Below are 54,287 nucleotides of genomic sequence, written 5' to 3' on the forward strand. Positions count from 1 at the left end.
ACGCCCTCGGAGAGGACGGTGGGGTGGAGGGGGACCTTGCCGTCGGGGAAGTAGAGGGTGAGGACGCGGCGGTGCGCCTCGGCGTCCAGGGCCGAGCCGGGGGCGACGAACGCGGCGACATCGGCGATGGCGTAGTGGACGCGGTAGCCGCCGTCCGCCCGGCGGGCCAGGTGGACGGCCTGGTCGAGATCGGTCGAGGACGGTGGGTCGACGGTGAAGAACGGCAGGTCGGTGGCGTCGTGCGCGGGCAGCCGGGGCGCTTTCGCGGCGGCTTCGGCATCGGCGAGGACGGCGGGCGGGAAACTCCCGGGGATCCCCAGCTCGGTACGGAGTGCGCGCAGGGCGGCCCGCAGCGGAGCCTCGGCTGCGCCGGTCACGTGGATGTGGCGGCGGGGCATGGATCGAGCGTATGGGGAGGGGGGACGGGAGGCATCCCGTAGGGGAAGGGCGCGGGAGCCGAGCCCGTAGGGGAAGGGTGCGGGGGCTGGCCCCGTAGGGGAAGAGGCCGGGGCCCGAGCCCGTGGGGGAAGGGGCCCGGTGCGTTCGGGCGGGCGGCCCGTACCTCGTACGCTGGCTTCCGGGGCCGCACCCCCATCCCCGTACCGACGAAGGAGAACCACCGTGCTCGTGCTGTTGCCGCCCTCCGAGGGCAAGGCCTCCTCGGGGCGCGGGGCGCCGCTCAAGCCGGAGTCGCTGTCCCTGCCGGGGCTCGCGGAGGCGCGGGCCGCCGTCCTGGACGAGCTGGTCGAGCTGTGCGCGGCCGACGAGGAGAAGGCGCGCGAGACGCTCGGGCTGAGCGAGGGCCTGCGCGGCGAGGTCGCCAAGAACGTGGAGCTGCGGACGGCGGGCGCGCGGCCCGCCGGGGAGGTCTACACCGGCGTGCTGTACGACGCGCTGGGCCTGGCGACCCTGGACGCGGCGGCCCGGAAGCGGGCCGGACGGTCCCTGCTGGTGTTCTCGGGGCTGTGGGGCGCGGTGCGGGTGACAGACAGAATTCCTTCGTACCGCTGTTCGATGGGGGTCAAGCTGCCGGGGCTCGGCGCGCTGTCCGGGCACTGGCGGACGGCGATGGCGTCCGTACTGCCCGAGGCGGCCGGTACGGGCCTCGTCCTGGACCTGCGGTCGGCCGCGTACGCCTCGGCGTGGAAGCCGAAGGGCGAGGTGGCCGGGCGGACGGCGACGGTGCGGGTGCTGCACGCGCCGACCCGGAAGGTCGTCAGCCACTTCAACAAGGCGACGAAGGGGCGGATCGTGCGGAGCCTCCTGGAGGCCGGGGCGGAGCCCGCGTCGCCCGGTGAACTGGCGGGGACCCTGCGGGAGTTGGGGTACGTGGTGGAGGACGGCGGGAAGCCGGGGGCGCTGGACGTCCTGGTGGACGAGATCCACTGACGATCCTGACGAGCGGTTCGCCGTGACGGCCGCCGCCGGGCCGATGGATGGCCGGCTGGCCGATGGCCGGGCGGGCGGCGGTCGGGCGGTCCATGGACGGTCGGGCGGGCCGGTGCCGGACCCGTCGGGCGCCCGGTCCGCCGAGACCCTGCCCTCAGTGAGGCGACCCGCTCGGTCAGCGCCCGGTTCCGCCGCGATGCCCGGCCGTCCATGGCACCCGGTCCGCCGTGAGTCCGGCTCGGCCGATGCCGGGTCCACCGGGCGCCCGGCCCTCCATCCATGAGGCCTCCCGGTCACCGTGATGACCTGTCCGTCCATGGCCCCCGGTCCGTCCGACACCCGGGCCACCATGGCTGCCGACCCGGCCCGTACGGGTCCGCCAGGCGTCCGGCCCATGACGCCCGGCCCTGCCCTCCAGGGCGCTCGGTCTCCATGGCCCCGGTCGCCGTGATCACCCGTCCGTCCACAGCACGGCACCTGGCCTGGCCGCAGCCGGTCCGTCCGGCACTCGGTCTGCCGGGGCGCCGCGCGACCGTCCCTCCCTGCAGCCGACCGACCCTCACATTCGTTGCGCAGAACGCAATGCTCGTTGCGGGTGGCGCTCCGGGTGGGCAGGATGAGGGGCATGACGAGTGTGTTCGACCTTGCCCCGGAAGCCCCCGTCGTCCCCGTGGTCGTGATCGAGGACGCCGCCGACGCCGTGCCCCTCGCCCGCGCCCTGGTCGCGGGCGGCCTGCCGCTCGTCGAGGTCACCCTGCGCACCCCGGCAGCGCTCGACGCCGTACGGGCCATCGCCGCCGAGGTGCCGGACGCGGTCGTCGGCGCGGGCACGGTCGTCTCGGCCGCCGGGGTCGCGGACGCGGTGCGCGCCGGGGCCCGCTTCCTGGTCACCCCCGGGTGGACCGGGCGGCTGCTCGGCGCCCTGCGGGAGTCGGGGGTGCCGTTCCTGCCGGGCGTGTCGACGGTCTCCGAGGTCGTCGCGCTCCTTGAGGAGGGCGTGGAGGGGATGAAGTTCTTCCCCGCCGAAGCTGCGGGCGGCGTCCCGTACCTGAAGTCCCTCGCGGGACCGCTGCCCCAGGCACGGTTCTGCCCCACCGGCGGCATCTCCGCCGCCTCCGCCCCCGCCTATCTGGCCCTGCCGAACGTCGGCTGCGTCGGCGGTACGTGGATGCTGCCGCCCGACGCCCTCGCCGCCCGCGACTGGGCCCGGGTGGAGTCGCTGGCCCGTGAGGCGGCGGCGCTGCGGACGCGGCCCGTCGGCCCCTGAGGGGCTGGCCCTTAGGGGTCGGAGCCCGACCGTGACCCTTAGGGATCGGACGCCGTCCGTCGGCCCCTGAGGGGCGAGGGATACCGCGCTCAGGTGGTCCCGCCGTCACCGGGCGGTGGCCGAGGCACTGGTGGAACCCATCGATGGTGGAAGCGGCGCGGAACACAGCCGGGTCCTCAGTGAGTGCCGGGCATGAACGGCCGGGGCGGTACGGGGACGGGCCACCGCGCCGCCCCTTCGCGGGGGCTATCTCAGATGTGAGGTGTCGTTGAGGAGGCGGACGGAGGCGTTGCCGTCGCCGTAGTAGGCCACGGCGGAGATCGAGGCGGCCGACAGTTCCATCCGGAACAGCGACTCGGGCGGGGCGCCGAGCGCGAGCCTGACCAGGGTCTTGATCGGCGTCACATGGGTGACGAGGAGAACCGTGCGGCCCGCGTGGGCGGCGGTCAGCCGGTCCCGGGTCGCGGCGACCCGGCGGGCGACGGTCGCGAAGCTCTCGCCGCCGCCGGTCGGGGCGGCCTTCGGGGAGGCCAGCCAGGCGTCGAGGTCCTCCGGGTACCGCTCGCGGACCTCGCCGAACGTGAGGCCCTCCCAGGCACCGAAGTCGGTCTCGCGCAGGCCCTGCTCGACGCGGACGTCGAGCCCGAGCCGGGCGGCGACGGCGGCGGCGGTCTGGCGGCAGCGGGTGAGCGGCGAGCTGACGATCTCCTGGACGGTGCCGCGCGCGGCGAGGGCCGCCGCGACGGCCTCGGCCTGCCGGAGTCCGGCCGCCGACAGTTCCGGATCGGTGCCGCCGCTGCCCGAGAACCGCTTCTCGGGCGTGAGCGCGGTCTCACCGTGCCGCAGCAGTACGAAGGTGGCGGGGGCCCCCATGTCGGGCCCACCGGACCAGCCCTGCCGGGGCGCGGTCGCGGTCGCGGTCGGGGCGTTCACCGGCGGGGCCGGGGCGTCGGAAGTGGCGGAGGGGGTGCGGGGCGGGGCGTCGGCTACGGGGCCGTGGCCCGGGGCAGAGCCTGAGGCACCCAGGGCAGAGTCACCCGGGGCCGATGCGTCCCGTCCGGTCAGATCCCGCGCGGAGGCGTCCTCGTGCGCGCGGGGCGATGCCGGTACGGAGCCGGGCGCGGGCGCCGAGGCCGATGCGGGGGCCCGGCCGGACACGGAAGCTCCGCCCGCCGCGGTGAGCCCGCCCGGCTCAGGGGTCCCATCCGGCTCAGAGGTCCCGCCCGACGCGGTGAGCCCGCCCGGCTCAGGGGTCCCACCCAGCTCAGAGGTCCCGCCCGACGCGGTGAGCCCGCCCTGCTCAGGGGTCCCGCCCGACGCGGTGAGCCCACCCAGCTCAGGGGTCCCACCCGGCTCAGGGGTCCCATCCGGCTCAGGGGTCCCGCCCTGCTCAGAGATCCCGCCCGACGCGGGTCCCTGCAGCCGGGGCGACCGCGTTCCGGCGTGTGCGCGGGCCGCCGCGCCCGTTCGGGCCGCCGCGCCCGCCGCCGCCTCGAAGTCGCCCGAGTCCGGGAGCAGCGCGTCGGGGGCGAACAGACCGTCGTCCGGGGCGGTGGGCGCGGTGGAGGGCCAGGCCCCCGTACCCGTACGGGAGACGGGGGCGGGCCAGGCACCCGGAGCCGTGACCGGCGAGGTGTCCGTGCCCGTGCCCGTACGGGATGCGGGTCCCGGTCCTGACCCCGACCCTGATCCCGGTGTCGTGCCCGTCAGGGCCGCTCGGGCTCGGGCCGCGCCCGCCGCCTGGTCGCCGGGCGGGCCCGACGGGGGCGGGGCGGCGGCGTTGCGGGCGGCCTGGGCGTCGCTGGACGACGGGGTCCACCGCTCGCCGCGCTTGGCCGCGTCCATCGCCTCGTTCGCGAGCCGGTCCGCGTGCTTGTTGCGTTCGCGGGGGATCCACTCGTAGCGGACCCGGCCCGCCGGGAAGATCCGGCCCGCCTCGGCCGCCAGCGGCTTCATGTCCGGGTGCTTGATCTTCCATCGGCCGGACATCTGCTCGACGACCAGCTTGGAGTCCATCCGGACGTGCACGTCGGCGTCCGGGAACAGTTCCCTGGCCGCCTTCAGACCCGCGATCAGGCCCTTGTACTCGGCGACGTTGTTCGTCGCCACGCCGATGTGCTCGGCCGTCTCCGCGAGCGTCTCGCCCGTGGCCGGGTCGAGGACGACGGCCCCGTAACCGGCGGGCCCGGGATTGCCCCGGGAGCCGCCGTCCGCCTCGACCACGAGCGCGCGCATTACAGGCCGGACTCCGAGGTGCGGACGAGGATGCGGCGGCAGTTCTCGCAGCGCAGGACCGTGTCCTTGGCGGCGGCGCGGACCTCGTTCAGCTCGGTGATGTTGAGCTCGATGTGGCAGCCCTCGCACTTGCGCTGGTAGAGCCGGGCGGCGCCGATGCCGCCCTGCTGCTCGCGCAGCTTCTCGTACAGCTTGATGAGGTCGGCGGGGACGGCGCCCGCGACGACCGCGCGCTCCTTGGTGACGCCCTCGGCCTCGGTGTCCAGCTGGGTCTGGGCGGCGTCGCGGCGGGCGGTGGCGTCGTCCGTCTTCGCCTGGACGGCGGAGAGCCGGTCGGTCAGCTCGGCGATGCGCTCCTGGACGGACTCGCGGCGCTCCATGACCTCAAGGACGATCTCCTCCAGGTCGCCCTGGCGCTTGGCGAGCGACACGATCTCGCGCTGGAGGCTCTCCAGGTCCTTCGGGGAGGACACGGCGCCGGAGTCCAGTCGCTGCTGGTCGCGGGCGGCGCGCTGACGGACCTGGTCGACGTCCTGCTCGGCCTTGGTCTGCTCGCGGCCGCAGTCGCTCTCCTGGGTCTGCGCGGCGACGAGCAGGTCGCGCAGCTGGGTGAGGTCCTTGGTCAGCGACTCGATCTCGGCGTGCTCGGGCAGCGAGCGGCGCTTGTGGGCGAGCTGCTGGAGGCGGACGTCCAGGGCCTGGACGTCGAGGAGGCGGATCTGGTCGGCGGGCGCGGCGTTCAGTTGGGGGCTCCAGGGGAGGTGTGGTGGGAGGACCAGGGGTCGGTGACCGTCTTCGAGACGTGCACGCGGAGGTCCCAGCCGTGGCGGTCGGAGATCTCGTCGAGCTGGGCTGCCGCCTGCTCGCACCAGGGCCATTCGGTGGCCCAGTGGGCGGCGTCGACCAGTCCGAGCGGGCCGGAGGAGGTGTGCGCGGTCTGGGTGGCCTCGGAGACGGGGTGGTGGCGCAGGTCCGCGGTGAGGAAGGCGTCCACGCCCGCGGCCCGTACGGCGTCGAAGAGGCTGTCGCCGGAGCCGCCGCTGACGGCGACCCGGCGCACGGTCATGGCGGGGTCGCCCGCGACCCGGATGCCCTGCGCGGTGGCGGGCAGCCGCTTCGCCGCGCGGGCGGCGAACTCGGCGAGGGTCTCGGGGTGGTCGAGCTCGCAGATCCGGCCGAGGTTGTTCTCGGGGACGAGCGGGCCGGTGACCCGCAGGTCGAGGGCTCCGGCGAGGGCGTCGGAGACGCCGGGGTCGGCGGTGTCGGCGTTGGTGTGGGCGACGTGCAGGGCGATGTCGTGCTTGATCAGGGTGTGCACGACCCGGCCCTTGAAGTGGCCGGCCGCGACGGTCGTCGTACCGCGCAGATAGAGCGGGTGGTGGGTGACGACCAGGTCGGCGCCGAGGGCGATCGCCTCGTCGGCGATCTCCTGGACGGGGTCCACGGCGAAGAGGACACGGGTGACCTCGGCGTCGGGGTCGCCGCAGACGGTGCCGACGGCGTCCCACGATTCGGCCCGCTCGGGCGGCCAGAGGGCGTCGAGCGCGGCGATGACTTCAGACAGACGGGGCACGGGGAAAGGCTACCTGTCTCCTCTTTCCGCCCGCACCGGTGCGGGTCCCGCCTGGCGGCGGGGGTCTTCCGGGGCCGGGCCGTCAGGCGCCAGGGGCGCGGTGCCGGACGGCTCCTCCCGGGGCCGGGAGCCGCCGCCGGACGCGTCCCTGGCGCCGGTACGGGTCTCCCGTAGGGGGCCCGTACCAGCCGTAGAGGCTCAGCACCCGTAGGGGTTTGGCATCCGTAGGGGCTCAGCACCCGCAGGAGTCCGGCACCCGTAGGGGCCGAGCAACCCGTAGGGGTCCGGCCCGCCCCGGCGCCTGGAAGGCCCCTGCCCGCCCCGGCCCGTAAGGAGTCTCCCTGATGCCGCACGCACCCGGGAGGGCCCCGATCCGGGAGACCCCCGACCCGGGAGACCCCCGACCCGGGAGACCCCCGACCCGGGAGACCTCCGGTCCGGGGAGGCCCCCGGTCCGGGGAGGCCCTCACCCGAGAGGCCCGACCGGGGAGACCCCCGACCCGGGGACGCCCGGCGGCGCCGCGCGGGTCACACCGTGACGGGGCCGGGCCGCGCCCCGAAGACCCGACGAAGACCCGACGAAGACCGCCGAAGACCCGAGCCGCCGGGGAAGGCCCACGGCCTTCCCCGGCGGCTCGGGGTCTCCCGCTTCCCCCGCTCCTACTTCTTCACCAGGTCCGCGCGCAGGTCGTCCAGGACGCTGTTCGCGGCGGTCACGCCGAGGCCCAGGTACCAGGTCTCGTCCGGGACGTCCTTGGCCTGGCCCGCCTTCACGGCCTTGAGGTTCTTCCAGAGCGGGTTGGTCTGGGCGGTGTCCTTCTTGGTGGCCTTGGCGTCGCCGTAGACACCGGTGAAGATCCAGTCGGCGTCGGCCTCGTCGATCTTCTCCGGGCTGATCTCGGCCGCCAGCTCGTCGATCCGCTGGTTCGCGGGCCGGGGCAGACCGGTGTCCTCCAGGATCGTGCCGATGAAGGACGCCTTCGCGTAGAGGCGGATCTTGCCGGGGAGGTAGCGGACCATGGAGACGGTCGGCTTGTTCGGGCCGATGTCGGTGCCCAGCTGCTTCGCCTTGGTCTCGTACGCGGCGAGCTTGCCCTTCGCCTCGGCGGTCTTGTCCAGCGCGGCGGCGTTGAGCAGGTAGTTCTCCTTCCAGGTGAAGCCCGGACGGATGGAGAACACGGTCGGCGCGATCTTCGACAGTTCGTCGTACTTGTCGGCGGCGCGGAGCTGGCTGCCGAGGATGAGGTCGGGCTGGAGGTTGGCGATGGCCTCCAGGTTGAGGTTGTTGATGGTGCCGACGGACTTCGGGCTCCCGGCGTCCTTCGCGAGGTAGCCGGGGATGCCCTCGTCGCCCTCGGCGGGGGCGTAGCCGACGGGCTGGAGGCCGAGGGAGACCACGTTGTCGAACTCGCCGACGTCGAGGACGACGACCCGCTTGGGGGCCGCCTTCAGCTCGGTCGTGCCGAGGGCGTGGGTGAGGGTGCGCGGGAACTGTCCGGCCGCCGCGTCGGTGCCCATGGCGGCGGTCTTCGCGGCGGCGTCGCCGAAGTCCTTGCCGCCGGTGGCGACGTCCTTCTTCTTGGTCGCGTCGGGCTTCTCGGCGGCGGCGTCGCCCCCGTCACCCCCTCCGCAGGCCGCGAGGGAGAGCGCGGCGGCGAAGGCGACGACGGTGGCGGTGCCTCGGCGGCGGAAGGACATGATGAGGGCTCCTGTACGGGTCCTGGCGGGGATGCGGGCGCGACCTCGTGGCAGTCGGCGGGCCCCGGCGCGTACGGACCGGGCGGAGCCGCAGACTCCGTTTAGGTTCGCCTTACCTTACTCACCGCGGCTCACTCCAGCACAAGTGCCCCCCTCGGCTCAGCCGAACCACCCCAGAGCCACCCTTATGTGTGAAGTGACCCGTCTCGTGTTGTTCGGTTGGAAGTGCGAAAACTAGCTTCGTCGCCGGAGGTGACGAGTCGATGACAGCCTGTGCCATCGAGACCACGGTCCAGAACGGCGACCACCACGGGGTACGTCCCGGGGACGCCGGCCGGCCGACGGGGTTCACGATCACGGCGAACGGCGCGTACGCGGCCAGGCTCGCGAGCGCCGGGGACGCCCTGTACGCGGAGCGGTGGACGCTCGACGGGCCGGAGCCGTACGCCGTGCCGCTGCCCCTCGCGCAGCCGGAGGAGCCGGGCACCCCGGTGCTGCCGCTCGCGGACGGGCGGGTGCTGGTCGCCCGCCGGGTGGACGGGCGGCGGAACACGTTCTCGCTGCTCTACCCCACCGGCCCCGCCACCGGCGAGCTGCGGCTCGGCTCGGTCGACGCGCCCGGTTCCGAACGGCTGGCGCTGCTGCCGCCCGCGCCGGACGGCGTCCGCGCGTACGCGATGTGCGTCGGCCCGGAGACGACCACGCTGTGGCTGGTCACCGGCGGCACCTTCGGGCCCGAGCGGGTGGCGGAGGTCCCGGGGCGGTGCTCGGGCGGGGTGTGGCTGGACCGCACGGGCCGGATACTGGCGCTCGACCGGCGGCTCGACGGCGGTCCGGTGAAGACGGTCGTGGTGGACCTGGAGCGGGGCGGCGAGGTGACGCCGCTGCTCCAGATCACCGAGGGGAGCGACGACCGGCTGCTCCTCGCGGACCCGGACAGCGGGCTGCTCCTGATCCGTTCGGACGCGCCCTCGCCCGGCCGGGACCGGCTCGGCTGGGGGGTGCTCGGGAGCCTGCTGCCGGTGCGCTTCCCGGAGTGCCTGCGGATGGACGACGCGGTGGTGACGCCGTTCGCGGTGCAGCCGGGGCAGGCGCTGGTGCCGGAGAGCTGCGGGGTGGCGCTGCGGATCGACGGGGCGGGCGGGAGCTGGGTGGGGACCTGGCAGCCCGCGTCCCGGCGGATGGGGCAACTGGCCGCCCCCGTGGGCTGGCTGCCCGGTACGGGCCTGTGGACGCCGGAGGGCGTGCTGCGGCTGCCGTACGCCACGCCGGGGACGTCGTGCGGTCTCGTGGACGTGGAGGCACCGCCGGAACCCCCGCCCGGCGCCGGGCCGGGGCAGGGAGCCGGGGCGGCGGGGACGGCGGCGGAGGAGCCCCGGGTGTGCCGTCCGGTGCCGCTCCAGCAGGCACCGCTCACGGACCGCAGGCCGGCTGGCTAGAATCGCGGGCTGCACCAGCACGACCGATGTCAAACGGGGTGAGTTCGACCATGTCGGAGAACAGCACGGACGGTCAGGAGCCGAACGGCTCGGGCAAGCACCGCGGGGACGCCGCGCCGCCGGAGGACTCCGCGTCCTCCCCGCACGGCCGTCACCGCCGCGAGCCCGAACCGCAGTCACACTGACCGCGTTCCACCGGCCGCCGCGAGCGGTACGGCGAAGGGCCCCGGGGCGACCCGGGGCCCTTCGCCGTACCCGGGGCCGCCGCCCGGCGGCGCGGTGCCGGTCCTTCGTCCGTGCCTCCCGGCGCCCGGCGGCCCGGCGTCGGCCCCCGCCCCTCCCGGTGCCGACCCCTCGCCCCCTCCCGGCCGCCCGCTGTCAGTCCTTCTTCAGGCCCAGCACCTCGGTCGCGGCGAAGGTCTCGTTCGCCGGGCGGGACGCGTAGTGCGGGGTCAGCAGACCGTCCAGTTCCTCGTACGTGAACGCCTCCTTGGCCGTGTCGAACTTGGCCGACACGCGCGGCCGGTCGACGAGCGCCACCATCCCGCCGTGCACCACGAGGAGCTGTCCGTTGACGCCCGCCGCCGCCGGGGAGGCCAGATAGCCGACCAGCGGGGCCACGTGCTCCGGCGACAGCGGGTCGAGCTCGCCCGCCGCCGGTTCGCCGAAGCCCGCGAAGACGTCCTCGGTCATCCGGGTCCTGGCCCGGGGGCAGATCGCGTTCACGGTCACCCCGTAGCGGGCGAGGGCGGACGCCGAGGAGGTGGTGAGGCCGACGATGCCGCCCTTGGCCGCCGCGTAGTTGGGCTGTCCGGCCGAGCCCGCGAGGAACGCCTCGGAGGAGGTGTTGACGATCCGGCCGTAGACACCGCTCTCCCCCGCCTTGGCCCGGCCCCGCCAGTGCGCGGCGGCGAAGTGGGTGGTGTTGAAGTGGCCCTTGAGGTGGACGCGGATCACCGAGTCCCACTCGTCCTCGGTCATCGAGAAGACCATCCGGTCCCGCAGGATGCCCGCGTTGTTGACGAGGACGTCGAGTCGGCCGAACTCGGCGACGGCCAGGCCGACCAGGGTCCGCGCGGTCTCGAAGTCGGCGACGTCGCCGAGGTGCGCCACCGCCCGGCCGCCCGCCGCGCGGATCTCGGCGGCGACCTCCTCGGCGGGCGCGGCGGAGGCGGCGCCCGAGCCGTCGCGGCCGGGCTGCCCGTAGTCGTTGACGACGACGGACGCGCCGAGCCGGGCGAGTTCCAGGGCTTCGGCGCGGCCGAGTCCCCGGCCCGCGCCGGTGACGATCGCGCTGAGTCCCGCCAGCGGAAGGGTGGTCATCCCGGTCTCCCTCAGATCTCGATGCAGGTGCGGAGCGCGACCCCGGTGCGCATCTGCTCCAGGGCCTCGTTGACGCCGGAGAGCGGGACGCGGTGGGTGATGAGCGACTCCAGGTCGATGCGTCCGGCGCGCCAGAGCGCGATGCTCCGTTCGTACGAGCGGAGCACGTCCCCGCCGCCGTACATGGAGGGCAGGACGCGCTTCTCGTCGAAGAACAGCTCGAACATGCTGAGCTGGAGGAAGTCGTCGAGGGCTCCGGCGCCGACGACGCAGAGGGTGCCGCCGCGCCGGGTGGTCTCGTACGCGGTGCGGGCGGTGGCGGACCTGCCGACGACCTCGAAGACGTAGTCGAAGCCCTCGCCCCCGGTGATCCGCTGTTTGGCGTCGGCGAGGGCATCGGGGGCGACGGCCTCGGTGGCGCCGAAGCGGAGGGCCGCCTCGCGGCGGGACTCGACGGGGTCGACGGCGACGATCTGGGCGGCACCCTGGAGCTTGGCGCCCTGGATCGCGGAGATGCCGACGCCGCCGCAGCCGATGACGGCGACGGAGGAACCGGCCTCCACCTTGGCGGTGTTGATGGCGGCGCCGAGTCCGGTGGTGACGCCGCAGCCGATGAGGGCGGCGATGTCGAAGGGCACGTCGTCGGGGATGGGGACGGCGCAGCCCGCGTCGACGACGACCTCCTCGGCGAAGGTGCCGGTCCCGGCGAAGCCGAAGACGTCGCCGCCGGGGCGCCGGAAGTTGGGGGTGCCCGCGTTCATGAATCCGGCCAGGCAGAGCTGGGTCTGGCCGCGCTTGCAGGCGGGACAGTGCCCGCAGGAGGGCAGCCAGCAGAGCAGGACGCGCTGGCCGGGGGCGAGCCCGGTGACGCCGTCGCCGATGTCGAGGATCTCGCCCGCGCCCTCGTGGCCGGGGACGAAGGGGGCGGGCTGCGGGAGGACCCCGCTCATCGCGGAGACGTCGGAGTGGCACAGGCCGGTGGCCCGGACCCTGATCCGGACCTTGCCGGGGCCGAAGCCCACCGCCTCGACGTCGTCGAGGACTTCCAGTTTGTCCTGGCCGATCTCGTGCAGTACGGCTGCGCGCATGGCGCTGCTCCCCTCGGTCGAGGTGATGGCGGGGCGGGTGCGGGGTGATGGGGCGGGGTGGTGGAACGGGGTGGTGGAACGGGAGTGCGGATGGCCGGATGACCGGAGGTCCAGGCGTCCAGGCGTCCGGGCGTCCGGTGTCCGGGTGTCCGGGTGTCCGGTGTCCGGGTGTCCGGGTGTCCGGTGTCCGGGTGTCCGGGTGTCCGGGTGTCCGGTGTCCGGGTGTCCGGTTCAGGCGTGTTCGACGACCGTGTCGGCGAGTACGGGCGCGTCCTCGCGCTCCACGGCCGTGACGGTGGCCTGGACGCGGCCCTCCTCGGCCCACATCCGGATGCGCAGGGTCTCGCCGGGGAAGACGATCCCGGCGAAGCGGGTGCGGTAGGCGCGGACCCGGCCGACGTCGCCGTCGAGGAGGGTGTCCACGATCGCCTTGAGGGTCATGCCGTAGGAGCAGAGCCCGTGCAGGATGGGCCGGTCGAATCCGGCGAGCTTGGCGAACTCGGGGTCGGCGTGGAGCGGGTTCCAGTCGCCGGAGAGCCGGTAGAGCAGGGCCTGTTCCTCGCGGACGGGCCGTTCGGCGGTGGCGTCGGGGGCGCGCTCGGGGACCGCGAGGCGTACGGAGGGGCCCCGGTCGCCGCCCCAGCCGCCCTCGCCCCGGACGAAGATCTGGGCGTCGCTGGTCCACAACGGCCCCTGCTCGTCGGCCACTTCGGAGCGCAGGACGAGGACGGCGGCCTTGCCCTTGTCGTACACGGCGGCGACGCGGGAGGTGGAGACGGCACGGCCGGAGACGGGGACGGGGCGGTGGAGGGTGATCGACTGGCCGCCGTGCAGGACGGCGGTGAGGTCGATGTCGATGCCGGGTGCGGAGAGGCCGCCGACGACTCCCATGCCCGCGCCCGCGACGGTGGCGAAGCTGGGCAGGACGTGGAGCCGGGACTCCAGGGTGTAGCGGAGTTCGTCGGGGTCGGTGGCCGGGTCCGGCTTGCCCTGGTGCGCTCCGGCGCCGAGGCCGAGGTGGTAGAGCTGGACATCCTTGTGGTCCCAGGTGATCTCGGCGCTGCGGGGTTCGGCGGCGACGGCCTGGGCGGGGTCGATCGGCATCGGGCTGCTGCTCCTCGTGGCGGGGAAGACCTCGGCACGGCCGTCCGCACCGTCGGCCGCACCGAGGCCGTGCGGGGACCGTCCCGTACGCGGCCGTTCTAGAACGCGTTCTAGGTCGGTGGATCCCATGTATAGCCCAGCCCGGGAGAGTTGGGAACCCTCTCCGCGCACCGCACCTGACGATACGTCAGCCATGGCGGGCGGGGAGCCGGTCGTACGCCGTCCGGGGCCGCTGCCGGGGCCCGCCACGGAAGCCCTGCCGGGCCGGGTGGTACGGAGTACGGCGCGGCAGGCCGGGTCGGGCTCACCGTCACCGACGACGGGCGGCGCACGGCGGCGGGCGGCACTCTTGGACTCGGGACCGGCGCCACGGGGCGGTCCCTGATCACCGTGGAGCGCCCGTGGAGACCCCAGACCCGACCCGTACGAGTACGAGAGGGAGCCGAGGAAATGATCAGAGTCCTCCTGGCCGAGGACCAGGGCACGGAGCGCGGGGCGCTGGCCCTGCTGCTCGGCATGGAGCACGACATGGAGGTCGTCGCCCAGGTGGGGCGGGGCGACGAGGTCGTGACGGCGGCCCTGGAGACCCGGCCGGACGTGGCCCTCCTGGACGTCGAGCTGCCGGGCCGCTCGGGCCTGGACGCGGCGGCGGACCTGCGGGCGGAGGCCCCGGACTGCCGGGTCCTGGTCCTGACGACCTTCGGCCGCCCCGGCTGCCTGCGCCGGGCCATGGAGGCGGGGGCTGCGGGCTTCCTGGTGAAGGACGGCCCGGTGGGTGAACTGGCCGAGGCGGTCCGGCGGGCCCTGCGCGGCGAGACGGTCATCGACCCGGCGCTCGCGTCGGCACCCCCCGACACGGCCCCGAACCCCTGACGGCCCACGAGCGGGACGCACTGGGGGCGTCGGTGGACGGCCTCCGTGCGAAGGGGGCCCCGTCCGCGAGGGAAGGGCCCCGTCCGAAGGGAGGGCCTAGACCGCCTCGCGGGGCTTCCCGTTCGCCCGTCCCGGCAGCCAGAAGTACATCAGGGCCGCTGCCGCCAGGAGGATCGCCGTGGAGACGCGGAAGGCCGCCGCGTAGCCGGGGACCAGGGTGCCCGGGTGGGTGGTGGCCGCCGCCGCGACCGTGGAGAGGGTCGCCAGGCCGAGGGCGCCGCCCATGGTGCGGGAGGTGTTGACGAGGCCCGAGACGAGGCCCGCGTCGGAGGGGGAGGCGCTGGAGGTGGCGAGGGTGGCCAGCGGGGTGGTGGCGAGGCCGAGGCCCGCCATCATCAGGATGCCGGGGCCGAGGATCGTACCGAGGAAGGTGCCGTCGGCGGTGAGCGTGGACTGCCAGGCGAAGCCCGCCGCGGCGAGGAGCGCGCCCGCGACGGCGAGGTTCCGCGCGCCGGTCCTCGGCATCAGCAGGGGCGCCGCCTTGGAGCCGAGGACGACGGCGAGGGAACTGGGGACCAGCGCCAGGCCCGCCTGGAGCGGGGTGTAGCCGAGGACGTTCTGCGCGTACGTGGTCATGAAGAACCACATGCCGAAGGAGGTGGAGCCGCACAGCAGGATCGCCACGTTGGCCGCCGCCACCGCGCGCGTGCGGAAGATCTTCAACGGCATCAGCGGAGCCGCCGTGCGGGCCTCGACCACCAGGAAGACGGCGAGCAGGAACAGTCCGCCGAGCAGCGGGAGCAGGGTGGCGGGGGCGGTCCAGCCCCGCTGTTCGGTCTGGACGATGCCGTACGCGAAGGTGGCGAGCCCGGCGGTGACGAGGACGGCGCCGGGCAGGTCGAGACGGCGGCGTCCGGTGCCGGTGCCGGTAGCGGTGCCGGTGGTGCGGAGCCAGAGCAGCGCGCCCACCAGGACGAGGGCGCCGATCGGGATGTTGATGAGGAGGACCCAGCGCCAGGAGAGCAGGTCGACGAGGACTCCGCCGACGAAGCCGCCCGCCGCGCCGCCGGCCGCGCCGACCGCCGTCCAGGTGCCGATGGCCCGGGTGCGGGCGGCTCCGGCGGGGACCGCGTCGGTGACGAGGGTGAGGGTGGCGGGGGCGAGGACGGCGGCCCCGAGTCCCTGCACGGCGCGGGCGCCGATCAGATAGGCGCCCTCCGGGGCCAGTCCGCCGACGGCGGAGGCCGCGGTGAACAGGCCGAGCCCCAGGAGGAACATCGCCTTCCGCCCGTAGAGGTCGGCGGCCCGCCCGCCGAGCAGCATGAATCCGGCGAAGGCGATGGCGTAGGCGTTCAGGACCCACTGGAGCCCGACGGCGGAGAGGCCGAGGTCGGTACGCATCGACGGCAGCGCCACGTTCACGACGGAGACGTCGAGGACGACGAGGAACTGGCCCGCGCAGGCGATCGCGACGACCGCCCACGAACGGGCCGGGCGTATGGCGGAGGGGGTGGAGGACGTACTCGTGACGGAGTCGGTCTGCGGCATGGTCGTCATGGTCGCAGACCGCTTCCGCCCCGTACATGGGGATTCGGCCCTACGACCTGCGCAGCAGCGTGACCACGGCGGCGCCACCGAGGCCGATGTTGTGCGCGAGGCCGACGCGGGCTCCCGTGACCTGCCGGGGTCCGGCCTCGCCCCGGAGCTGCCGGACGAGTTCGGCGGTCTGCGCGAGGCCGGTCGCGCCGAGCGGGTGCCCCTTGGAGATGAGGCCGCCGGAGGGGTTCACGACCCAGCGTCCGCCGTAGGTGGTGGCGCCGGACTCGACCAGTTTCCCGGAGGCGCCGTCCTCGCACATGCCGAGCGCCTCGTAGGTGAGGAGTTCGTTGACGGAGAAGCAGTCGTGGAGTTCGATCACGTCGACGTCCTCGATGCCGAGTCCGGAGCGTTCGTACGCCTGGCGGGCGGCGGCCCGGGACATCGGGCGGCCGACGACGTCGATGCAGGACCCGGAGGCGAAGGAGTCCCCGGTGTCGGTGGTCATGGCCTGTCCGGCGATCTCCACGGCCCGGCCGCGCAGCCCGTGCTCGTCGGCGAACCGTTCCGACACGACGAGGACGGCGGCGCCCCCGTCCGAGGTGGGCGAGCACTGGAGCTTGGTGAGGGGCCGGTGGACGGTCTTCGCGGCGAGGACCTCCTCGACGGTGTAGACGTCCTGGAACTGGGCGTCGGGGTTGTCCGCCGAGTGCCGGTGGTTCTTGGCGCCGACGGCGGCGAGCTGCGCCTCGGTGGTCCCGTACCGCTCCATGTGCTCGCGGGCGGCGTTGCCGAAGATCTGCGCGGTGGGCGGGGCGGCCTCGAAGCCGTGGCTCTTCGCCATGATCCCGTAGTGCCGGGCGACGGGCGAGGTGGCGAAGTCGCCCGCGCCCGCGCCGCCGCCGAGCGAGCCCCGGCTCATCTTCTCGAAGCCGACGGCGAGCACGCAGTCCGCGATGCCGCCCTCGACGAACTGCCGGGCGGTCATGAGGGCGGTGGAGCCGGTGGCGCAGTTGTTGTTGACGTTGTAGACGGGGATGCCGGTGAGGCCGAGTTCGTAGACGGCCCGCTGTCCTGCGGTGGAGGCCTGGAAGCAGTGGCCGACGACGGCCTGTTCCACGCGCGCGTAGGGGACGCCCGCGTCGGCGAGGGCGGCGGTGCCCGCCTCCTTCGCCATGTCCCAGTACTGCCAGTCCCGGGTCTCCGGCTTCTCGAATCTGGTCGTTCCGACGCCGACGACGTACGCCTTCATCGCGTGCCCTCTCAGTCCCTGGGGAGGCCGAGCAGGCGCTCGGCGACGACATTGAGCTGTACCTGGGTGGTGCCGCCCGCGATGGTGAGGCAGCGGGACATGAGCATTCCGTGGACGGCCCGTTCGCCGGGGCCCTCGCGCACGGCGCCTTCGGGGCCGAGGAGTTCGAGGCCGATCTCGGCGAGCCTCTGCTGGTGGAGGGTCTGGACGAGCTTGCGGACGCTGGCGCCCGCGCCCGGTTCCAGACCGGACACCTGGAGGAGGGTGGTGCGCAGGCCGATGCACGCGAGCGCGTGCGCTTCGGCGAGGAGCGCTCCGATCCGTACGCGGACGGAGCCGTCGACGGTTCCGGCGCGGGCGATGAGCGCTTCGAGGCCGGTGTCGAAGGCGACCTGGTCGGCCATGTGGACGCGTTCGTTGCCGAGGGTGTTGCGGGCGACCCGCCAGCCGTCGTCCACCTCGCCGACGACGGCGTCGGCGGGGAGCACGACGTCGTCGAACCAGACCTCGTTGAAGAGGGAGTCGCCGGTGATCTCCTTGAGGGGCCGTATGTCGATGCCGGGGGTGTCGCGCATGTCGACCAGGAAGTAGGTGAGGCCCTGGTGCTTGGGGGCCGCCGGGTCGGTGCGGGCGAGCAGGATGCCGTGGTGGGCCCACTGGGCGGCGCTCGTCCACACCTTCTGGCCGTTGATCCGCCAGCGGCCGTCCTCGGTGCGTTCGGCGCGGGTGCGCAGGGAGGCGAGGTCGGAACCGGCGCCGGGCTCGGAGAAGAGCTGGCACCAGAGGCGTTCGCCGCGCAGGGTCGGGCCGAGGTGTTCGGCCTGCTGGGCGGGGGTGCCGTGGGCGAGCAGGGAGGGGACGACCCAGGTGCCGATGCCGAGTCCGGCGACGCTGATGCCCGCGTCGTCCAGTTCCCGCTGGACGGCGAGCTGGTGGAGCGGTCCGGCGCCGAGCCCGTACGGCTCCGGGAGGTGCGGGGCCGCGTAGCCGGTGGGGGCGAGGACGCGCCGGGCGGCGGCCGGGTCGAGTCCGGCGGCGGGGGCGACGGCGGCGCGGGCGGCGGCGCGGTACGGGTCGGCCTCGGGCGGCAGGTCGAGGCGGAGGCCGCGCCGGGTGCCGGTTACGGCGTGCCGGAGGGCGGCGAGGCGGTGCCGGTCGCCGGTGCCGAGGAGCTGGCGGGCGACGACGGCCCGGCGGAGCAGGAGATGGGCGTCGTGTTCCCAGGTGAAGCCGGTGCCGCCGAGGACCTGGATGCAGTCCTTGGCGCAGGTGTAGGCGGCGTCCAGGGCGGTGGCGGCGGCGAGGGCGGCGGTGAGGGAGCGGACGCCGTCGGGTTCGGATCCGTCGGCTCCGGTGGCGCGGTCCGGGCCGGTGCCGTCCGGGCCGGTGCCGTCCGGTGCCTTTTCGCGCGGGGTGGCCGCGCGGGCCGCGTCCCAGGTGAGGGCGCGGGCCTGTTCGAGGCGTACGAGCATGTCGGCGCAGAGGTGCTTGACGCCCTGGAACTGTCCGATGGGGCGGCCGAACTGTTCGCGGGTACGGGCGTGTTCGGCGGCGGTCTCGACGGCGCGGGCGGCGGTGCCGCAGGCGTCGGCGGCGAGGAGGACGGCGGTGAGGTCGTGGACGAGGGAGGTGTCGAGGGCGAGTTCCCGGGCGGCGGGGACGTACAGGGCGCGGGCGGTGACCTCGGCGGTGGGCCGGGTGGGGTCGGCGCTCTCGTGGGGCCGGACGGCGAGCCCTTCGGCGTCGACGGCGAGCCAGACGCCGCCGTCGGCGGTGGCGGCCCGCAGGACGATCAGATCGGCCTGGGCGCCGCCGAGGACGGGGGGCGCGGTGCCGTCGAGCAGGTGTCCGCCGGTGGTGCGGACGGCGGTGAGGGGGGCGGCGGTCGTACGGACGGCGGCGGGGGTCCGGGCGCCGTCCGGCCGGGCGCGGTCCGCGTCCGCGCCCGGCCGGGCACCCGTACCGCCGCTCGTGCTCGTGCCCGTATCCGTATCCATGCCCGTACTCGTGCCCGTGCCGGTGAAGGCGACGGCCCCGATGCGTTCGCCACGGGCGAGGGAGGCGGCGAGGGCGTGGTGTCCGGCCCGGTGGAGGAGTTCGGCGGCGAGGACGGAGGGCAGGTACGGCCCCGGCAGCAGGGCCCGCGCGGCCTCCTCGACGACGACGGCGAGGTCCCCGAGATCGCCGCCGCCTCCCCCGTGCTCCTCGGGGAGGTGGACCCCGAGGAGGCCCTGTTCGGCGGCGGCGTCCCAGTGGGCGGGGCGGCCGGTGGCGGTGCCGGGGACGTCGAGGTGCTTGCGGACCTCTTCGGGGGGTACGGCGCGGGTGAGCCAGCCCCGGACGGATCGGGCGAGCTCCCGCTGTTCGTGCGTGATGGCGATGCCCATGGGCCGCAGACTAGAACACGTTCCATTCTGACGGAAGGTCAGATACGGATCGGATACGGGCCGGATCGGAGTACGGGCGGGATCAGGGACGGGCCGGATCGGGGACGGGGTCGGGGAAGCGGGCGCGCATCGCGGTGACGCAGGTGTCCCGGGAGGTGGGTCCGCCGAACCGGAGCCGGTCGTACGCCGTGAACTCCGGCTCCAGGAGGTCGAGTTCGTCGACGCGCTCGTGCAGTCGCCGCAGCCACGCGGCCGAACCGGCGTCCGGCTCGCCCTCGGCGCGGCCGATCGCCGCCGTCAGCTGCTCCTTGCGCCGGATGGTGGCCGGGGTGACCGTGCGCAGGCAGACGTACTGCCCGCTGAGGTACGCGGCCCACTCGGCCTCCCCGGTGGCGGCGTCGGCCCAGTGGCCGGTGAACCACGCTTCGAGCCGGTCCACGCCCCCGGCCTCGTCCGCGAGGGCGAAGAGATCGACCGGGACCATCTCGGCGCCGTCGGAGCGCAGGTATCCGGGCAGGGGGAGGCGGCCGTCCAGCATCAGTCGGCGGACCTCGTCGCCGTCGCGGGCACGGGCCGCGCACAGCTCGTCCAGGACGGCGAACCGCGCGCTGACGTACGCGTCGTCGGCGCCGGTCATCGGATGGTCGCCGTTGACCTCGCGGAACCGCCGGGCGAGGAGCCGCTTCGGGTCTGTCTCGTGCATGGGCCCTCCGGGGTCGGAGGCGGGGAGTCTCCCGCGCCGGTTCGGCACGCTACCGAGGGGACGGTTCGGTAGGGGCCGAAGCGTTTCGGCGGGGGCGGGAGGCCTGGGGCGTCCGGTGGCCGGGGCCGGGGAACGCTCGTGCCTGGAGCCTGGGACGTCTGGTGACCGGAGCCGGGGCCGAGGGCCGAGGGCCGAGGGTCTGGGAACGCCCGATGACCCGGGATCGGGGGTGACCATCCGACGACCGGGCGCCATGGACCGCTCCCGTCCCGGACACGGACAGCGAGGGCCCCCGCCAGGATCGTCGGCGGGTACGCCCCCGGGCCCGATCCGTACGAGGTGGCGACCCGGACGGGAACGCACGCCCTCTCGCCAGGTCGTGGAGTCGGCTTTCCGGAGCGGGGCCGCGGACCTCCCCGGAAAAGGCCGGTCCGCCGCCTGAAGAAAAGCCCGCCGATCACGCGGCGGTGACATGGCCGACGTCCACCACACCCGTGATTCGTCGACGCGTACGGCTCCGACCGCGCCCGTTCCTCATCCCGGGGATCCCCCTGCCCCCGACCCATGGGGCGGGCCCCGAACCGCAGCGTCACACGGTCCATCGGGCATGGCGTGGCGCCAGGCCCGGTCATGCCCGCAAGCCTCAACTCCCGCTGAATATAAATCCGTTGCACCTCAATGAATTTATACCTTGCTAGTGTTTCCTCCACGCCACCCGGAAAGCGAAAGAAGGGGGAATGCATGTTTGTCGTGGAAGAAATACCGGAATCCCGTATCGCCTATTGGAGGCGAACCGGCCCGTACGGTGAGGCGAACGGGGAGCAGATGGAGAGCTTCAAGTCCTGGGCCGCCGCGAACGGTCTGCTGAGTGCCGGATCGACCGTCCTGGGGATCGCCCGCGACGACCCGGGCCGCACTCCGGCCCGCGACTGCCGCTACGACACCTGTGTGGTGCTGCCCGACGATGCCGAGATCCGTCACCCCGAGGTCCTGGAGACCCGTCTCGGCGGTGGCCGTCACGCGGTCCTCACCGTCGCGCACACCGCCGAGGGCCTCGCGAGCGCCTGGACCGGTCTGTTCGAAAGCCTCGCCGCCCAGGGCCTCGCCTTCGACACCACCCGGCCCGTGCTCGAACGCTACCGGCCCCGCCTGCTCGCCGAGCACCTCTGCGAGATCTGCGTCCCGGTGCGGTGACCGGGCACGCATCACCCGCGCACCCGCTCGGTGGCCCTGGCGCGCCCGACGGCCGGGGCGCCGCGCCGAGCGCCCGGCGCCCGGCGCCCGGCGCCCCGGGGTCAGGAAGTGCCGGTGTCCAGTTCCGCGTTGAGGACCGCGATGCCCGCCTCGCCCTCCTCGAAGAGGGCGGTCAGTTCTCCGGGACCGGCGTCCGGACCGGCCGTGTGGTCGATCAGGAGGACCGGCTGGGGCTCCCCGTCCCGCTCGGCGGGGGCGAAGGAGGTGGCCAGTTCGCGGCGGAGCAGGATCACCCGGTTGTCGTCGCGCGGGTCGGCGGGCAGCGCGTCGGGCAGGGCGCGCTCCTCCTCGGGGGCCGCCGGGAGGACGTGGGCGAGGTCGTCCCGGCGGGCGAGGAGCGTCACCGCGAGCAGGCCGGGGGTCCGTTCGTAGCGGGCGCACAGGTCTTCCGGCAGCAGGTAGAACACGCCTTCCTCGCCCTCGTGGCCCCGGTCGAGAAGGCGCCGGACGAGCCGGGTCCCGGGGTCGGCGGCGTCCGGGCCGAGGCCCAGGAGCACCTCGCGTCCGGCGGGGTCGAGGGAGGGCACGGCACCGATCCACAGCGCGGCGGAGCCCTCGGCGGGGCGCGGGTCGTCGTACGTCGTCATGCCGGGATGCAAGCACACCGCTCGGACGGCCGGGGGCCGTTGTCAGTGGCGGCTGCCACGATACGGAGACAGGTTCGGGAACGACGGAAAGCGTGGACGCACCATGGGTACCTGGGACATCGGCCCCTTCGACAACGACACGGCGGCGGACTTCTCCTACCGGGTGGACGAGGCTCCGGAGGAGCAGAGGGCGGAGGTGCTGCGGACCGCGTTCCGCGAGGTGGTGGAGACGAGCGGCGACTACCTGGACTCGGACCTCGCGGTGATAGCCATCGCCTCGGCGGCGCTGCTCGCGGCGCAGTGCCCCGGCGGCACCCCGGTCACCTCGTACGGCCCGAAGAAGCCGCTGCCGCCCCTCCCGGAGGACCTGCGCCCGCTGGCCGTGGCCGCGCTGGACCTGGCCCTCGGCAAGGATTCCGAACTGCTCGAACTGTGGGAGGAGTCGGACGGCGAGGCGTGGAAGGCGAGCGTCCTGGAGCTGCGGGGCGTACTGGCGGGAAGCTGACCCCTCGGACCGGGCCTGCCCCCTCCGACCTGCCCCTCCGACCGGGCGCCGGGGGGGCTGGGCCGCCGGGGCGCGGCGGCCGACGGCCCTCACCCGGACACCCCGGCACCCGTACGGGATGGACGGCGGTTCGTGGCGCCTCGTGGAGTACGGCCCCGGCAGCGGCGACCGCGCCGACCTCACCCTCTCCATCGGGGAGAGCGGCCACATCGACGTCCGGGCGCGTGACTTCGGGGGGAGCACGGCCCTGAACGGCGGCGCCGTCCGCCGGGTCTCCGCCGGCGGTCGGCTCCCCACCCGGGCGGGCCTCCGCCCCACGACCGCGACCCGGGGCCTGCGGGACCCCGGGCCGCTAAGGGCGGCGGCGGGGCAGCCTGTACATCAGGTAGCCGGTCGCCGCGAGGGCGGTACCGACCACGATCAGTACGAGGCTGATGTTCTCCACCGTCTGCCACATCGGGCTCGGGACGGTCCAGCACGTCGTCCCCTCGCACTCCCACAACACCGCCGCGTCCCCGTTCGCGTACCACAGCGCCCCCATGCCGGGGAGGAACAAGGCCAGCCCCCACAGGAACAGACCTCGGGCCACACGCGCGTGCCCGCGCGCTCGGGTGTCCACCATGGGGCCATGGTCCGGCCGATCGACCCGGCGGACAAGACGCCGCCCACGGGCCCGTCGCGGTCCGGGGCGCACGCACCGCCGCACGCCCCTCCGTACGCCCCGCCGCACGGCCGCGCCCCACGCCGCCTCACGACCACGACCCATGACCCATGCCCCATGGCCACCTCACGCCAGCCCCCACGACCGCGCCCACAGCCTGCGGCCCCCGACCGCTTCGCCGCAGGTCACGGGCCACGGGTCACGGGCCACGGGCCACGGGTCACGGGTCACGGGTCATACAGTGGGTCGATGGTGACCCCAGGGGTGGATACGGCGATCGTGCGGAACCTTCGGGACGCGGGTGGGGTCGGCGGGCTGCCGCCGGGGAGGCTCCACCGGTCCGGGGCGCTGCACGCCCTGTCCCCCGAGGGGGCCCGGCGGCTGCGGGACATCGGGGTGCGGACCGTCGTCGATCTGCGGAGTCTGCCCGAGGTCACCGAACGGCCCGACGCCCTGCACGACTCGGGCATCGCCCACCTGCACGTCCCCGTCTTCGCCGAGCAGCGGTGGCCGGACGACCAGTCGGAGCTGTATCCCGCGATGGCCGAGCACGCGGGGCGTTCCGTCCTCGCGGTGCTGCGGCGGCTGACCGCCGACCCGCCCTCCCCCGTCCTGGTCCACTGCGCCTCCGGCAAGGACCGGACCGGTGTCGTCGTCGCCGTCCTCCAGACCCTCTACGGCGCGTCCGACGCGGAGGTCACCGCGGACTTCCTGCGCACCAACAGGGAGCTGGGTCTCACCGCCGCCCCGCCGTCGCCGGTGCGCGGCCCCCACGACGCCCCGGCACCGGCCCCCGCACCACCTCGCGGCCACGCCACCCGCCCGGTCGAGGCCCACCACCTCCGCCGCGCGCTCCTGTGGATCACCAGCCACCACGGCTCGCTCCCCGCCTGGCTCCGCGCCCACGGCGCCACGGACCGCGACCTCCCGGCGCCGCGTCCGGAGCGGGCCATCTGACGTAACGGGCGCTCCGGTCAAAGGAGTTCGCCTTCGCGTCGAGGCCCTGACTTCCGGTCTCCCCCGGCGCGCGGGCGCCGTGGAGACCGTCCGCCACGGGCCCACGCACCGGCCGCGCCCCGAACCCCCGTCGACGGGCCCCTCGCCCGTACCGGCACGGTCGTCGGCTCCCCCGGCTCCGTACCGGGACCGGGTCGCCCGATTTCTCTCCGGCCCCATTCTCTCCGGCCCTACCGTTCCGGGGAGTTCGGCGCGTCTGCCAGCATGGGGGCCATGGCGCGAGAGACATCGACGCACGACGACGTACGACTCGGGGTCACGCCGTGACGGGCGGCGGTGGAGCACCCGAGGCAGCGGGTCCGGTGAGCCGTCCGCCGGGCTTCTTCGAGCAGCCGTTCTGGACCGCGCTCGGGCTCCTGGTCGTGTGTTCCGGTCCCGTGATCCTGCTGGCCGGTGTCAGCGGGTACGTCCCCGACGAGGACAGGTTCGGCGTCGTCGTGACCGGCCTCGTCTGGACCCCTCTCACCCTGGTCGTCCTGGTCATGGCCGTCGTCGGCACCGTGCGGGACCAGCGCGTGTGGCGCGCCCTGGACACGGCCGGCGTGCGCGCCCTGGGCGAGGTCACGTCCGCGCGGCGCGTGTGGTGCGGCGATGACGACCGCTGCACCAGGGTCGAGATGCTGGTCACCGTGCCGGGCCGGTCGCCGTTCACCACGAGCCACCTCGTCGCCGGGGAGGAGATCATCGAGGTCGGGACGTGCGTCCCGGTCGATGTGCACCCGACGCGCGACCTCTTCCGTCTGGTCTCCGATGCGTCCACGGGCGGGGCGTCCCGGTAGTACGTCCCCGACGGGCACCGTTCCGGTCGGGCGGTCACGCCGGTCGGCTTCCCGCCGTACGAGGTCACCCCGCGCTGTTCACGGGCCGACCGGACCCGTCCCCGCCGTCCCCGCCGTCGCGGGCGTCGCGGGCGTCGCGGGCGTCGCGGGCGTCGCCCCGGGCGGTGAGGGCGGCGAGCCGGGCGGACCATTCGCGTTCGGCGACGACGAGGCTCCGCTCCAGCGTCTCGACGAGCGCCGTCCGGCTCACCGACACCACCGTCGGCTCGCGCGGGGACTCGTTCGGGGGCTCGGCGTCCCGCGCGACACCGCCTCTCTCGTACGTCCGCCAGGTGAGGTGCACGCGGTCCCCCTCGGGAAACGCGAGGGCCGTCACCTCGTCGGTGCACTCCCCCCACTCCAGGAACTCGCACCGCGCGAGTGCCGTTCCTGCCTCGGGCGTGATCCCGGCGTCGGCGTCGTCGTACATCCAGCTCTCGGCGAGGCGGAAGAACTCGGACGGCGAGGCGAACCCCACCGGCGGCCCGGTCGGCTCGCGGAGGCGGACCAGTTCGTCCCTGAGCTTCTTGACCAGCAGGGGCGGATAGAACGCGTTGTCCCACGTGTTCACGTGGAGCCCCCCGAGGAAGACGTCGACACACAACAACTGCGGGTCCCGTTCGATGTGGAACTCCAGACCGAACCCGGTCCGCGACCCGAACAACACGACTGCCTCCCCGACCCCGGCACCGGCACCGGCCCCCGGCACCCCGCCACACCCCGCCCCGCCCTGCCCCGCCCGTCAGCCACTATGCACCCCGCCACCGACGAGGTGACCACCCGTGGCGGGTCGTCAACGGGACCGCCCCGGACGGATCCTCGCGGGAACGGTCGCCCAGGGCTCGCGCGCCGGGCGTGCGCCCGGCGCCGCCCCCGCCCGACAGAACCGTCCCGGCCGGACACCGGCCCGGTCCCGGCCATTCCGGGGGTCGGGGCGGGACAATGCGTTATCCCCTGGCCCCTTTCGGGCACACCCGGCTCGACGGAGCCATCAAGGAGGTCGAGCATGGCGGACAAGGGCACACCCGGCGAGGACGGCAGCGGCGAGCGACGGAAGCCCGATCCCCCGCTCTCCCAGGGCACCCCGCCGCCGGGGAATTCCGACGGGAAGGTCCCGGCGTCACCGCCGCCGAGCGGCAAGCGGCGCCGGTAGCCGCCGTGGGGACGCTGGAGGAGCGGCGGGCGGCGGGCGCGGTCGCGATGGACGAGCGGAAGCTGTGGCCGGGGGAACCCGACGCGGCCTGGGTCCGTGACGCCGTCACCGGGCTGCCGCGCGACGTCTTCTGCCCGGACCGGCTGTTCGTGTGGGACGGGGACTCCGCCTACGTCCCCGTCGACCGTGGCACCGACCCGGACGGGTGGGCGCGGGCCGTCCACCCGGACAGCCCGTTCGACGGCACGGTCACGCGGATCGGGACGGACGGGCTGCCGTCCTCCAGCGTCTCCTGCGTCACGGTCGTCGCCGACATGCTCGACTCGCTCGTCCTGGAAGAGGGTCAACACGTACTGGAGTTGGGTACGGGGGCGGGCTGGAACGCCGGGCTGCTCGCGCTGCGGGCCGGACCCGGCCGGGTGGTCAGCGTCGAGATCGATCCCGGTCTGGCCGACGCCGCCGGGACCCGGCTGAAGGCGGCGGGGCTCGATGTGGACGTACGGACGGGGGACGGGGCCGCCGGCGCCCCCGACCGCGCTCCCTACGACCGGGTGATCGCCACGTACGCCGTCGAGCGGGTCCCCTGGGCGTGGGTGGCGCAGACGCGGCCCGGCGGGCGGATCGTCACCCCGTGGGGGCGGCTCGGTCATGTCGCCCTGACCGTCGCGGACGACGGGCGCCGGGCCGAGGGCTGGGTCCAGGGGCTGGCCACCTTCATGCCCGCCCGGGGCGTCGGCCAGGGGCTCTCGCTGGACGCGGTACGGGCGTCCGCCCCGGTCGCGCGGGAGAGCACGGTACGGCGGGACCCGGCGCCGCTCGCCGACGGGCACCTGCTCTTCGCCCTGCGCGTGAGCCGTCCCGCCCTGCGGGTCTTCGCGGACGGCCTCACGGTCGCCGTGCACGACGGCGTCTCCTCGTGGGCCGTCGCCCGGCCCGGGACGGACGGGCTCCTCCGGGTGAGCGGCGGCGGGCCCCACGACGTCTGGGCGGACGTCCTGACCGGCTGGGACCACTGGACCTCCCAAGGCTCCCCCGAACTCTGGGACTTCGGCATGACGGTCACCCCGACCGCGCAGACGGTCTGGCTCCGCGACCCGGAGAAGGGCCCCTACGCGTCCGCCGTCCGCTGACGCGGCCTCGCCCCACCACCGGGAGGCGGCTCCCGCCCCGGACACCCGGACCGGGCCCGAAACCGGTGGCCCGGTCCTGGGCCCCGATGTGACGATGCCCCTGTTTCCCAGGGCGGAGGGCATGTGTTCATCTTCTCGTGCGCGGGGTGCGGGGCCGGGCTCACGGCTCCGCTGTCCCGGGTCGCGCTGCCGGTCCACGCCCCTCAGAGGTATGGGAACGGCACCCGGTTGCCGGTGCTCATGGCGCCGGGCACGTTCGCCGTGGACCCGGAGCCGTGGGGGCCGCCGTGGCGGAGCTGGGAAGAGATCCGTCCGGGCGAGGCGGCGGCCCGTGGTCTCCACGCGCCGGTCTGCCGACTGTCCGACGGCGCACCCGGCGCGATCCTCATCGCCCCCGGCGACGCCCTCGGCACCGTACTGGTCCCGGAGAGGTGCGGAGGCACCTGCTGCGGCATCGACGGGACGGACGGCCCGAACATGGCCTGCGGAACGTGCCGACTGCCGGTGGCGACCCGGATCGACGACTGTTCGCTCTGGCAGGCGGTACGGCTCGCCCCCGACGCGGTGACCCGCGCACCCGCCCACCCCGGCGACGGAGACGGAGACGGCACCGACGCGGTGCCTCTCTCCTGGGCCGAGGCGTTGCGGCGGGAGGAGGGCGTTCCACCGGTCGAGCCGGTCACCCTGTGGGGCGGGGACCACCTGTGGTCGTGGAGTCCTCGGTGGGAGGCCGCCGTCGGCCGGGCGCTGGCCCATCTGCTGGCGGCTTCCGAGGGACGGCGGGTCACGGTCCCGCAGGGCTTGCCGGAGAAGGTCTTCCAGCGCGCCCTCGACGCCCTGCTGCCCACGAGCGCCACGGGTGTCACGAGCGCCACGGATGCCACGAGCCCAACAGGCCCCACAGGCCCGGCAGATCCGGCAGGCCCCAGGGCCCGACGAGCAGTCCTGGCCGGTCCGGGCCTACCCGACCCCGACACCGACACCGGCACCGGCACCGGCACCGGCACCAAGTCCGGCGCCGACATCCTCCTCGTGCCGACGCATCCCCGGACAGGAGAGATGTGGACCCCGCCCGGCCCGGCGGGCGGGGCGTACCGGGTGCCGCTGCCGTTCGGGGTGTGGCTCCGGATGGCCTTCCCCGAGCCGCGTCCGCCCGCCCCCGCGTCGGGCACCCTGCCCGACGGCGTCCTCCGTGACGACCCGCCCGCGCCGCGCGCCCACCGTCTGTTCCGGGCCGACGCGGGGGCGTTCGAAGACGCCCTGGTGCGGCTTCCGGCCGTCCACGCCCCATGGCTGCGCGAGATCCTGGAGAGCGTCCGGCGGCACGAGCACCTCGGCCTCTTCTAGGGTGCCGCCCGGGTCCGTGCGCGCGGCGGTGGGTTCCCGGCCGGTCACGGCAACGCCCAGCGTGGGGCCACTGCCCGTCACGGCAACGCCCAGCGTGGGGCCCACCACCGGTCCAGGCAACGCCCGACGGGGAGTGGCCCACCGACCGTCCCGGCAACGCCCGGCGGAGGGTGGCCCACGGCCGCTACCTTCCCACCATGAACACCGCCGTGCCCGTGCTGAGGCGCCCGCCCCCCGGGCCCATGTCCGAGCCGCCTCCGGGCGGCCCCCGGCGGCCGAAGCCGGAAAGCTGACCGGTCATGCGCGTCGACCGGCTTCCGTTCGAGGAACTGCCCGAGGCGACCCGGCGGGCCATCGCCGAACGGCTCGGGGACGGCTGCCCGAGATCCGAGGTGGAGAACGGCACCAGCTCCGCGCTCGCGTCCCTGTTCTGGCCGTCGTCGGGCGCGGACATGGTGTTCGTCAAGGGACTACCGCTCGACCACGAGCGGATCGGGGAACTCCGGGCCGAGGCGGCCGTCAACCCGTTCCTTCCCCCCAGCGCGCCGAAGGTGCTGTGGCAGGAGGAGGCGGGCGGCTGGCTCCTGCTCTGCTTCGAAGGCGCCGACGCGTCGGCCTGGGCGCACTTCGGCGACGGGAGCGGTCATCTGGAGCCGGTCGCCGCCGCCTTGGGCGAACTGGGTCTTCTTCCCGCGCCCCCGCGGCTGCGGCTGACGCCGTGGGAGCGGTGGGGCGAGTACTGCGACCCCGCCGACGAGCCCCTCCTGACGGGCGACCGGCTCACCCACTCCGATCCGGCGGCCTCGAACTTCATGATCGAGCGCGGCGGCCGGGTACGGATGATCGACTGGGCGTGGGCGATGCGCGGGCCCGCGTGGCTGGACACGGCCCTGTGGGGGGTCCGGCTGGTCCTGGACGGCGGGCAGACCCCCGAACAGGCCGCCGCCTGGGCGCGGACCGTTCCCGTGTTCGCGCGGGCGAGCCGGGAGGCCGTGGTGGTGCTCACCGAGGCCGAGGCCAGATGGTGGGAGGCCTGGCAGGCGTACGGGATGACCGATCTGGAACGCACGGTCGGGGCGGCCCGCGCGTGGGCCGGGTACTGGGCCTCACCTTAGGTCCGGGTCCCGGGGAAGCGGGTGCCCCCTTGCCGGGAGGCCCGGTCACCGGCGGGTGTCCCGGCCCCGCCCCGCCCCGCCCGGCGCCAACTCGGCCGGTTCCAAGAGCCGATGGCGTACAACCCTTCGGCGTGCTCGTACGTCTTGGGGGTGTGACGGGTCTCGTCACGTCCGTGCCGCCCCGGAGGTCCCACCGTCTTGATCCGTGTCCGCGTCTCCCGCCGTCGGCTCGCCCTCGCCGCCACCGCCGCGCTCGCGGTGACGGCCGGGACCCTCACGGCCGGTCCCGCCGCCGGGGTCCCGGCCGCCTCCGTCCACACGACCGTGCGGGCAGCCGCCCAAGTGCCCCCGCAGGACGTCCCCTTCCCGGTCGACGGCGCGGTCATGGGCGTCGGCCCGACCGGCTTCCTGAGCGCCCAGTCCGGGCCCCGGCTCATCTGGCGGTGGACGCGGTTCGCGGACGGTGCCACGACGGTGCTGCCCGCGAAGTCGTATCGCGGTGTCGGACGCACGGACGTCATCGCGGACAACGACGGCAGCGGTGTCCACAGGCTGTACGACATGGCGACCGGCGCCGACCCGGTGGAGGTCGTCGGCGTCCCGCCCGGCAGCGGCCGGACCGTCGCCGGGTTCACCGGGAACGGCCTCCTGGTCAAGGAGCCCCGCGCCGACGGCAGCACGGCGCTCCACGTCGTCGGCGTGCGGGACGGCGTCCCGTTCGACCACGCGGTCAGGGGGCTGCCCGGCGACGCCTCCTCCGTCCACGTCAAGGTGGACTCCCCCGACACCGCCCTGCTCCTGTTCTCGACCACCGTCGACGGGACCAAGCGGTACCGCGCGGCCGTCGTCGACCTCGCGGCCCACACGGTCGTCGAGGAGTACGAGACCGCCGAGGGCGCCGAGCGGCCCGCCCTGTCGGCCACCCACATCGCCTGGGCCGAGAAGCGCGAGGGCGCCACGACGAAGGTCGCCGTGACCCGGCGGGGCACCGGCGGGACCGTGCGCCACGACATGGGGACCACGGGCGTCGTCAACGTCGAGCTGATCGGCGACTGGTGGACGTACCGCCAGTCCAGGCCCGAGACGACCGGCCCCGCCCGCCCCGAGTTCGCGCTGTACGCGCGCTCCCTGGCCACCGGCGAGACGGTCAAGCTCCTGGAGCACACGCTGAACGCGGCCCTCGCGCCCGGCGGCAGCCAGGTGGTCCGGGGCGGGACGTTGGAGCACGGCGAGGGCCTCTACCGGATCTCCCCCGGCGCCGACGGCGCCCGGCCGGTCGTGGCCCTCGTCGCCTCCACCGGCCAGCCCACCTCGCTGGAGCTGACGGGCCACGGCGTCCCCGACACGATCGACCTCAGCCGCCCGACCGAGCCGATCATGCTGAGCTGGAAGTTCAGCAAGTACACGACGCGCACGCACGTCGAGCTGGTGCACACCGCGTCGAAGAAGACGTGGAAAACCGAAGTGGGCCACTTCGCGGGGGCCGTCGTCGGCTTCCCCTGGGACGGCGTGTACACCAAGTTCTGGAACGGGCCGCGCGAGTACCGCGACGGCGTCCCCGCGCCCAACGGCGCGTACACCTGGCGCATCACGGCGCAGCCCCGCGACGGCATCGGCCCCGCCGTGGAGAAGACCGGCGCCTTCACCGTCGTCCGCGACCCCGAGCCGCACGACTTCGACGACGACGGCGCCCCGGACCTGCTGGCACGGCCGGACTCCGGCGAGCTGTACCGCCTCCACACCAGCATCCCCCTGGGCGGGTGGCCCCTGATCGTCGGAGATCCGATCGCCGAGGGCTGGGACGGGTACGACGAGCTCCTGGCCCCCGGTGACATCACGGGCGACCGGCGCGGCGACGTCGTCACCCGCGACAGGACCGGCGTCCTCTGGCTGCACCCGGGCACCGGGAGCGGCCTCGCGCCCCGGGTGAGGATCGGCGGCGGCTGGCAGGTCTACGCGCACCTCACCGGGGGCGGCGACCTGACCGGTGACGGCCGCCCCGATCTGGTCGCCACCGACAGGTCCGGCGTCCTCTGGACCTACCGGGGCACGGGGAACGCCTCCGCGCCCTTCGCCCCGCGCGTCCGAACCGGTCACGGCTGGAACATCTACAACGAGATCACGTCCGTGGGGAACGTCGGCGGCGGTCCCGCCGGTGACCTCGTCGCCCGCGACAGGGCCGGGGTCCTCTGGCTCTACCTCGGCAAGGGCGACGGCACCTTCGCCCAGCGGGCCCTGATCGGCCGGGGCTGGAACACCTACGCCCACCTCGTGGGCTTCGGCGACGCCGACCACGACGGACGGCCCGACCTCCTGGGCGTCACCGCCGAGGGCGGCACCGCCTACCTCTACAAGGGCACCGGCAACTGGAAGACCCCCTTCCAGGCCCGTAGCGAGGTGTACTCCTACGACTACGTGCCCGGCACCGTCTTCTGATCGGACACCCGCCGGGCGCGGCGACCGCCCCGGACCGCCGAGGTGACGGACACGGCGGTCGCCGTCGTGCCCGTCACGGCGAGCGCCAGCAGTCCCGGGTTCACCCACCACGGGACGATCTCGACGCCCCGGCACACCAGGCTCACCGGCAGCGTCCCGCTGGAGTCCGGGTACGCCTTCACGCCCGCCCCGAACCAGCACGCGTCCTCCGGGAAGAGGAACGGCAGGTACGACATCCCGTACAGGTGCAGCGCCCCGCCCCCGCCGAACGCGAGCACCGCCAGCCACGCGGACTTCCTCGCCGGTGACCAGGGGCGGCGGGGCGACCGTGGCAGTCCCCCGTTCTCCCGGCGGGCCCGCACCAGCCCCACGCACGTGATCCCCGCCCACGCCGGAAGGGCGAGTGCGAGGATCACGACTCCTACGAGGGTCGCCACGGTCTCAGTGGCCGACGCGCCCCTCGGCCACCGCGCCCACGAACGCCGTGAACGCCACCGCCGACGTCCGGAAGGCCGGGCCTTCCGGATTCTTCGAGTCCCGCACGGCGATGTGCGCGGTGAGGTCGGCGACCTCGACGCATTCGCCTCCGGTGTCGCCGCTGTACGTGGACTTCTGCCATGCGGCCGTGCCGAGCGGGGCGCACTCGACGCAGTCGCCGCCGTCGGAACCGCTGTACGTGGACTTGCGCCATGCGGCGGTGCCGAGTGGGGCGCACTCGATGCACTCGCCGCCGTCGGGGCCGCTGTACGAGGACTTACGCCACCTCAGGTCCTGGCTGGTGCCCATACCGCTCCTCCATTACGCGTTCGATCAGTGCGGCCGAGTCCTCCCGCGAGAGAGCCGTAGCCTGAAGTCGAGCGTAACCGACGGATCGTTCCCTAATCACTTGCTGATCAGCTGTCATGTGACCCCCGCCGTAGACCGGCACGTAGAAGAGGTCCGGGTCATCATCGAAGCGCAACACCGTGAACGAGCCCAGCAGTCCAGGGTGCTGACCCGACTCGAACGGAAGGATCTGCACCTGCACCCACGGGTGGTCCTTGAAGCTCAAAAGATGCGCAAGTTGCCTGCGCATGATCTCGGCACTACCGATCTTCCGGTAGAGCACGGCCTCATCGAGGACAACACACACCACAGGCGGGTGCTCGCGCTCCAATACCCGCTGTCGTTCGATCCGGGCCGCCACCAACTCATCGAGCCGCTCCGGATTGTCCACGCTGAGCACCGCGCGGGCGTAGTCGGCCGTCTGGAGCAAGCCGTAGACCAACTGCGACTGGTACGTGGAGATATAGGTCGCTCTCGCCTCCATGTCCGCGTACGGCTGGAACCACGTCGGGAGCTGGCTCTTGAGGACGAGGCCGATCATGCGGGTGAAGAGGCCGCCCGTCATCAGCGCCGCGTCGAGCTGCTCCGAGAAGCGTCTCGTCGGGACCTTCTTCGCCGTCTCGATCTGGCCGATCAGGGAACCCGTGCAGTACACGACGTCCCCGAGCTGCTGCTGACTGAGACCTGCCTCCTCTCTCAGACGGCGGAGTTCCGACCCGTAGAAGTCCAGCGGCGAGGCGCTGGGATCGAGGCTGCGGATGTTGACCATGCCGAGGTCACCCCCAAGCTCACGCAGTGAGGCGTTGCGTTATTTCCGTAGCCGAGCGTAATGAAACGGTCCCACTCTGGTGGCATGAATCACGCAACAGACCTCTACCCTGCGGAACTTGGCACGAGCTACAGGATGGGGTTCACCGTGGGTGAGCATTCGGCCCGTCACATGCGTCGCATCCTGCACTTGTTCCTCACGCGTTGGGAACTCGACCGGGTGTACGACTCCGCCGCGCTGGCCCTCACGGAACTGGTGGCGAACGTCGTCCGGCACGTACCGGACCGGCGGTGCTCGATCCTGATCCTGCGCGAGCCGTACGGGCTCCGCGTCGAGGTGGCGGACGACGTGCCCGGGGCCGTACCGGCGAGGGTGGCGGGACCGCTGGACGAGCACGGGCGGGGGCTGTTCCTGGTGGCGGCGGTGACGGACCGCTGGGGGACGGAGGAGAGGGCGGACGGGAAGACGGTGTGGTTCGAGTGCGACGCGTAGGGCACGATGGGCGCCCGTACCCCCGTACCCACCGGTAGGAGACCCGTATGTCCGTGCCCGAGCCCGAGATCCTCGCCGCCTTCGAGGGCGCGAAGGGGTTCATGCCCGTGGGAGAGGGGCTGGCGCTGTACGCGGCGGCCACGGAGGCGGGGAAGCTCGGGCTGCCGCTCCTGGAGGTCGGCACGTACTGCGGGCGGTCCACGGTCCTGCTGGCGGACGCGGCCCGGCGGGCGGGCACGGTCGCGGTCACGGTGGACCACCACCGGGGCAGCGAGGAGCAGCAGCCGGGGTGGGAGTACCACGACGAGACGGTGGTGGACCCCGAGGTGGGGCTGATGGACACGCTGCCGACGTTCCGGCGGACCCTGCGCGGGGCGGGGCTCGAAGAGCACGTGATCGCGGTGGTCGGCCGGTCGCCGCAGGTGGCGAAGGTGTGGGCCGGGGAGCTCGGTCTGGTGTTCATCGACGGCGGGCACACCGACGAGCACGCCACGAACGACTACGAGGGCTGGGCCCCCAGGGTCGCCCCCGGGGGCCTGCTCGTCATCCACGACGTCTTCCCGGACCCGGCGGACGGCGGTCAGGCGCCGTACCGGATCTATCTGCGGGCGCTGGAGTCCGGTGACTTCGACGAGGTCTCCGTCACCGACTCCCTGCGGGTGCTGCGCCGGGTGTGACCCGGCGCGGCGCGGACGGGGCTAGAACCCCGCCGTCACGTACAGGCAGTTGGTATAGCTGTACCCCGGCTCGATCTTCGTCTTGCTCGACTTCGTGTCGCCGGTCGAGGAGGTGCCCGTGGGCGCCCGCTTCTGGAGGAACTGGTAGTTGCCCGCGGGCAGCAGCAGGGTCGCCTTCGGGTACTTCGAGGACGGCCCGGAGCACGCCTTCACCTTGCCGCCGCGCGGGACGAAGATCCCGTCGTAGTACTTGGTGCAGGTCCCGCACGCCTTCAGGGTGACCCGGCCGCTGGTCGGGCCGGTGTAGAGCACCTCGACGGAGCCGGGGCCGTCGTTGCTGATGACCATCACCATCCGGGAGCCGCCGGGGACGTCGGCGGGCGGCAGCTTCTTCCCCGCCTCGGGCTCCTCCTCGGCGATCTCGGCGGCGATGGCGATCGAGCGGGCGTGGGCGGCCTGCGGGCTGCTCGGGTACTCCTTGGCGAACTCCTCCATCGTCGTGACGGCGAGGCGGAAGTCCTTGTTCCTGAACTGGGTGGTGCCGCAGGCGAAGGCGCCGCGCTGGACGGCGGCCGTGGCGGTGGCCGCGTCGGGGGCGACGGCGGGGTCCTTCATGAGGACGAGGGAGGCGCGCAGCGCGCGCAGCTCGTCCGCGGTGGCGCAGGCGGCGGCGGCCAGCGCGGACTCCTTGGCGGTGACCGCCGCCTTGACGGCCGGTTCGACCTTCGTGGCCTGGCTGGACTTCGGGAAGGTCTCGTAGAGGGCGTTCAGGCTCTCTTCGGCGGACGGGTCCGCCGTCCGCACGCCGAGCGCGGCGACCCCGCACTCGTACAGCGACTCGGCCAGCGGCTCGTCGGTCTTCGCGGGCCGGGAGCCGAGGAACTCCTTGTCGAAGGTGTCGGGCAGACCGCGCAGGAAGGTGAGCGGCTTGATCGCCTCGCAGTACGACTTCTTCGCGTACGGGGCGGAGACCTTCAGGAAGTACGCGTCCAGGCGCTCGGGGACGAGCTTTCCGGCCCGGGAGGCCGCGTGCCGCGCGGCGAGGTCCTCGTAGCCGGTGAGCGCCGTGCGGTAGATCGGCTCGGCCTGGTCGAAGGTGAGGCCGTCGGCGGACTTCACCTTCGAGTCGACGGCGGCGAGGTGTTCGAGCAGGGCCTGCTCCTTCGCCTCGTCGCGGGCCGCCCCGTACGCCAGGGTGCCGCCCGCGGGCACCACGAGCAGCACCAGGGCGAGCGGGAGGGCGAGACGGCGGAGCCCGTCGCTGACGCTGAGGGTCGCGTGCGCCCCGCGCCGGGCGCCGTCGGCGGCGAAGGCGAGCAGGAGGACGCCGTATCCGATCACGAGCCCGACCGGGACGCCGTCGACGTCGGCGGGGAGCGCGGCCACCAGGAGGGCGGCGGTGGCGAGCCAGCAGAGGGCGGCGCCGAGCCAGTTGCGCAGCAGGACGTAGCCGAGGCCCAGACCGGAGAGGTTGAGGAGGCCGACGGCGACGGCCTGCGCCGGGTTCGCCGGGCCGCGCGGGGCGGCGGGCGGCGGGCCGTAGCCGGGCGGACCGTACCCGGGCGGCGCGGGCGGCGGAGGAGGGGTTCCTCCGCCCGCACCGGCCGCGTGCCCGGCCGCGTGGGCCTGACCGGCGGGCGGGCCGGGAGGCGTGCCCGGGGGGCCGTAGCCGGGCGCGGAGGCGGCGGGCGGGGCGGGGGCGGGTGGGGCGGGGGCGGGTGGCGGGTTCGGCGCGGTGGGCGCGGCGGGCGCCTCCCAGGGAGCCGGGGGCTGTCCGGGAGGGCCCGCGGGCGGCGGGCCCCCCGGCGGGTTGTTCGCGGACAACGGAGTGCCGGGGGCCCCGGCACCCGGCGCCCCCGTGGGGTTCTGCTCTAATCCGGCGCCGCCCGGCGGTCTGTCGGACGGCTCGGGACGTGCGTCGTTCGGCTCTTCGCCCACCGTGGTTCCCCCTCGTGGGTCCATGCGCGGTGGCACCCCACCGTCGCCTCTCGACATCTACCCTTCACGGTCCCCGGACACGCGTCCACCGATCCGGGAAGCCGGTGACAAAGCTGGGACCTGAGCGCCGCCGCATTCCCCTCCGTACGGGAGCTATGGGACGCCCCGCACATAGGTTCGGTGACAACTTGCCTGCCGGGTAATGGAGTTGATCCAGCCAATCGGGCGCGCGGGCGCCGTGCGGAGGGGAGGCGGCCGGTGCGGGGAGCGGGGGGCCGCGCGGGGCGGGGGCCGCCCGGGGAGCGGCGGTCGCCTTCCACGCCTCCGGCCGGGCCGGACACATTGTCCGGGCGGTGGGCCTCCGCCATGATCTCCTCCGTGGCAGACGTGAAGAAGTTCGACCCCCGGGCCCTCGTCAGAGCGGGGCTCGACAAGGCACTCGAGAGTCAGCAGCCGCTGGCCGTGGCGAACGTCGCACGGCTCCGGCGGGTGCATCCCGACAAGACGCCCGCAGAGCTGATCGCCTACATGAACAAGATCTACGTCGGCACCGTCACGACCACCGGTGCGGGCGCGGGCGCGGCGGCGGCGGTGCCGAACGGGGTCGTCCAGGCCCCCATAGCCATCGCCGAGCTGCTCGGCTTCCTGGAAGCCTCGGTGCTCTACACGTTGTCGGTCGCCGAGATCCACCGGCTCGACCTCGAAGACGTCGAGCTGCGCAGGCTCCTGGTGACGGGCGTCCTCATAGGCAACTCCGCGAGCGCGACCATGGAGTCGGTGATCGGCCGCACGGCTCCCCACTGGGGGAAGCAGATCGTACGGTCGATCCCGATGGCGGCGATCAAGAAGGCGAACAAGGTCCTCGGCCCGAGGTTCATCACGAAGTGGGGCGCCAAGCAGGGCGTGCTCGTCCTCGGCAAGCAGGTCCCCGGATTCATCGGAGCCGTCATAGGCGGCGGGAACAGCCTCTTCGGCTGGTTCGTGGTCAAGTCCGCGCGGAAGATCCTCGGACCGCCGCCCGAGTCGTGGGACGAGGCCGTCGCGGCGGAACGTCCGACCGCCACCTGACGTCCAGGCCCGCCGCCTGACGTCCCGGGCGCCGCCCAGGCGCTCCCGCGCGTTCCCCGCGCGCGGCGGACGGCGGGGCTAGAGTCGCCGGGTGCCGTACGACCACCGGAAGACCCGCCGCCCCGCCCTCGCCCTCGCCGTCACGGGCTGCTGCGCCGTGCTCGCCGGATGCGGCGCCGCCTCGCAGGCCGCCGCGCCGTCGAGCGGAACGTCCCCGGAGACCCGGCAGGAGAGCGCCGCCGCGCCCCGGCCGCCCGTCGCCGACGGCCGGCCCCCCGGCTCGACGCAACCGACCCCCCGGGCGCGCCTCCCGCTCTCCGGGAAGACCGTCGTCATCGACCCCGGCCACAACTCCGGGAACTTCCGCCACTCCCGCGAGATCAACCAGAAGGTCGACATCGGGACGGCCCGCAAGGAATGCGACACCACCGGGACCTCCACGAACGCCGGATACACCGAGGCGGCCTTCACCCTCGACGTCTCCCACCGGCTCCGCGACCTGCTCACCGCGCGCGGCGCCAGGGTCGTCCTCACCCACGACGCCGACCGCCCCTGGGGCCCCTGCATCGACGAACGCGCCCGGATCGGGAACGCGGCCCGCGCCGACGCCGTCGTCTCCGTCCACGCGGACGGCTCGGACGTCGGCCACCGGGGCTACCACGTGATCCTGCCCGCCCGGGTGCGCGGCGGCTCCGCCGACACCACGGCGATCGTCGCGCCGTCCCGCGCGCTCGGCGAGCGGATCGCCGACCGCTTCCGCCGCGCGACCGGCACCTCACCCGCCAACTACCTCGGTTCCGGTACGGGGTTGGACGTCCGGAGCGATCTCGGCGGGCTGAATCTGTCGACCGTCCCCAAAGTCTTCGTCGAATGCGGCAACATGCGTGATCCCGAGGACGCGCGGCTGCTCGCCTCGGCCGCGTGGCGGCAGAAGGCGGCACAGGGCATCTCGGACGGCATCTCCACCTACCTCAAGGGGTAGGACGGACGAGCGATAGATTCGCTCCGTACGATGGCCCCCCGTGCCGCGACCTAGAGCGCCACTCCGACGCGACGACGACCCGACGAAGGACTCTTACGTGAATATCCGCTCCCTCACCCGAGGCGATGGCGTGCTGATCGGTGCAGCGGTGGTGCTGTTGATCGCCTCGTTCCTCGGCATCTCCGGCTGTGACGCCTCCGCCGCCGTGTGCGACCGGGCCTACAACCCCAACTCGTGGGAGCTCTCACAGCTCGGCTGGGGCACCTTCCTGCTCGGCATCGTGGGCGCCGCGCTCGTCGTCCTCTCCCACGGCCTGCCGCAGCCGCGCAAGGTCGCGGGCCTGGAGCTGGGACAGGTCGGCGCCGCGTTCACCATCGCCTGCGCGTGGACCCTGCTCATGTGGATCTTCGAGGCCGTGAACGCGGGCGCCGGTCTGATCCTCGGCGTGATCGCCGCCCTCGTCCTGGCCGCCGCCGCCGTCGCCGGACCGCTGGTCCCCGCGCTCAAGGCGCCGCTCCTGGGCACGCCCGCGCCGCAGACCCCGCAGCCGTACGGGATGCAGCAGGGACAGCCCGGCCAGCAGGGCGTCGCGGGCGGTGGCTACGGCTACCCGGGCGCGCAGTACGGCCAGCCCCCGCAGGGCGCGGGGCAGCCGTTCGGCGCGCAGGGCGGCGCCCCGCAGCCGCAGGCGCACCAGCCGGAGCAGCAGGCCCCGGCGGCGCAGCCCGCGTCGGAGTTCTCGCCGTTCTGGTTCGCCGTCCCGGTGGCCCGCCCGCTGTACGCGGAGGACGGTTCGCAGGCGCAGATCGCGGAGCTGGCCCCCGGCACCTGGTACCTGGCGGTCGAGCAGCGCGGTCCGGCCCTGGTCGCGCAGACGCAGGACGGACGCCGGGGCGTCCTCCAGGACACCACCGGCATCCAGCGCGGCTGACCCCGCCGCCAGCCGCTCCTTCCACGGCCCTCCGCACCGGAATCCCTTCCGGGCGGGGGGCCGTTGGCGTACAGTCCCGCCATACCTGACGGTACGTCAGAAAGGATGCGGGACATGCGGCTCGGACTCGCCCTCGGCTACTGGGGACGCGGCCCCTCCCCCGCCCACCTCGACCTCGCCCGCGAGGCCGAACGGCTCGGCTACGACTCCGTGTGGACCGCCGAGGCCTGGGGCTCCGACGCCTTCACCGCCCTGACCTGGATCGCCGCCCACACCAGCCGCATCCGGCTCGGCACCGCCATCGCCCAGATGGCGGCCCGCTCCCCCACCACCACCGCCATGCACGCCCTCACCCTCGACCACCTCTCCGGCGGACGCGTCCTGCTCGGCCTCGGCCTCTCCGGGCCGCAGGTCGTCGAGGGCTGGTACGGGCGACCCTTCCCCCGCTCCCCGCTCACCGCCACCCGCGAGTACGTGGACGTCGTCCGGCAGGTGCTCCGCCGCGAGGCCCCCGTACGGCTCGACGGGCGCCACCACTCCCACCCGTACACCGGCCCCGACGGCACCGGGCTCGGCAAGCCCCTCAAGCCGATCACCCACCCCCTCCGGGCCGACCTGCCGATCCTCCTCGGCGCCGAGGGGCCAAGGAACATCGCGCAGACCCTCGGCCTCGCCGACGGCTGGCTGCCGCTCTACTGGACGCCCGACCGCTGGGCCGAGGTGTACGCGCTCCCCGAGCGGCTCCCGGCGGGCTTCCTCGTCGCCCCCATGGTCCGGGCCCACCTCTGCGAGGACGTGACGGCCGGACTGCTCCCGGTCAAGGCCATGCTCGGCTTCTACATCGGCGGCATGGGCCACGCCACCCGCAACTTCCACGCCGACCTGATGGGGCGGATGGGATACGGGAAGGAGGCCCGGCGCGTCCAGGAGCTGTTCGCCGCCGGGCGGCGCGAGGAAGCCGTCCTCGCCGTGCCCGACGCCTTCGCGGACGAGATCTCGCTGGTCGGCCCCCGGAAGCGGATCGCCGCCCGGCTGGAGTCCTGGCGGCGGGGCCCGGTGACCGACCTCCTCGTCACCTCCCCCGACCCGGCCACGCTCCGGCTCCTCGCGGAACTCAACGCGTAGGCCCGGATCCGGGGCGGGGAGGCGGCGGGCGTTCACGGTGGTCCGGGCGCCGGGCGCGGGCAGGGGCGTCGGCGGGGCCTTCACCGTCCGGCCCCCGGGCACGCGGAGAACCGTTCCCGCCCCGGCCCCCGGGCGCGTTCGGGGCGGGGGCCCCGCGTCCGCCCGGGGGCCCGCCCGGCTAGGCTCCTTGTCCCACGGACCAGGGAGGATTCACCCCATGAGCAGCACGACCCCGCCCTTTCCCGACCGGATGGAGCTCAGCGGTGAGGGGCTCGTCCTGCGGGACTGGACGGAGAGCGACCTGGCCGCGATGCCGGACCTCTTCGACCACCCCGACATCGCGTACTGGACACCCATCGCCTCCCCCTTCGACGAGGAGGCCGCCCGCGCACGGCTCGACCGGGCCCGGCGGCTGCGCGCGGAGGGTTCGGCCGTCGTCCTCGCCATCACCGTCGACGGCGGCGCCCCGCTCGGCGAGGCGATGCTTCGGCGGGCCCCCGAGGGCACGGAGCTCGGCTACGCGGTCGGCCCGGCGCACCGGGGCCAGGCGCTGGCCGCGCGGGCGGTACGGGTGATGGCCGCCCACGCCTTCGAGGAGATGGGCGTGGAGCAGGTGATCCTGGAGCTGGAGGCCGAGAACGCCCCGAGCGTCGCCGTGGCCGTCGCGTCCGGCTTCCACCTGCTCGACGTACCGCTGATCGAGGGCGAGGAGAAGGGCCGCCCCTACGTCCTCCAGACCTGGGGCCTGACGCGCCCGTCGTGACGCCCCCGGACGCCGTGACGGGCCGGACCGCCGTGACGGCCCGGCCCGGAGAACGTAGCGGCCCGGACGACGTGGGACGGCCCGGCACCGTGCCCTCCGACGTGACGTCGCCGGGGCGCGGTACCGGGCCGTCCCACCCGGGGCGGGCGGGAGCCGGGAGGCCGGGCTAGGAACCGCCGCTCAGCTGCGAGGCGGTGGGCACCTTGTCGACGACCTCGGCGCCCGCGCTCTTCCCGGCGTCCTTCACGCTGTTGATGACGCTCTCGAAGGAGCCGACGTCCGCCGCGCCCGCGTCGCCCTTGCGGAGCTTCGTCCCCAGGCCCTTCAGCGACTCGATCCCGGCGGAGAGCGGGGCGACCGCCTTCGCCAGCAGCGGATCGCCCTCTGCGTTGTGCACCGCCGCCTTCAGCCGGTTGTAGGTGAACGCGCCCGCCAGACCGGCCTTCACCAGGGCGAAGGTCCGGCCGTCCGCGCCCTTGGCGAACTTGCCCGCCCGGTACGGCTTCACGATCCACTGGTAGGCGGCGCCCGCCGCGAGACCCGCGTTGGCCACGAACCGGGTCTTCGCCAGCCTCTGCTGCTCGAAGCTCGCCGAGGCCGACGGGGACGCGGTGGCGGTCGCGGTCGCGGCGGCACTCACGCTCTGGGTGTCGTTCCCGCCACATCCGGCGGTGGTCATGAGCAGGGCGCAGGACAGCAGCAGCGCCGCCACCCCACGGGACACGGTTCCGGGCACGGCACATCCTCCTGACGACGGTCCCGCCAGCCTCGCCCGGGTGCCGGGCCACCGCCACCGGGACGGCTCCGAACGGGTCAGGAGTCCGGTCCGGGGTCCGGTCCGGGGTCCGGTCCGGGGTCCGGTCCGGGGTCCGGTCCGGGGTCCGGTCCGGGGTCCGGTCCGGGGTCCGGTCCGGGGTCCCGGTCCCGTCCCGCCCGGCCGTCTCCCGCGCGGCCGTCCCCCGCCGCACGGCCCCGCGGCCGGGGGCCCGGGTGTTCCCGGGACGCCGAGGGACGTCCCAGGAACGCCCGGGGCCCTGGCGGGACCGCCCGTCGCGCTCCGAAGGTGGTCCCCACGGTCCTCGCCGGACCGGTCGTCCACCCTCCTGGAGCACCTCGTGAAGAAGACCCTGGCCGCCCTCGCGACGGCCGCCCTCGCCGCCTCCTCCCTCCTCGCGCTCGCCCCCGCCGCCTCCGCCGCCGGATGCGTGACGACCGGTCTGACCACGGGCTACAAGGGCATCGGCGGGGTGGCCCACAAGGCCGCGTCCGGCTGCTCCGACCTCAACCTCACCCACGCCCACGACACCTCGGGCGCCCACACCGAGTCGTACGCGGCCTTCTACAAGAACTCCGCCAACAACTGGATCCAGGGCTCGCGCGGCTACGTCCAGGTCTCCGACGGCTCCTACAGCCCGGACCAGATCGTCCTGGTCTCCGACCTCACCCCGGGCCGGGCGTTCAGCATCGCCAGCTACTGGGACGGCGGCGACTACGTCGAGATCACCCACTGATCCACGGAGACCGGCCTGCCATGCCCCTTCCCCCGCTCCCCTCCCGCACCGCGCCCGCCCCGCGCGCGGCACGCACCGCAGGCACCGCACACACCCCGCGCCGCCCCGGTCCCGCCGTGCTGTGCCTCGCCCTGCTCGCCCTCGCCACGGGCTGCGCGAGCACCCCGCCCGCCGCCCCGCCCGCCGCCCCGCCCGGCCGCCCCGCGCCCCCGCCCGCCGCCGCCTCCCCGGTCACGTACGGGCTGCCCGTGGACACCGTCTCCCTGGTGCTCCCGGCCACCGGCGCGGAGAGCCGGGGCGCCCAGGGGCTGGACGCCTTCGGGCAGCTCGCCGCCGCGTGGGCGGTGGAGAACTGCGTACGGAAGCGGGGCGGGACGCCCCCGGACGGCCCTCCCCCGATGTTCACCCGCTACGCCCTCCTGCCCGACCTGGAACACCTCAGGGCGCACGGCTTCGGATCGGACACCCGCGTCCCCGGCGCACCGCCCCCGGCGGACCCGGCCGCCGCCCCGGGCCCCGCCCCGCGCGCGTGCCTGGCCGAAGGGAGGAACGCGGGGCGCGGCCTCGCGGACGTCTACGGCGCACTGCGGAACCGGTGGTTCGAGGAGATCGCCCCCGTCGACCGCTCCCCCGGAGTGCGGCGGGCCCTCCTCGGCCTCCGGGACTGCCTGACCGCGCACCGGGTGGACGCCCGGGACGAGGAGTCCTTCTTCGCCCTGGTCGACCGGCGGCTCCAGAACGGCGACACCGCCGCCGGGCGGGCGCTCGGCAGGACCTACGCGGACTGCATGGCTCCCGTGGAGGCCGTGCGGGAGCCGCTGCGCGCGAAGGCGGCCGAGCGCTTCCGGGCCGCGCACTCCGCCGAGATCGCCGCCGTGCGCGCCGAACTCCCCGCGAGGATAGGAGAATTGGAGACCAGGTACGGCATCCGCTTCTCCTTCCCCGCCCTCTGAACGGCATCCGCCGCCGGGCCGCCCGTGACCGTCGCGCCGCCGTCGGCCCCGCCGTCCCACCGACCTCGCCCACGCCGCCCGCCCCACCCGTCCCACCCGTCTCGCCCAGGAGCCTCCATGAAGACCGTCTCCCGCGCCGGTGCCGCCCTCGGCGCCGCCGTCCTCGCCGCCCTCGCCACCCCGGGACCGGCCCAGGCCACGCCCGGCGCCGCCTACATCGGCTCCGGGCGGGGCAACTCCGCCGCCGCCGTGCGGTGCGTCCAGCAGGGCATCAACTCGATCATCTCGGACCGCTTCGCCACCCAGCACGACCTGATCGGCGTCGACGGCTCCTTCGGCCCCGAGACCGACGAGGCCGTCCGGTACGTGCAGTACCGGATGCTGGGCGCCTCGGACACCGACGGGGTCGTCGGGCCGAGGACGGGGGACCTGATCATGCGCTACCAGTACGGCAACTACGCCGCCTGCTACCCGCACGTGCCCACCAGCAACTGACCCGGACGGCGGCGCCCCGGTCCGCGCGGTGCGGACCGGGGCGCGCGGTGCGGACCGGGGCGCCCCGGCGCGCGTCGGCGGGTCAGCCGCAGCAGTCCGGTTCGAGGCCCGTCGGCAGGTGCTCGCCGCCGAAGACCGCGACCGTGGCCTGTTCGCCGCCGAGGGCCGAGACCGCGAGCAGCAGGGAGCCCGCCGTCCAACTGGTCTGCTCCTCCGGCCACATCGCCGGGGCGCTCTCCCCGTCGCCCTCGAAGACGTACCCCGTCCAGTACATGCCGTTCGCGGCGCGCAGGTGCTGGATGTCCTGGAGGATCGTCAGCGCCCGGTCGGACTCGCCCACCATCCAGAGCGCGAGGGCCAGTTCACAGCTCTCGCCGCCGGTCACCCACGGGTTCGGGACGACACAGCGGACCCCGAGGCCCGGGACCACGAAGGCGTCCCAGGAGGCGTCGATCCGGGCCTTCGCGTCGGCCCCGGTGACCGCGCCGCCGAGAACCGGGTAGTACCAGTCCATCGAGTAGCGGGACTTGTCGAGGAACCGCTCCGGGTGGCGGCGGATCGCGTGCCCGAGGGCTCCCGCCGCCAACTCCCAGTCGGGCTGCGGCTCCTCGCGGAACTCCGCGATGGCCAGGGCGCAGCGCAGTGCCTGGTGGATCGACGAACTGCCGGTCAGGAGGGCGTCGTTCACCGGTGTGCCGTCGGGCTCGCGCTTCCAGCCGATCTGGCCGCCGGGCTGCTGGAGCCCGAGGACGAAGTCGACGGCCGCGTAGACGGCGGGCCACATCCGGTCGAGGAAGACGTCGTCGCCGGTGCTCAGGTAGTGGTGCCAGACGCCGACCGCGAGGTAGGCGGTGAAGTTGGCCTCCCGGCCGTGGTCGGTGATGTCGTCGGCGGCGCCGTCCCGGTAGGCCGCGTACCAGGAGCCGTCGCCGTTCTGGTGCCGGACCAGCCAGTCGTAGGCGCGGGCGGCGGCCTCGTGCTCACCGGCCGCGTCCAGCGCCATCGCGGCCTCGGTGTGGTCCCACGGGTCGAGGTGGTGGCCCCGGAACCAGGGGATGGCGCCGTCCTCGCGCTGCACGGCGAGTATCCCGGCGACGGTCTGCGCCGCCTGCTCGGCGGTGAGCACCCCGGGCAGGACGAGGTGCTCCGCGATCCGCTCCGGAGACGTCACTGGGTGTCGGCCTCGGGCAGGTGGGGCTTGGTCGCGTACGCCACGAAGCTCTTGCCGACGACCGGGTTCAGCAGCTGCTCGGCGACCCGGGTCACGGCGGGCTTCTTCATGATGTCCCAGACCAGGAGCTTGTGGTAGGCGCGGACCGGCAGGGCCTTGTCGTTGTCGACGCCGAAGGCGCACTTCAGCCACCAGTACGGGGAGTGCAGCGCGTGCGCGTGGTGGGTGCCGTACGGCTTCAGACCGGCCTGGCGGATCTTGCCGAGGAGTTCGTCCGCCTTGTAGATGCGGATGTGGCCCCCCTCGACCTCGTGGTACGCGTCGGAGAGCGTCCAGCAGACCTTCTCCGGGCCGTAGCGGGGCACCGTGACCGCGATCCGGCCGCCGGGCTTGAGGACGCGGACCATCTCGGCGAGCACGCCCTTGTCGTCCGGGATGTGCTCCATGACCTCGGAGATGATGACGACGTCGAAGGACCCGTCGGGGAACGGCAGGTTGAGGGCGTCGCCCTCCATCGCGGTGGCGGTCGCCCCGGCGGGCGCCTCCCCCGCCTCCCTCATGGCCGCGAACCACTTGGCGACCTCGCGGATCTCCTCGGCGTTCCGGTCCAGGGCCACGACCCGGGCGCCGCGCCGGTAGCACTCGAAGGCGTGCCGTCCCGCCCCGCAGCCCAGGTCGAGCACACGGTCGCCGGGGGCGAGCGGGAAGCGGGTGAAGTCGACGGTCAGCACGAGGTCCTGCTTTCGCGGTGGGGAAGTCGGTGGGGGCGGGCGGTCCTCGGGGCGGTCTCCCCCGACCGGTCGGGACGACCGGGCGCGGGGGGTCCGGCGGTCCGCGCCACGGCGGGGACGGCCGTACGCGCCCGGGGGGCGGGGCGGGGCGTCACCGGGCGCCTCCGCGCGTCCCGGCGCGGCGCGCGTCGATCGCCTCCCGGTACAGCTCGGCGGTGCCGCGTGCCGCGCGGGCCCAGGTGAAGCGCTCCAGGACCCGGTCCCGGCCCGCCGCGCCGAGCCGGGCGCGCAGCTCCGGGTCGCCGAGGACCCGGCCGAGGGCGGCGGCGAGGGCGCCCGCGTCGCCGGGCGGCACCGCGAGGCAGCTCTCGCCGTCCGGGCCCGCGACCTCGGGGATCGCGCCGCCGGTGGTGGCGACCAGCGGGGTGCCGGTGGCCATGCCCTCGGCGGCGGGCAGCGAGAAGCCCTCGTACAGGGAGGGCACGCAGGCGACCTGGGCGGACCGGTAGAGGTCGACCAGTTCGGCGTCGCTGATGCCCTTGACGAACTCCACGGCGCCGTCGAGCCCGTACCGCTCGATCGCGGTGGCGACCGGGCCGTCCTCGGCGCGCTTGCCGACGACGACGAGGTGCGCGTCGGGGCGCTCGGTGCGGAGCTTGGCGAGGGCCTCGATCAGATGGACCAGGCCCTTGAGGGGGACGTCGGCGCTGGAGGTGGTGACGATCCGGCCGGGGACCTCGGCGACGGCGGGACCGGGCGACCAGAGGTCGGTGTCGGCGCCGATGTGCACGACCCGGACGCGGTCCTCGCGGACGCCGAGGTGTTCGACGATCTCCTGCCGGGAGGTGCTGGAGACGGTGAGCACCGAGGGCAGCCTGCGGGCGACGCGCTTCTGCATCCGGGTGAAGCCGTACCAGCGGCGGACGGAGGCGCGGCGCTTCCAGTCGGCGGCTGCGGCGAGGTCGAGCCGCCGGTCGACGGTGATGGGGTGGTGGATCGTGGTGACCAGCGGGGCGCCGAGGGCGCGGGGACCGCCGAGGAGCCCGTAGCCGAGGGTCTGGTTGTCGTGGACGACGTCGAAGTCGCCGCGCCGGGCGGCGAGCAGACGGCGGGCCCGCAGCGAGAAGGTGAGCGGCTCGGGGAAGCCGCCGGTCCACATGGTGGCGACTTCGAGGCCGTCGATCCAGTCCCGGTACTCCTCGCGCCCCGGGGTCCGGAAGGGGTCGGGCGAGCGGTAGAGGTCGAGGCTGGCGACCTCGGTGAGGGGGACGCCCTCGTCGAGGACGGGGTAGGGCTGGGAGCCGATGACCTCGACGCTGTGGCCGAGGCGGGCGAGTTCGCGGGAGAGATGGCGGACGTAGACGCCCTGGCCTCCGCAGAAGGGGTTCCCCTTGTACGTGAGGAGAGCGATCCGCAGCGGTTCGTCACCGGCGGCCGTGACGCCCTGTCGGGGGCGTGCCTCCATGGCCTCAGCGGTCATGCGCGACCCCCTTCGAGCGTACGTTTCGCCGGAGCGTAACCGCTCGCGCTAATCTAGAACAAGTTACAGACTTGGCCGTTCGTGCGAGCGCCCGAGTCGTTCGCGCGGGCGTCGGACCGGCCGTCGCCGAACTTCCTGGTCCTTCGGGGAGGACAGAATCTACCCGCAGGTAGCCCCGTGGTGAGGGCCGGAACAGGTGATTCGCGCCACGGCGCCCGCAGCGCCATACTGTCGCTCCCCACCGCACGGAACGGGACCTCATGACCGCAGACCACAGGGCGGACCACAGACCCGCGTCACCGCCCCTCACGGAACGCCAGGAGGCGCGCCGCCGCCGCATCCTGGACGCCAGCGCGCAGCTCGCGGCGCGGGGCGGCTTCGACGCCGTGCAGATGCGGGAGGTCGCCGAGGCCGCCGGGGTGGCCCTGGGGACGCTGTACCGCTACTTCCCCTCCAAGATCCACCTGCTGGTCGCCACCATGCAGGACCAGCTCCAGCACATGCACTCCACCCTGCGGAAGCGGCCTCCGGCCGGGGCCGATCCGGCGGAGCGGGTCGCGGGGACCCTGATGCGGGCCTTCCGGGCGCTCCAGCGCGAACCGCAGCTCGCCGACGCGATGGTGCGGGCCCTGACCTTCGCGGACCGGAGCGTGAGCCCGGAGGTCGACACGGTCTCGCGGCTGACGACGGCGATCATCCTGGACGCGATGGGCACGGAACACCCCACGCCGTCCCAGCTGTCGGCCGTCCGGGTGATCGAGCACACCTGGCACTCGGCCCTGATCACCTGGCTGTCGGGCCGCGCCTCGATCGCCCAGGTGAAGATCGACATCGAGACGGTCTGCCGCCTGATCGCCCTGACGGCCCCGGAGGACCCGGCCCCGGGAGCGGTCCGGGGGCGGTGAGGCGGGGGGGCCGACGGGGGTGGCCGGGGGCGGGAGTTAGGCGGCGGGGCAGCGTGGCTACGGGGCTGGCGCCCGTCCCGGGGCCGCCCCTGGGGCCCACGCGCCCGCCCCAGATGCCTGGGCCCGTCGCCGGGCTCGTATTCGGCCCGTCGCCGGGCCCGTACTTGGCCGTCGCCGGGCCATCTCCGCGCAGTGTCCGGGCCGTCTGCGGGCTGCGGGCCGCAGGCCGCAGAGGCCGTGGGCTTGCTCCGGGCCCGCGCCCAGAGGTCGGGGCCTTCCCCGGGCGGCCGGTCAGCCCTGCCGGACCTCGCCACCGCCCCGGGTCCGCTCCGCACAGGCCTCGTCGATGGCCATCAGGTCGACCGTGCCCCCGTCACCGAAGGTGCCGTACTCCGTCTTCAGCTTCCAGCCCCGCTGTTCGAGGACCACCGTGAACTGACTGTCCGACCCGTCCAGGGCCTTGCGCTCCTGCCGCTCCCCCCGCTGCTTCCAGCCGCGCTCGCCCAGTTCGCTCAGCATCCGCTCGTACCGGGGGATGTCCACCGGCGCGGACTCCTCGTGGAAGCTCTTGAAGCGCACGAGGCACGACAGCGGACCGGCCGGGTCGTCCTCGTCCCCCGTGAGACTTCCCCGCGCGTTCGCCGGGAGGCCCGCGTTCGCCGCCGAGCCGTCGATGTCGGCCCGCACCACGTCCTTCGGGAGCGGCCCGGTCCCCGGCGGCCGGGGCACCACGGTCACCACCGGCACCGGCGCCACGGGTCCCCTCCGCGCCGCACCCCACGGCTCCGAGCATGACGACCAGGGCCGTCAGAACGACCCGACCTTCCTTGCGCACGATGTGTCCCCTCCCAGGTCACGGGGGCTCCGACGCACCCCGTGAGCGAAGGACGAAGTGTGCCACGGGCCCCGAGGACGCCGTCCTGTGCCGCCGACGGCGAACCGCACAGACATCGGGCGGGCGCTTGTGCGACGCGTGGCGGGGCACGTAGAGAAGAGGTGGGTGAGGGACGCGGCGGGGCGGGGGGCGGATGGGCGGCGCTGGTGCTGTGGTGGCCGGTGGGCGGATGGACGGCGCCGGGATCGTGATCGGCTGGCTGACGGGGTACGCCGTGGTGTACGGCGCGGTCCTGGTGTGGGCCTGGCGCCGCCACCGGCACGACCGGGCGGCCGTCCGGCGGTGTCCGCCCGGCAGGTACGGCGCCGTGGCGGCGGCCGGCGGGGCGGCCGGTGACGCGTACGCCGACCTGGTGGGCCTGCGGCTGCTCCACGCGTCCGGGGTGGTGACGGTGTCGGACGCGGGGGTCGTCAGGGCCGTACCCGGGGCGCCGGGACCCTCGGACCCGCTGCTCGGCGCCCTCACCGACGGCGTCCGGCGGCGGGACGCCGAGGGGACCCTGCTGTACCAGGTGCGGCGCGCGGACGGGTTCAGGGACTACCGGCTCCTGCTCCGGCGGGCGACACCGTCCCTGTACGGGGAGGCCGAGCGGTACCGGGTGATCACCGTGGGCGCCGCGATCCTGGCGAGCGGCGGCCTCATGTACCACGGGCTGTTCGCCGATGCTCCGGTCCCGCTGCTCGGTGACGACGTCGGCTGGTGGTTCCTGACGGCTCCACCGCTCTTCGGCCTCCTGCTCCTGCTCGCCCACGCCTGGCCGCGCTGGCGGACCCCGACCCGGACCGCCACGGCCCACACCGCCGAGTGCCGCGCCCTGGCCGACGCCGCCGTCGCGGACCTGCCCTCCGGCCCCCGTACCGCCCTCCTCAAGCACGCGGAGGACCCGGACTCCCCCCGCGCCGCCCGCCACCGCGCCCCGGACGCACACGGTGACGGACACTCGGGAAGGGGCGGGCGCCCGGGAAGTGACGGGGACGGCTGGGCGGACGGGGACTCGTCGCACGGGTGCGGGGGGTGCGGAGACAGCGGGTAGCGACGGCGGGCGGACGGCGCGGCGCGGCGCGGTGGCAGCGGTCGGCCGGGGAGGAGCGGTGACCTGCGCCCCCGGAACCGTCTCGGACCGTCTCCGGCTGTCTCCGGCTGTCTCCGGCTGTCTCCGGCTGTCTCCGGCTGTCTCCGGCCACGATTCCGGACGAGCACGCCTCTCCCGGAGAGGAAAGCGGTGACCGGCGGGACGGTACGTCGAACCGGCGGTGTCGGTCCCGGCGCCTAACCTCGGGGACATGACGATTCAGCGCATGGACAACGTCGGCATCGTCGTCGACGACCTCGACGCCGCCGTCGCGTTCTTCACCGCGCTCGGCATGGAGCTGGAAGGCAGGATGCCGGTCGAAGGGAGCTGGGCGGGAAGGGTCGTCGGGCTCGACGACATGCGCTGCGAGATCGCGATGATGCGGATCCCGGACGCCCCGGGCCGACTCGAACTGGCGAAGTACCACCACCCGAAGGCGATCGTCCCCGAGCCGGAGCCGGAGATCGCTCCGGCGAACACGCTGGGCCTGCACCGCGTCATGTTCGCCGTCGACGACATCGAGGACACCCTCGCCCGCCTCCGGCCGCACGGCGCCGAACTCGTCGGCGAAGTGACCCGCTACGAGGACAGCCACCTGCTCTGCTACCTCCGAGGGCCGAGCGGAATCATCCTCGCGCTGGCCGAGCAGCTGAGACCGTGACCGGTGTCTGGTGGCCGGTGCGTGGTGGCCGGTGCCTGGTGACAAGTGACCGGTGACATGCGACCGGTGGCCGATGGCCGGTGACATGCGGCCGTCGCTGTGACCGTCTCCGTGGCTGTGACCGTGGCCGTCTCCCGTCCAGGGCCGTCCCCCGGCCGGGCCGTCCCCCGGCCAGGGCAGGAGACGGCCCCACCGCGTTCCCGCGCGGGAACGGCCTACTCCTCCGGCGGGAACACCGGCTCCCCCGTGCCGCTCAGGGTGATCAGGATCGCTTCCACCGGGCAGCCCTCCGCCGCCGCGAGGAGGCGTTCGCCCGCGTCCGACTCCGGGGCGAGCGGGTGGGACTGACGGGCCGTGTCGAGACGGAAGCCGTCCGGGGCGTGGTTCACGCACATGGCGGAGCCGATGCAGAGGCCCCGGTCCACCTCCACGTGCCAGCGGTCGCCCATCACGCGCCGCCCTCGTAGCCCGCCGGCAGGTGGACCATCTTGTGCTCCAGGTACTCGCCGAACCCCTCGGGGCCGAACTCCCTCCCCAGACCGGAGTTCTTGTACCCGCCGAACGGGCCCAGCATGTCCAGGCTGAAGGTGTTCACGTTGAACGTGCCGGTGCGCACGCCCCGCGCGAAGTCGATGCCGTGCTCCACGTCCCCGGTCCAGACGCTGCCGCTCAGCCCGAAGTCGGAGTCGTTCGCCAGCCGCAGCGCCTCGGCCTCGTCCCCGTACGGCAGGAGGCAGATCACCGGCCCGAAGATCTCCTCGCGGGCGATCCGCATGGAGTTGTCGACGTCCCCGAACAGGGTCGGCTCCACGTACCAGCCGCTCTCCAGACCCGCCGGACGGCCGCCGCCCACGAGGACCTTGGCGCCCTCCTCCTGGCCGATCCGGATGTAGTCGAGCGAGCGCCGCCGCTGGCGCTCGGCCACCAGCGGCCCCACCTGGGTCGCCGGGTCGAGCGGGTCGCCGACCACCAGCGCCCCCGCCGCCGCCGCGAGCGCCTCCGCGACCTCCCCGTACCGGGAGCGGGGGGCGAGGATACGGGTCTGGGCCACGCACGCCTGCCCGTTGTTCATCCAGGCGGCGGGCACGATCCCGGCGACCGCCGCGTCCAGATCGGCGTCCGGGAGGATCACCGCGGCCGACTTCCCGCCCAGTTCCAGGGTGACCCGGGTCAGATGACGGGAGGCCACCTCCATGACCCGCCTGCCCGCCGCGACCGAACCCGTGAAGGACACCTTGTCGACACCGGGGTGCCCGACCAGGTACTCGCTCACCTCCCGGTCGGCGGGCAGGATGCTGAGCACCCCCTCGGGCAGTCCCGCCTCCGCCGCGATGTCGGCCAGGATGTACGAGTCGAGCGGCGTCTCCGGCGACGGCTTCAGGACCACCGCGCACCCCGCGAGCAGCGCGGGCCCCAGCTTGGCGGCGGCGGTGAACTGCGGCACGTTCCACGGGACGACCGCCGCGACCACGCCCACCGGCTCCCGCCGCACGAGCAGCGGCCCGAGCACACCGCCGCGCCGCTCCTCGAACACGAAGTCGCGGGCGACGGCGATCGCCGAGTCCCAGACCATCATCGCGCCCAGCGCCTGGGCGAGCACGGACCACGAGTACGGGGAGCCGTTCTGCGCGCTGATGGACCGGGCGATCTCCTCGTACCGGACGGCGAACGCGTCCTTGATCCGGCTGACGACCTCGATCCGCTCGGCCAGCGTCGTCCGGGGCCAGGGCCCCTCGTCGAAGGCCTTCCGGGCGGCGGCGACGGCCCGGTCCACATCGCCCCGGGAGGCGTGCGGGACCCGCCCGATGACCTCCTCGGTGTGCGGCGAGACGACCTCGATGACCTCCTCGCCGAGCGGATCGGTCAACTCTCCGCCGATGAACAGCTTTCCGTGCTCCACAAGCTCGGTCATGACCGCCGCCTTCACGAGGAGGTGAACCCCGAGGGGGATTCCCTGATGATTCCTGACGATGCATCAGAACTGATACCAGTTCTAGTTGTACTTGGCCAGCCCTAGAGCCGGACCGACCCCCACCAGCGGCTTTGGCGCCGACGGGGCTCGCCTTCGCGCGGCTTGGGCCGCCCGAGGCCCGTCCGGTGCTCCACCGAAGCCCCTACAGGCGTCATCGACCGCCCCCAGGGACCTCTCACCTCTCGGCATGAGGCGCTCGCGGGGTGCGGGGTGCGGGGTGCGGGGCGAACCCGGGACGGCGTCGGCGGCCACGTGTACGGCCTTCCGGCTCGCAATACCGGAGGGGCGGCGAGAAGTCCGGCGAAGGTGACGGACTTTCCGGGACGGGCCGGTTCCTCCTGGCAGTTCCGGCGCGCATAAGTGATCATGGACCTACCTGAAATTCGAACACGGAGGCGAATTCCTTATGAGACTGACACGTGCCGCCCTGCTCGTCACGGCCACCGCCCTGACCCCCGCGCTCCTTTTCAGCACCCCGGCGTTCGCCCACGCTTCGACGGCCCCGGTCGCCACCATCACGGCGACCGCGCCCGGCACGCCCGTGGACGAGATGTCGGAGAGCGAACTGCGCGCGGCGATCACCGCCGTCCTGGCGGACCCGAACAGCGGCCGGGGGGTCGTCCGGGAGGCCACCAAGGCCCTCAACGGCACCGCTGACGACATGCGCGCCTTCCTGAAGACCGGCTACCGGCTGGCCCAGACCGAGGACGACCGCGTCGCCATCTTCCGCATCCTCGGCACAGCGACACAGAACAACGACAAGCGCGTCATCAAAGAAGCCAACCAGATCCTCGACAACAACTCCCCCGAGGAGATGCGCACCTGGCTCAAGACCGGCTACCGACTCGCCCAGGCCGAAGACGACCGCGTCGCCATCCTCCGCACCCTCGGCACAGCGACACAGAACAACGACAAGCGCGTCATCAAAGAAGCCAACCAGATCCTCGACAACAACTCCCCCGAGGAGATGCGCACCTGGCC

Annotated in this window: 53 protein-coding genes and 2 pseudogenes (1 of these 55 only partly in view); 28 read left to right on the plus strand and 27 right to left on the minus strand. The window is 74.2% G+C overall.

Annotated elements, in window-relative coordinates; genetic code table 11:
• Window positions 1–398, minus strand: the start of a protein-coding gene (locus tag ACFXGN_RS09560; RefSeq protein ID WP_384855664.1) for an RNB domain-containing ribonuclease. The gene continues 1,045 nt to the left of window position 1, outside the view; the window shows 398 of its 1,443 coding nt (coding positions 1–398); it begins with the start codon at window positions 396–398; the stop codon falls past the left edge of the window.
• A gap of 223 nt (window positions 399–621) precedes the next feature.
• Between ACFXGN_RS09560 and yaaA the strand changes: the two genes are divergently transcribed.
• Both yaaA and eda read left to right on the plus strand, forming a co-directional pair.
• Window positions 622–1,389 (plus strand): peroxide stress protein YaaA, encoded by a 768-nt coding sequence (gene yaaA, locus ACFXGN_RS09565; protein ID WP_384855666.1) that lies wholly within the window; start codon window positions 622–624, stop codon window positions 1,387–1,389.
• Between the two features lie 625 nt (window positions 1,390–2,014).
• Window positions 2,015–2,656 (plus strand): bifunctional 4-hydroxy-2-oxoglutarate aldolase/2-dehydro-3-deoxy-phosphogluconate aldolase, encoded by a 642-nt coding sequence (gene eda, locus ACFXGN_RS09570; protein WP_384855668.1) that lies wholly within the window; start codon window positions 2,015–2,017, stop codon window positions 2,654–2,656.
• Window positions 2,657–2,902: 246 nt separating this feature from the next.
• Here eda and ACFXGN_RS09575 read toward each other — a convergent pair whose 3' ends face one another.
• The 5 genes and pseudogenes from ACFXGN_RS09575 to ACFXGN_RS09595 form a co-directional block, all read right to left on the minus strand.
• Window positions 2,903–4,501: a histidine phosphatase family protein gene (locus ACFXGN_RS09575; RefSeq protein ID WP_384855938.1), complete on the minus strand. Its 1,599-nt coding sequence runs from the start codon at window positions 4,499–4,501 to the stop codon at window positions 2,903–2,905.
• A gap of 12 nt (window positions 4,502–4,513) precedes the next feature.
• A pseudogene (locus ACFXGN_RS09580) lies at window positions 4,514–4,891 on the minus strand (reverse transcriptase-like protein); the annotation flags it as partial.
• The gene (locus tag ACFXGN_RS09585) at window positions 4,891–5,634 is read right to left on the minus strand and encodes a zinc ribbon domain-containing protein (RefSeq protein ID WP_384855941.1); all 744 of its coding nucleotides are present in this window, start codon (window positions 5,632–5,634) and stop codon (window positions 4,891–4,893) included. The gene ACFXGN_RS09585 and the pseudogene ACFXGN_RS09580, both read right to left, overlap by 1 nt.
• The gene (locus ACFXGN_RS09590; protein WP_384855670.1) at window positions 5,631–6,464 is read right to left on the minus strand and encodes a Nif3-like dinuclear metal center hexameric protein; all 834 of its coding nucleotides are present in this window, start codon (window positions 6,462–6,464) and stop codon (window positions 5,631–5,633) included. The genes ACFXGN_RS09585 and ACFXGN_RS09590 overlap by 4 nt, the downstream gene beginning before the upstream one ends.
• A 660-nt stretch (window positions 6,465–7,124) precedes the next feature.
• Window positions 7,125–8,162 carry an ABC transporter substrate-binding protein gene (locus ACFXGN_RS09595; protein ID WP_384855673.1) on the minus strand — a complete coding sequence of 346 codons (1,038 nt, stop codon included), beginning with the start codon at window positions 8,160–8,162 and terminating at the stop codon, window positions 7,125–7,127.
• A 263-nt stretch (window positions 8,163–8,425) separates the two neighbouring features.
• Here ACFXGN_RS09595 and ACFXGN_RS09600 point away from each other — a divergent pair, with 263 nt between their 5' ends.
• Both ACFXGN_RS09600 and ACFXGN_RS09605 read left to right on the plus strand, forming a co-directional pair.
• On the plus strand, window positions 8,426–9,601 hold the full coding sequence (locus ACFXGN_RS09600) for a hypothetical protein (protein ID WP_384855677.1): 1,176 nt from the start codon (window positions 8,426–8,428) through the stop codon (window positions 9,599–9,601).
• A gap of 50 nt (window positions 9,602–9,651) precedes the next feature.
• Window positions 9,652–9,786, plus strand: coding sequence for a hypothetical protein (locus ACFXGN_RS09605; protein WP_384855678.1), 135 nt, complete (start codon window positions 9,652–9,654; stop codon window positions 9,784–9,786).
• A gap of 193 nt (window positions 9,787–9,979) precedes the next feature.
• Here the strand turns inward: ACFXGN_RS09605 and ACFXGN_RS09610 are convergent, their stop codons facing one another.
• The 3 genes from ACFXGN_RS09610 to ACFXGN_RS09620 form a co-directional block, all read right to left on the minus strand.
• Window positions 9,980–10,924, minus strand: coding sequence for a 3-oxoacyl-ACP reductase (locus ACFXGN_RS09610; RefSeq protein WP_384855681.1), 945 nt, complete (start codon window positions 10,922–10,924; stop codon window positions 9,980–9,982).
• 11 nt (window positions 10,925–10,935) lie between these two features.
• Entirely contained in the window at window positions 10,936–12,012 is a 1,077-nt protein-coding gene (locus tag ACFXGN_RS09615; protein ID WP_384855684.1) for a Zn-dependent alcohol dehydrogenase, read from the minus strand.
• 231 nt (window positions 12,013–12,243) lie between these two features.
• Window positions 12,244–13,116 (minus strand): MaoC/PaaZ C-terminal domain-containing protein, encoded by an 873-nt coding sequence (locus ACFXGN_RS09620; protein ID WP_351786495.1) that lies wholly within the window; start codon window positions 13,114–13,116, stop codon window positions 12,244–12,246.
• 450 nt (window positions 13,117–13,566) lie between these two features.
• On the opposite strand from ACFXGN_RS09620, the pseudogene ACFXGN_RS09625 reads away from it, so the two are divergent.
• Window positions 13,567–14,030, plus strand: a pseudogene (locus ACFXGN_RS09625) (response regulator transcription factor); the annotation flags it as partial.
• A 55-nt stretch (window positions 14,031–14,085) separates the two neighbouring features.
• On the opposite strand, the gene ACFXGN_RS09630 reads toward ACFXGN_RS09625, so the two are convergent.
• From ACFXGN_RS09630 to ACFXGN_RS09645, 4 genes are all read right to left on the minus strand, one after another.
• Complete coding sequence (locus ACFXGN_RS09630) at window positions 14,086–15,546, minus strand: MFS transporter (RefSeq protein ID WP_384855687.1); 1,461 nt, start codon at window positions 15,544–15,546, stop codon at window positions 14,086–14,088.
• Window positions 15,547–15,586: 40 nt separating this feature from the next.
• Window positions 15,587–16,777: a lipid-transfer protein gene (locus ACFXGN_RS09635; RefSeq protein WP_384855689.1), complete on the minus strand. Its 1,191-nt coding sequence runs from the start codon at window positions 16,775–16,777 to the stop codon at window positions 15,587–15,589.
• 11 nt (window positions 16,778–16,788) lie between these two features.
• Window positions 16,789–19,164: an acyl-CoA dehydrogenase gene (locus tag ACFXGN_RS09640; protein WP_384855692.1), complete on the minus strand. Its 2,376-nt coding sequence runs from the start codon at window positions 19,162–19,164 to the stop codon at window positions 16,789–16,791.
• 82 nt (window positions 19,165–19,246) lie between these two features.
• Entirely contained in the window at window positions 19,247–19,867 is a 621-nt protein-coding gene (locus tag ACFXGN_RS09645; RefSeq protein ID WP_384855695.1) for a DUF6058 family natural product biosynthesis protein, read from the minus strand.
• A 741-nt stretch (window positions 19,868–20,608) separates the two neighbouring features.
• Here ACFXGN_RS09645 and ACFXGN_RS09650 point away from each other — a divergent pair.
• Window positions 20,609–21,061: a GyrI-like domain-containing protein gene (locus ACFXGN_RS09650; RefSeq protein ID WP_384855698.1), complete on the plus strand. Its 453-nt coding sequence runs from the start codon at window positions 20,609–20,611 to the stop codon at window positions 21,059–21,061.
• A gap of 101 nt (window positions 21,062–21,162) precedes the next feature.
• Here the strand turns inward: ACFXGN_RS09650 and ACFXGN_RS09655 are convergent, their stop codons facing one another.
• Window positions 21,163–21,708, minus strand: coding sequence for a hypothetical protein (locus tag ACFXGN_RS09655; RefSeq protein ID WP_384855700.1), 546 nt, complete (start codon window positions 21,706–21,708; stop codon window positions 21,163–21,165).
• Between the two features lie 103 nt (window positions 21,709–21,811).
• Between ACFXGN_RS09655 and ACFXGN_RS09660 the strand changes: the two genes are divergently transcribed.
• The gene (locus tag ACFXGN_RS09660; protein ID WP_384855702.1) at window positions 21,812–22,213 is read left to right on the plus strand and encodes a DUF4259 domain-containing protein; all 402 of its coding nucleotides are present in this window, start codon (window positions 21,812–21,814) and stop codon (window positions 22,211–22,213) included.
• A gap of 352 nt (window positions 22,214–22,565) precedes the next feature.
• Here ACFXGN_RS09660 and ACFXGN_RS09665 read toward each other — a convergent pair whose 3' ends face one another.
• Window positions 22,566–22,835: a hypothetical protein gene (locus ACFXGN_RS09665; protein ID WP_384855705.1), complete on the minus strand. Its 270-nt coding sequence runs from the start codon at window positions 22,833–22,835 to the stop codon at window positions 22,566–22,568.
• Window positions 22,836–23,123: 288 nt separating this feature from the next.
• On the opposite strand from ACFXGN_RS09665, the gene ACFXGN_RS09670 reads away from it, so the two are divergent.
• Both ACFXGN_RS09670 and ACFXGN_RS09675 read left to right on the plus strand, forming a co-directional pair.
• Window positions 23,124–23,831, plus strand: coding sequence for a tyrosine-protein phosphatase (locus ACFXGN_RS09670; RefSeq protein ID WP_384855708.1), 708 nt, complete (start codon window positions 23,124–23,126; stop codon window positions 23,829–23,831).
• A gap of 362 nt (window positions 23,832–24,193) precedes the next feature.
• Window positions 24,194–24,670: a hypothetical protein gene (locus ACFXGN_RS09675; RefSeq protein ID WP_384855711.1), complete on the plus strand. Its 477-nt coding sequence runs from the start codon at window positions 24,194–24,196 to the stop codon at window positions 24,668–24,670.
• Between the two features lie 64 nt (window positions 24,671–24,734).
• Here ACFXGN_RS09675 and ACFXGN_RS09680 read toward each other — a convergent pair whose 3' ends face one another.
• A complete protein-coding gene (locus ACFXGN_RS09680) occupies window positions 24,735–25,376 on the minus strand; it encodes a hypothetical protein (protein ID WP_384855713.1) in 642 nt (213 codons plus the stop codon).
• A gap of 339 nt (window positions 25,377–25,715) precedes the next feature.
• Between ACFXGN_RS09680 and ACFXGN_RS09685 the strand changes: the two genes are divergently transcribed.
• The 5 genes from ACFXGN_RS09685 to ACFXGN_RS09705 all read left to right on the plus strand — a co-directional run bounded on the left by ACFXGN_RS09685 (window position 25,716) and on the right by ACFXGN_RS09705 (window position 31,890).
• A complete protein-coding gene (locus ACFXGN_RS09685; protein WP_384855716.1) occupies window positions 25,716–25,862 on the plus strand; it encodes a hypothetical protein in 147 nt (48 codons plus the stop codon).
• A 5-nt stretch (window positions 25,863–25,867) separates the two neighbouring features.
• On the plus strand, window positions 25,868–26,992 hold the full coding sequence (locus tag ACFXGN_RS09690) for a methyltransferase domain-containing protein (protein ID WP_384855719.1): 1,125 nt from the start codon (window positions 25,868–25,870) through the stop codon (window positions 26,990–26,992).
• Between the two features lie 123 nt (window positions 26,993–27,115).
• Window positions 27,116–28,339, plus strand: a complete 1,224-nt coding sequence (locus ACFXGN_RS09695; protein WP_384855722.1) for a hypothetical protein — start codon at window positions 27,116–27,118, stop codon at window positions 28,337–28,339.
• A 299-nt stretch (window positions 28,340–28,638) separates the two neighbouring features.
• Entirely contained in the window at window positions 28,639–29,454 is an 816-nt protein-coding gene (locus ACFXGN_RS09700) for a phosphotransferase family protein (protein ID WP_384855724.1), read from the plus strand.
• 198 nt (window positions 29,455–29,652) lie between these two features.
• The gene (locus tag ACFXGN_RS09705; protein WP_384855727.1) at window positions 29,653–31,890 is read left to right on the plus strand and encodes an FG-GAP repeat domain-containing protein; all 2,238 of its coding nucleotides are present in this window, start codon (window positions 29,653–29,655) and stop codon (window positions 31,888–31,890) included.
• On the opposite strand, the gene ACFXGN_RS09710 is transcribed toward ACFXGN_RS09705, so the two are convergent.
• The 3 genes from ACFXGN_RS09710 to ACFXGN_RS09720 are packed head-to-tail and all read right to left on the minus strand — an operon-like array spanning window position 31,866 to window position 33,484.
• A complete protein-coding gene (locus tag ACFXGN_RS09710) occupies window positions 31,866–32,327 on the minus strand; it encodes a hypothetical protein (protein ID WP_384855729.1) in 462 nt (153 codons plus the stop codon). The two genes, ACFXGN_RS09705 and ACFXGN_RS09710, sit on opposite strands and share 25 nt — an antisense overlap.
• A 4-nt stretch (window positions 32,328–32,331) precedes the next feature.
• Window positions 32,332–32,676 (minus strand): DUF397 domain-containing protein, encoded by a 345-nt coding sequence (locus tag ACFXGN_RS09715; RefSeq protein WP_384855731.1) that lies wholly within the window; start codon window positions 32,674–32,676, stop codon window positions 32,332–32,334.
• The gene (locus tag ACFXGN_RS09720; RefSeq protein ID WP_384855734.1) at window positions 32,645–33,484 is read right to left on the minus strand and encodes a Scr1 family TA system antitoxin-like transcriptional regulator; all 840 of its coding nucleotides are present in this window, start codon (window positions 33,482–33,484) and stop codon (window positions 32,645–32,647) included. Before ACFXGN_RS09720 ends, ACFXGN_RS09715 begins: the two co-directional genes overlap by 32 nt.
• A 171-nt stretch (window positions 33,485–33,655) precedes the next feature.
• Here ACFXGN_RS09720 and ACFXGN_RS09725 point away from each other — a divergent pair, with 171 nt between their 5' ends.
• Together ACFXGN_RS09725 and ACFXGN_RS09730 are read left to right on the plus strand one after the other, a co-directional pair.
• On the plus strand, window positions 33,656–33,976 hold the full coding sequence (locus tag ACFXGN_RS09725; RefSeq protein ID WP_384855944.1) for an ATP-binding protein: 321 nt from the start codon (window positions 33,656–33,658) through the stop codon (window positions 33,974–33,976).
• A 47-nt stretch (window positions 33,977–34,023) separates the two neighbouring features.
• Entirely contained in the window at window positions 34,024–34,653 is a 630-nt protein-coding gene (locus ACFXGN_RS09730; protein ID WP_384855737.1) for a class I SAM-dependent methyltransferase, read from the plus strand.
• 21 nt (window positions 34,654–34,674) lie between these two features.
• On the opposite strand, the gene ACFXGN_RS09735 is transcribed toward ACFXGN_RS09730, so the two are convergent.
• Window positions 34,675–36,477 (minus strand): hypothetical protein, encoded by a 1,803-nt coding sequence (locus ACFXGN_RS09735; protein ID WP_384855740.1) that lies wholly within the window; start codon window positions 36,475–36,477, stop codon window positions 34,675–34,677.
• Between the two features lie 492 nt (window positions 36,478–36,969).
• On the opposite strand from ACFXGN_RS09735, the gene ACFXGN_RS09740 reads away from it, so the two are divergent.
• The 5 genes from ACFXGN_RS09740 to ACFXGN_RS09760 all read left to right on the plus strand — a co-directional run bounded on the left by ACFXGN_RS09740 (window position 36,970) and on the right by ACFXGN_RS09760 (window position 41,460).
• Window positions 36,970–37,659, plus strand: coding sequence for a hypothetical protein (locus tag ACFXGN_RS09740; RefSeq protein WP_384855743.1), 690 nt, complete (start codon window positions 36,970–36,972; stop codon window positions 37,657–37,659).
• A 91-nt stretch (window positions 37,660–37,750) separates the two neighbouring features.
• The gene (locus tag ACFXGN_RS09745; protein WP_384855746.1) at window positions 37,751–38,641 is read left to right on the plus strand and encodes an N-acetylmuramoyl-L-alanine amidase; all 891 of its coding nucleotides are present in this window, start codon (window positions 37,751–37,753) and stop codon (window positions 38,639–38,641) included.
• A 97-nt stretch (window positions 38,642–38,738) separates the two neighbouring features.
• Window positions 38,739–39,572 (plus strand): hypothetical protein, encoded by an 834-nt coding sequence (locus ACFXGN_RS09750; protein ID WP_384855748.1) that lies wholly within the window; start codon window positions 38,739–38,741, stop codon window positions 39,570–39,572.
• Between the two features lie 114 nt (window positions 39,573–39,686).
• A complete protein-coding gene (locus ACFXGN_RS09755; RefSeq protein ID WP_384855750.1) occupies window positions 39,687–40,697 on the plus strand; it encodes an LLM class F420-dependent oxidoreductase in 1,011 nt (336 codons plus the stop codon).
• A gap of 217 nt (window positions 40,698–40,914) precedes the next feature.
• Window positions 40,915–41,460: a GNAT family N-acetyltransferase gene (locus ACFXGN_RS09760; RefSeq protein WP_384855753.1), complete on the plus strand. Its 546-nt coding sequence runs from the start codon at window positions 40,915–40,917 to the stop codon at window positions 41,458–41,460.
• A 166-nt stretch (window positions 41,461–41,626) separates the two neighbouring features.
• Here ACFXGN_RS09760 and ACFXGN_RS09765 read toward each other — a convergent pair whose 3' ends face one another.
• A complete protein-coding gene (locus ACFXGN_RS09765) occupies window positions 41,627–42,196 on the minus strand; it encodes a hypothetical protein (RefSeq protein ID WP_384855755.1) in 570 nt (189 codons plus the stop codon).
• A 379-nt stretch (window positions 42,197–42,575) separates the two neighbouring features.
• Between ACFXGN_RS09765 and ACFXGN_RS09770 the strand changes: the two genes are divergently transcribed.
• From ACFXGN_RS09770 to ACFXGN_RS09780, 3 genes are all read left to right on the plus strand, one after another.
• Entirely contained in the window at window positions 42,576–42,971 is a 396-nt protein-coding gene (locus ACFXGN_RS09770; RefSeq protein ID WP_384855758.1) for a hypothetical protein, read from the plus strand.
• Window positions 42,972–42,991: 20 nt separating this feature from the next.
• The gene (locus ACFXGN_RS09775) at window positions 42,992–43,924 is read left to right on the plus strand and encodes a hypothetical protein (RefSeq protein ID WP_384855761.1); all 933 of its coding nucleotides are present in this window, start codon (window positions 42,992–42,994) and stop codon (window positions 43,922–43,924) included.
• A 117-nt stretch (window positions 43,925–44,041) separates the two neighbouring features.
• Complete coding sequence (locus tag ACFXGN_RS09780) at window positions 44,042–44,419, plus strand: peptidoglycan-binding protein (RefSeq protein WP_384855762.1); 378 nt, start codon at window positions 44,042–44,044, stop codon at window positions 44,417–44,419.
• 82 nt (window positions 44,420–44,501) lie between these two features.
• Here the strand turns inward: ACFXGN_RS09780 and ACFXGN_RS09785 are convergent, their stop codons facing one another.
• The 3 genes from ACFXGN_RS09785 to ACFXGN_RS09795 all read right to left on the minus strand — a co-directional run bounded on the left by ACFXGN_RS09785 (window position 44,502) and on the right by ACFXGN_RS09795 (window position 47,801).
• Window positions 44,502–45,590, minus strand: coding sequence for a prenyltransferase (locus ACFXGN_RS09785; RefSeq protein ID WP_384855765.1), 1,089 nt, complete (start codon window positions 45,588–45,590; stop codon window positions 44,502–44,504).
• Window positions 45,587–46,321: a class I SAM-dependent methyltransferase gene (locus ACFXGN_RS09790; protein WP_384855767.1), complete on the minus strand. Its 735-nt coding sequence runs from the start codon at window positions 46,319–46,321 to the stop codon at window positions 45,587–45,589. The genes ACFXGN_RS09785 and ACFXGN_RS09790 overlap by 4 nt, the downstream gene beginning before the upstream one ends.
• Before the next feature lie 151 nt (window positions 46,322–46,472).
• Window positions 46,473–47,801, minus strand: a complete 1,329-nt coding sequence (locus ACFXGN_RS09795) for a glycosyltransferase family 4 protein (RefSeq protein ID WP_384855770.1) — start codon at window positions 47,799–47,801, stop codon at window positions 46,473–46,475.
• A 260-nt stretch (window positions 47,802–48,061) separates the two neighbouring features.
• Between ACFXGN_RS09795 and ACFXGN_RS09800 the strand changes: the two genes are divergently transcribed.
• Complete coding sequence (locus ACFXGN_RS09800) at window positions 48,062–48,706, plus strand: TetR family transcriptional regulator (RefSeq protein ID WP_384855773.1); 645 nt, start codon at window positions 48,062–48,064, stop codon at window positions 48,704–48,706.
• Between the two features lie 291 nt (window positions 48,707–48,997).
• Here ACFXGN_RS09800 and ACFXGN_RS09805 read toward each other — a convergent pair whose 3' ends face one another.
• Window positions 48,998–49,462 carry a hypothetical protein gene (locus ACFXGN_RS09805; protein WP_384855776.1) on the minus strand — a complete coding sequence of 155 codons (465 nt, stop codon included), beginning with the start codon at window positions 49,460–49,462 and terminating at the stop codon, window positions 48,998–49,000.
• A gap of 308 nt (window positions 49,463–49,770) precedes the next feature.
• On the opposite strand from ACFXGN_RS09805, the gene ACFXGN_RS09810 reads away from it, so the two are divergent.
• Both ACFXGN_RS09810 and ACFXGN_RS09815 read left to right on the plus strand, forming a co-directional pair.
• Window positions 49,771–50,634, plus strand: coding sequence for a hypothetical protein (locus tag ACFXGN_RS09810; protein ID WP_384855777.1), 864 nt, complete (start codon window positions 49,771–49,773; stop codon window positions 50,632–50,634).
• 250 nt (window positions 50,635–50,884) lie between these two features.
• Window positions 50,885–51,334: a VOC family protein gene (locus ACFXGN_RS09815; protein WP_384855780.1), complete on the plus strand. Its 450-nt coding sequence runs from the start codon at window positions 50,885–50,887 to the stop codon at window positions 51,332–51,334.
• 215 nt (window positions 51,335–51,549) lie between these two features.
• Here ACFXGN_RS09815 and ACFXGN_RS09820 read toward each other — a convergent pair whose 3' ends face one another.
• The gene (locus tag ACFXGN_RS09820; RefSeq protein WP_384855946.1) at window positions 51,550–51,783 is read right to left on the minus strand and encodes a ferredoxin; all 234 of its coding nucleotides are present in this window, start codon (window positions 51,781–51,783) and stop codon (window positions 51,550–51,552) included.
• The gene (locus ACFXGN_RS09825) at window positions 51,783–53,246 is read right to left on the minus strand and encodes an aldehyde dehydrogenase (protein ID WP_384855783.1); all 1,464 of its coding nucleotides are present in this window, start codon (window positions 53,244–53,246) and stop codon (window positions 51,783–51,785) included. The genes ACFXGN_RS09820 and ACFXGN_RS09825 overlap by 1 nt, the downstream gene beginning before the upstream one ends.
• Before the next feature lie 466 nt (window positions 53,247–53,712).
• Between ACFXGN_RS09825 and ACFXGN_RS09830 the strand changes: the two genes are divergently transcribed.
• Window positions 53,713–54,287: hypothetical protein (locus ACFXGN_RS09830; protein ID WP_384855786.1), on the plus strand; the 575-nt coding region annotated here is incomplete at its 3' end.

This window comes from Streptomyces sp. NPDC059247 (genome assembly GCF_042754005.1).
GTDB lineage: Bacteria > Actinomycetota > Actinomycetes > Streptomycetales > Streptomycetaceae > Streptomyces.

Excerpts from the sequence above, each read along its gene's own strand:
- ACFXGN_RS09700 (WP_384855724.1), top strand. The coding sequence starts at position 28,639 with ATGCGCGTCGACCGGCTTCCGTTCGAGGAACTGCCCGAGGCGACCCGG.
- ACFXGN_RS09815 (WP_384855780.1), top strand. The coding sequence starts at position 50,885 with ATGACGATTCAGCGCATGGACAACGTCGGCATCGTCGTCGACGACCTC.
- ACFXGN_RS09685 (WP_384855716.1), top strand. The coding sequence starts at position 25,716 with ATGGCGGACAAGGGCACACCCGGCGAGGACGGCAGCGGCGAGCGACGG.
- ACFXGN_RS09615 (WP_384855684.1), bottom strand. The coding sequence starts at position 12,012 with ATGCGCGCAGCCGTACTGCACGAGATCGGCCAGGACAAACTGGAAGTC.
- ACFXGN_RS09715 (WP_384855731.1), bottom strand. The coding sequence starts at position 32,676 with ATGGGCACCAGCCAGGACCTGAGGTGGCGTAAGTCCTCGTACAGCGGC.
- ACFXGN_RS09755 (WP_384855750.1), top strand. The coding sequence starts at position 39,687 with ATGCGGCTCGGACTCGCCCTCGGCTACTGGGGACGCGGCCCCTCCCCC.
- ACFXGN_RS09820 (WP_384855946.1), bottom strand. The coding sequence starts at position 51,783 with ATGGGCGACCGCTGGCACGTGGAGGTGGACCGGGGCCTCTGCATCGGC.
- ACFXGN_RS09650 (WP_384855698.1), top strand. The coding sequence starts at position 20,609 with ATGTTTGTCGTGGAAGAAATACCGGAATCCCGTATCGCCTATTGGAGG.
- ACFXGN_RS09640 (WP_384855692.1), bottom strand. The coding sequence starts at position 19,164 with ATGGGCATCGCCATCACGCACGAACAGCGGGAGCTCGCCCGATCCGTC.
- ACFXGN_RS09595 (WP_384855673.1), bottom strand. The coding sequence starts at position 8,162 with ATGTCCTTCCGCCGCCGAGGCACCGCCACCGTCGTCGCCTTCGCCGCC.
- ACFXGN_RS09775 (WP_384855761.1), top strand. The coding sequence starts at position 42,992 with ATGCCCCTTCCCCCGCTCCCCTCCCGCACCGCGCCCGCCCCGCGCGCG.
- ACFXGN_RS09720 (WP_384855734.1), bottom strand. The coding sequence starts at position 33,484 with ATGGTCAACATCCGCAGCCTCGATCCCAGCGCCTCGCCGCTGGACTTC.
- ACFXGN_RS09605 (WP_384855678.1), top strand. The coding sequence starts at position 9,652 with ATGTCGGAGAACAGCACGGACGGTCAGGAGCCGAACGGCTCGGGCAAG.
- ACFXGN_RS09665 (WP_384855705.1), bottom strand. The coding sequence starts at position 22,835 with ATGGTGGACACCCGAGCGCGCGGGCACGCGCGTGTGGCCCGAGGTCTG.
- ACFXGN_RS09655 (WP_384855700.1), bottom strand. The coding sequence starts at position 21,708 with ATGACGACGTACGACGACCCGCGCCCCGCCGAGGGCTCCGCCGCGCTG.
- ACFXGN_RS09610 (WP_384855681.1), bottom strand. The coding sequence starts at position 10,924 with ATGACCACCCTTCCGCTGGCGGGACTCAGCGCGATCGTCACCGGCGCG.
- ACFXGN_RS09810 (WP_384855777.1), top strand. The coding sequence starts at position 49,771 with ATGGACGGCGCCGGGATCGTGATCGGCTGGCTGACGGGGTACGCCGTG.
- eda (WP_384855668.1), top strand. The coding sequence starts at position 2,015 with ATGACGAGTGTGTTCGACCTTGCCCCGGAAGCCCCCGTCGTCCCCGTG.
- ACFXGN_RS09800 (WP_384855773.1), top strand. The coding sequence starts at position 48,062 with ATGACCGCAGACCACAGGGCGGACCACAGACCCGCGTCACCGCCCCTC.
- ACFXGN_RS09575 (WP_384855938.1), bottom strand. The coding sequence starts at position 4,501 with ATGGACGCGGCCAAGCGCGGCGAGCGGTGGACCCCGTCGTCCAGCGAC.
- ACFXGN_RS09630 (WP_384855687.1), bottom strand. The coding sequence starts at position 15,546 with ATGACGACCATGCCGCAGACCGACTCCGTCACGAGTACGTCCTCCACC.
- ACFXGN_RS09620 (WP_351786495.1), bottom strand. The coding sequence starts at position 13,116 with ATGCCGATCGACCCCGCCCAGGCCGTCGCCGCCGAACCCCGCAGCGCC.
- ACFXGN_RS09660 (WP_384855702.1), top strand. The coding sequence starts at position 21,812 with ATGGGTACCTGGGACATCGGCCCCTTCGACAACGACACGGCGGCGGAC.
- ACFXGN_RS09635 (WP_384855689.1), bottom strand. The coding sequence starts at position 16,777 with ATGAAGGCGTACGTCGTCGGCGTCGGAACGACCAGATTCGAGAAGCCG.
- ACFXGN_RS09760 (WP_384855753.1), top strand. The coding sequence starts at position 40,915 with ATGAGCAGCACGACCCCGCCCTTTCCCGACCGGATGGAGCTCAGCGGT.
- ACFXGN_RS09795 (WP_384855770.1), bottom strand. The coding sequence starts at position 47,801 with ATGACCGCTGAGGCCATGGAGGCACGCCCCCGACAGGGCGTCACGGCC.
- ACFXGN_RS09730 (WP_384855737.1), top strand. The coding sequence starts at position 34,024 with ATGTCCGTGCCCGAGCCCGAGATCCTCGCCGCCTTCGAGGGCGCGAAG.
- ACFXGN_RS09725 (WP_384855944.1), top strand. The coding sequence starts at position 33,656 with ATGCGTCGCATCCTGCACTTGTTCCTCACGCGTTGGGAACTCGACCGG.
- ACFXGN_RS09825 (WP_384855783.1), bottom strand. The coding sequence starts at position 53,246 with ATGACCGAGCTTGTGGAGCACGGAAAGCTGTTCATCGGCGGAGAGTTG.
- ACFXGN_RS09600 (WP_384855677.1), top strand. The coding sequence starts at position 8,426 with ATGACAGCCTGTGCCATCGAGACCACGGTCCAGAACGGCGACCACCAC.
- ACFXGN_RS09670 (WP_384855708.1), top strand. The coding sequence starts at position 23,124 with ATGGTGACCCCAGGGGTGGATACGGCGATCGTGCGGAACCTTCGGGAC.
- ACFXGN_RS09645 (WP_384855695.1), bottom strand. The coding sequence starts at position 19,867 with ATGCACGAGACAGACCCGAAGCGGCTCCTCGCCCGGCGGTTCCGCGAG.
- ACFXGN_RS09780 (WP_384855762.1), top strand. The coding sequence starts at position 44,042 with ATGAAGACCGTCTCCCGCGCCGGTGCCGCCCTCGGCGCCGCCGTCCTC.